Below are 57,252 nucleotides of genomic sequence, written 5' to 3' on the forward strand. Positions count from 1 at the left end.
TGCCCCGCACAAGCCCCGCCCTGCCCTCGGCCGATCCCGCACGCCCCGACCCCGCCCGCACCGGTCACGCCCCCGCCGATCCCGCCCGGTCCGACGACGCCACGCCCACCGGACCGGTCCGCCTCGGCCCCGTCCGCCTCGGCCCCGGCTCCCGTGCGGTGCTGCGTCCGGCGGCCATGGAGATCACCGGCGGCTTCTGGCACGCCCGGCGCGAGACCAACGCCCGTGTGTCCATCCCTCAGGGCCCGGCCCTGCTGGAGTCCGCCGGGAACCTGCACAACCTGCGGCTGGCGGCGGGCGCGGCCGAGGGCGAGTTCCGGGGCGCGTACCCGTTCGTGGACACGGACGTCTACAAGTGGCTGGAGGCGGCGGCGTGGCAGCTCGGGCAGGGCGCCGACCCGTCGCTCGCGGCGGAGGTGGGGCGGATCGTCTCGCTGGTCGCCGGCGCCCAGCAGGACGACGGGTATCTCAACACCTGGTTCCAGCTGGTCAAGGGCGGTGAGCGTTACCAGGACCTGCGCTGGGGGCACGAGTTGTACTGCGCGGGCCATCTCATCCAGGCCGCCGTGGCCCACCACCGCACCACCGGGAGCGAGGAACTCCTGACGGTGGCACGGAAGTTCGCCGACCACATCGACACCGTCTTCGGGTCGCCCGGCAGTGGCCGCCCGGTCGACGGCATCGACGGGCACCCCGAGGTGGAGACCGCCCTGGTGGAGCTGTACCGGGAGACCGGCGAGCGGCGCTATCTGGACCTGGCCGGGTACTTCGTCGACCGGCACGGCCACGGCCTGCTGGGCCACGAGGCGTACTGCCAGGACCGCGTGCCGCTGCGCGAGGCCACCGACGTCGAGGGGCACGCCGTACGGCAGTTGTATCTGCTGGCCGCCGCGGCCGACCTCGCCACCGAGACCGGCGAGACCGAACTGCGCTCCGCCGCCGAGCGGTTGTGGCACGCCATGACCGCCGCCAAGACCCATCTCACCGGCGGACTCGGCGCCCACCACGACTGGGAGGACTTCGGCGACCCCTACGAACTGCCCAACGAGCGCGCGTACTGCGAGACCTGCGCGGCCATCGCCTCCGTCCAGTGGAGCTGGCGCATGGCCCTGCTCACCGGCTCGGCCCGCTACTCCGACCTGGTCGAACGCACCCTCTACAACGGCTTCCTGGCCGGGGTGTCGCTCGACGGCGAGCGCTGGCTGTACGTCAACCCGCTCCAGGTCCGCGACGGCCACACCGACCCCGGCGGCGACCAGTCGGCCCGCCGCACCCGCTGGTTCCGCTGCGCGTGCTGCCCGCCCAACGTGATGCGGCTGCTCGCCTCCCTCGACCACTACCTGGCGAGCGGCGACGCGGACGGCCTCCAGATCCATCAGTACACCGAAGGCACGTACACGCACGGCCCGTTCACCGTACGCGCCGAGACCGACTACCCCTGGCAGGGCACGATCGCCCTCACTGTGGAGGCGGCGCCCGACGACCGCCCGTGGACGCTGTCGCTGCGCATCCCGCAGTGGTGCCGGGAGTTCCGGGTGCGGGTCGGCGAGCGGACGTACGACCGTGCGGACGCGCCCGTCGAGGACGGCTGGCTGCGGCTGGCGCGGGTGTGGCGCCCCGGCGACCGGCTGGTCCTCGAACTCGCCCTGGAACCACGGCTGACGGCGGCCGATCCGCGGGTGGACGCCGTGCGCGGCTGCGTGGCGATCGAGCGCGGCCCGCTCGTGTACTGCCTGGAGGGGGCCGACCATCCCGGCGGCGGCCTGGACGACATCGTCCTGGACCCCACGCGCCCGCTCGCCGTGCGGCACCGCCCGGACCTGCTCGGCGGCGTCACCACCGTGATCGCCGCCGGTGTCCGCCGGCCCCTCCCGGACCCGGGGTGGTGGCCGTACCGGGCCGCCGCCGACACGGCCCCCGCGGCACCCGGCGGCCCGGTGGCACCCGGCAGCCCCACGACACCCGGCGGCGCCGTGGAGCTCACCGCGGCACACGGCGACCCCGTGGAACTCACCGCGGTCCCCTACCCCGTCTGGGCCAACCGCGAGGACGGCGCCATGCGCGTCTGGCTGCCCGTCTCCTGACCGTCCCTCAGCTTCCGTTCTACGACAACGAGGTCACCCCGTGATACGCACCCGCCGCTCCCTGCTCGCCGCGTCCGCCGCGATCGGCACGCTCCTCTCCCTCACCGCCTGCGGAGGCGGCTCCGACTCCGCGGGGTCCTCCGGCTCCGCCGGGGGGACGTACACCTTCTGGGACCCCTACCCGCAGTTCGACGCCTCCTCGGCCTGGGGCAAGCGCGTCGCGGAGTGCGGCACCAAGGCGGGCGTGACGGTGAAGCGGACCGCCTACGACACCACCGACCTCGGCAACAAGGCGCTGCTGGCGGCCCAGCAGGGCAACGCGCCCGACGTGATGATGGTGGACAACCCGGTCGTCTCCACGCTGGTGGAGGCGGGCATCCTCAACAAGACGAGCGACCTCGGCCTGGACACGTCGTCGATCCAGAAGAACATCATCGGGGCGGGCACCCTCGACGGGTCGGCGTACGGCGTGCCGATCGGCGCCAACACCCTGGCGCTCTACTACAACAAGAAGGTCCTGTCCGACGCGGGTGTGGACGCCGCCTCGATCAAGGACTGGTCCTCGCTCACGGCGGCGCTGAAGAAGGTCAAGGCGGCCGGGAAGAAGGGCATCACCTTCTCCGCGATCAACACCGAGGAGGGCAGCTTCCAGTTCCTGCCCTGGTTCTGGGGCGCCGGCGGCGACCTCACCCAACTCGACTCCGGCCAGGGCGTCGCCGCGCTGACGCTGTGGAAGCAGTGGGTGGACGCGGGCTACGCGCCCAAGGACGTCCTCCAGAACACCCAGACCACCAGCTGGCAGGAGTTCGCCACCGGGGACTACGCGTTCGGCGAGAACGGCACCTGGCAGCTCGGCAACGCCGACAAGGCGGGCTTCGAGTACGGCGTCATCAACATCCCCGCCCAGAAAGGCGGTTCGGCGCCGGTGCCGACGGGCGGCGAGTTCGTGACGGTGCCCGTGCAGAAGGACACCGGGCGCTACGACGTCAGCAAGAAGATCGTCACCTGTCTGACCTCGGCGGCCAACCTGCTCGCCTCGGACACCACGTTGACGTATGTCGCGCCGACCAGCGCGGTGCAGACCCAGCAGGTCGCGCAGAACCCGGAGCTGAAGCCGTGGGTGTCGGCGGTGGCCGCGGCGCGCGGCCGCACCAGCGGCGGCCTGGGCACCAAGTACCCGACGATCTCGCAGCAGATGTGGACCGCCGTGCAGTCGGCGCTGTCCGGCGGCAAGAGCCCCGAATCGGCCCTGAAGACGGCCCAGTCGGCGGCGGAGAAGGGCAGCAGCTGACATGGCCGTCGCACGTGTCGACCGTCCCCGGCCGGCCGCGGCCGCGCCGGGGGCGGGCGGCGAGGACGGCGAGCGGGCGGGCGCCTCGGCGCTCGCCCGGCGCCACCGCCGCACTCGGCGGCTGACCGCGCTCGCGTTCGTCGCGCCGCTCGTGGTCTACCTGGCCGCGTTCTACGTCTATCCGCTCTACCGCAACCTCGACCTGAGCCTGCGCGACTACACGGTCCGGTCCTTCGTCGCGGGGGACGCGCCCTTCTCCGGATGGGACAACTTCCGCAAGGTGCTGGACGATCCGACGTTCGGCCCGGCGATGCGCCACACGATGATCTTCACCCTGGTGTCGATCGTCTTCCAGTACGTCATCGGGCTCGCCCTCGCGGTCTTCTTCGACCGGCACTTCCGGCTCTCCACCGTGCTGCGGGCGCTGTTCCTGATCCCGTGGCTGCTGCCGCTGATCGTGTCGGCGTCGACCTGGTCGTGGATGTTCAACAGCGAGTCGGGCGTGGTGAACTACCTGCTGCACCTGCTCGGCGTGGCGCCGGTGGGCTGGCTCACCTCGCCGAACTGGGCCCTCACCTCGGTGATCATCGCGAACATCTGGATCGGCATCCCGTTCAACCTGGTGATCCTGCACAGCGGACTGCAGAACATCCCGGCCGAGCTGTACGAGGCGGCTTCGCTCGACGGGGCGGGCACCTGGCAGCAGTTCCGGCGGATCACCTTCCCGCTGCTGCGGCCGGTGTCGGCGATCACGCTGCTGCTCGGACTGGTCTACACGCTCAAGGTGTTCGACCTGATCTGGATCATGACCAAGGGCGGCCCCGGCGACTCCTCGTCCACACTGGCCACATGGTCCTACCAGTTGGGCTTCGGCACCCTGCTGCCCAGGTTCGGGCCCGGCGCCGCCGTCGGCGACATCCTCATCCTCATCGCGCTCGTCTTCGGGCTGCTGTACATCCGCGTCCAGAGGAGGCAGGAAGCATGACGGCCAACTCCTGGACCCGCAGTCGGACTTCGCGGCCCCACGCGAGCCGGTCGCAGCCCGCGGGCCGGGCCCGCTCCCGCCGGCACACGGCGATCGGGCTCGTCCTCACCGCGCTGATGCTGTTCCCGGTGTACTGGATGATCAACGTGTCCCTCACCCCGCAGCAGGACATGCGCAAGACCCCGCCCGACCTGTTCCCGCTGCACCCCACCTTCGCGGGCTACCAGGCCGTCCTGAACGACCAGTTGCCCTACCTCGGCACCAGTCTGCTCATCGGCCTCGGCACGGTCGCGCTGACCCTGGTGCTGGCCGCGCCGGCCGGCTACGCGCTCGCCAAGCTGCGCGCGCCCGGCGGCGGGGCACTGGCCCTGGCGCTGCTGATCGCGCAGATGATCCCCGGCATCGTCATGGCGATGGGCTTCTACGGCGTCTTCCTCAACCTGGGGTTCCTCAACTCCTGGTGGGGGCTGATCGTGGCGGACTCCACGATCGCCGTGCCGTTCGGCGTCATGATCTTCACCGCGTTCATGTCGGGCATCCCCGGCGAACTGATCTCCGCGGCCCGCATCGACGGGGCGGGCACCTGGCGCACCTTCCGCTCGGTGGTACTGCCGCTGAGCCGGAACGCCCTCGTCACCGTCTCGCTGTTCAGCTTCCTGTGGGCCTGGTCCGACTTCGTCTTCGCCAACACCCTCGACGGCGGAGGCGAGCTGAGGCCGATCACCCTCGGCATCTACAAGTACATCGGCAACAACAACCAGGAGTGGAACGCGATCATGGCCACCGCCGTCGTCGCGTCGATCCCCGCGGCGGTTCTGCTCGTCCTCGCGCAACGCTACGTGGCCGCGGGTGTGACCGCGGGCGCCGTGAAGGACTGAACCGGCCGCAGTCCCCCACCCTTCACCTCCCGCAGAGGAGACCCCCATGAGCCGCACGACCACGGCCGGCCGCAGACCCGGCGGCCGACTGACCGCCGCCCTGGGCGCGGCCGCCCTCGCCGCCGCCCTCGCCTCCTTCCCGGCGCACGCCGCGCCGACGTCGTCCACCACGCTGGTGGTGCACGCCGACCAGACCCTGCGCTCGGTCACCCATGCCGCCTCCGGCAGCCTCTACGGCCTGGCCAACGACAGCACCCCCTCCGACAGCCTGGTCAGCGCCACCGCGCCCAACACGTTCGTGCAGATGGCGCCGGGCGGTTCGCAGCTGCCCAACGGCGAGAGCACGCCGGCCGGGGACGCCGTCGTGGTCGCCGCGAAGGCCGCGCGGGCCGGTGCGAAGGTCGTCGTCCGGATGCCTGACTGGTACTCCACCTTCCCCTACCAGTGGGTGAGCTGGAGCGACTGGCTGGCGGCGGTCGACAAGCAGGTGGCGTCGGTGAAGGCCTCCGGCGCGAGCAACATCAGCGCCTACGAGCTGTGGAACGAGCCCGACTGGACCTGGAACACCTCCTCGGCCGGCGGCTTCGACTCCGGCTGGGCGACGACGTACAAGGAGGTCCGCGCGAAGGACTCCACCCGGTCCATCCAGGGCCCGAGCTACTCCGCCTGGAACCAGAGCTGGATGAGCACCTTCCTCACCGACGCGAAGGCCTCCGGCACGCTGCCCGACATCGTCTCCTGGCACGAGCTCCAGGGCTCCCAGGACATCGCCGCCCATGTGGCCGCGTACCGCGCCCTGGAGTCCAGTCTCGGCATCAGCGCCCGCCCGATCTCCATCGAGGAGTACGGCACCACGAGCGAGGTCGGCGTGCCCGGACCGCTGGCGAGCTACATCGCGAAGTTCGAGCGCGCGGGCGTGCACGACGCGGAGCTGGCCTTCTGGAACCACTACGGCACCCTCGGCGACACCCTGACCGACACCGGCGGCTCTACCAACGGGGCGTACTGGCTCTACAAGTGGTACGGCGCCATGTCCGGGAACATGGTGGTCACCACTCCCCCGGCGCAGACCGGCATCGACGGCGCGGCCTCGCTGACCGGTGACGGCAAGCAGGTCAGCGTGGTCTTCGGCGGCGGCACCGGCGCGTCCGCGGTGACGGTCAGCGGTCTCGGCTCGCTGTCGGCCTTCGGCTCGACGGTGCACGTGAAGCTGGAGTACACGCCGTCCAAGGGCCGTACGACCGCGGTGTCGGCGCCGGTCACGATCTCGGACACCGACTACACCGTCTCGGGCGGCTCCATCACGGTGCCCGTGACGACGAACGCCTCCGACGGCTACCACCTGGTCGTCACCCCCAGCGGCACCTCGACGTCGCTGGCGGGGTCGTACCAGATCACCAACAAGAACAGCGGTCTCGCGCTGGACACCTCGGGTTCGGGCACCACGGCCGGTACGGCGGTCGTGCAGGCGACCTCCGGCTCGGGCACCAGCCAGACCTGGACCCTGACGGCGGCGGGCTCCGGCCTCTACAAGATCGCCAACAAGGCGAGCGGACTGCTGCTCGGCATCACGAACGCGGGTACCGCGGACGGCGGCACGGCGCTGATCTGGAGCGACAACGGCACCGCGGACCACCTCTGGCAGCTGATCCCCAGCGGCGACGGCTACTACAAGATCGCCAACTACAACAGCGGGCTGCTGCTGGGCGTCACCAACATGAGCACCGCCTCCGGCGCGCAGGTCCTCCAGTGGGACGACAACGGCACGGCGGACCATCTGTGGAAGCTCACGGCTCGCTGACGCGGGCGGCGGGCACGGCACGGCACTGACCGCGAGGTCCCGGGCAGCGATGTCCGGGGCCTCGACGGCGTCCGCCTCCTTGCCCCACGACGACTCCCGAGTCGACGGCCGACACCCTGGGGCGCACGATGGTAGAAGGTCCACGACAGGACGGCTGCGACCATGGCACGCGACATCGTCGTCCTCCTCGACGGCACCGGGTACCCGGCGGGCGCGGCCTCCCATCCCACCAATGTGGTACGGCTGTTCGGGATGCTGGAGCCCGACCGGCCCGAGGAGCAACTGCTCTGCTACGGTCCCGGTGGGTCGGCTTTCGGCGCGCGTGCCGAACTCGGCGCCGCATACACCTACTTGATCCGGCACTGGCGGCCGGACGACCAGGTGTACGTGTTCGGCTTCGGCCAAGGCGCGCGCACCGCCCGCGCGTTGACCGGACTGCTCAACCGCCCCGGCCTGCTGCGCCCGAGCGCGGAACACCTCGTGCCCTACGCCGTCTCGCGCTACGCCCGCGCCGAGCACCTCGACCAGGGCGACCCGGCCGCGGCCCGCTTCTCGAGCGACTTCTGCCGGCACACCGAGGACGAGCCGCTGTGGCCGGCGGTGAAGCCGGTCAATCCGCGCGAGGTCTCCCCCTACTCCCTCCCGGTCGCCTATCTCGGCCTCTGGGACACCGTGCGGGCGGCCGGTCCGCTGCGCCGGGGCGAGCCGCGCGGGCCGTACACGCACCAGGTGCCCAACGCCGCCCGGGTCCGGCACGCGGTCTCCCTCGACGAGGACCGCCGCCCCTTCCGGGAGTTCCTCCTCGCGCCCCGCCCCGCGCTCGTGGCGCACACCGCGCAGGAGGTGTGGTTCGCGGGGGTGCACGCCGACGTCGGGGGCACGTTCGAGCACGGCCGGGACGAGCCGGTCCTCTCCGCCATCACTCTGAAGTGGATCACCGACGGGGTCCGACCGGACCTGCTGTTCCGCCCCGGCGCCTACCTGGAGGCGTGCACGGTGACGGAGGACTACGCCCACGCGGCGGCCCACCGCAACGGCGCCCTGTGGGCCCTGACGGGCCGCCGCCCGCGCCCGCTGCCGGCCGACGCCGTCCTGCACGCGAGCGTACGGCTGCGCCTGGCGAGCGCACCCCGCCGTCCGGCGGGCCTGCCCGGCCGCGGGGACGCGACGCGGTGGGCGGACCCGGACTGGACGGAGCCGGTGGCGGCACGGGAGGCGTGACCGCACGCACGCGTACGGCGGCGCGGCCCGTACGCTGGTGCCGTACGTCACACCCACCGGGCCGTATGTCACGAATGACGGGGGTCGTCTCGTCACTCTCACAGGAGCCGGACCACAGGACGGCGGCGCTCCGGAACCGGGAGGTGCGGGTCGTGCGGGATCACGCGACGGGCTTGCGGGACGGGCTGGACCCACGGGGAGGGCTCTCGTGACGCGTACGGAGGAGTTCCAGGAGCTGCGGCCGCTGCTCTTCGCGATCGCCTACCGCATCCTCGGCAGCGTCACCGAGGCCGAGGACGCGCTCCAGGACACCTGGCTGCGCTGGCAGGCCGTCGCGACCCGGCCGGTGTCGACGAAGGCGTACCTGTCGGCGGTGGTCACCCGGGTCTCGGTCGACGTCCTGCGCTCGGCGCGGCAGCGGCGGGAGGAGTACGTCGGCCCGTGGTTCCCCGAGCCGCTGCTCGACGACCCCTACCAGGACCCGGAACGGGCGGCCGAGCTGTCCGACTCGGTCTCGATGGCGGCGCTGGTGCTGCTGGAGCGGCTCTCGCCGCTGGAGCGCGCGGTGTTCGTGCTGCGGGAGGTGTTCGGCTTCTCGTTCACGGAGATCGCCGACGCGGTGGAGCGCTCGGAGACGGCGTGCCGCCAGCTCGCCGTGCGCGCCCGCCGCCACATGGCCGCGGGCCGCCCCCGCTTCGAGGCGGACACCAAGGAGCGCGAGCGGCTCGCGGACCGCTTCTTCGACGCCTTCATGGCCGGCGACGTCGACAGCCTGCGCCAACTCCTCGCCGCCGACGTGCAGATGATCGGCGACAGCGGCGGCAAGGCCCCGCTGTTCGCGTCCGAGATCGCCGGCCGCGAGCACGCCGTCCCGGTGATCGCCCTGGTCGCGGACCGGTTCGCCCGCGCGGGCGTCCGCTTCGAGGCGCACCCGGTGAACGGCCGTCCCGGCGGGGTCTTCCGCGACCCTGAGGGCCAGGTCCTCTCGACGGTCACCGTCGACATCGAGGACGGCCGTATCCGCACGATCCGCTCGGTCGTCAACCCCGACAAGCTCGGCCACCTGGGACCGGTCGCGGACGCGTGGGCGCTGGGGCGGGAGGCCAGCGGGGTGGAGTGAGGGGGTCCCTGAGGGGCGGCCGGGGGGCCGTCCTGGTGGGCGCGCCGAGGGCGGGCTGTCCCTGGTGAGCGCGGCTCGGGACGGGCTGTCCCCGGGGCGGGCCGATCGAGTGGTCTCGTGGGGGTGCGTGCCGCGCGGCGGCGGGTGGGGCGGGGTGGGCGTGGTGCCGTTGGTTGCCCGAGACCCCCATACCCCCTGAAGAGGCGCCCTGACATGAGACGTACCTCCTCCCGACGTCTGTTCGCCGCCGCGGTGCTGGCGGCCTCCGTGCTGGCACCGGTGACCCTGGCTCCCGCCGCCGCGGGTGCCGTCCGCGGGACGGCCGCCGACCGGCACCACCGGCACGACCGGGGCGACTGCCCGCACAGCAGCCTGGACCGCGCGACGACCGCGCGGCTCGACCGGGCGATCGCGGACGTGCAGCAGCAGGCCGGCATCCCCGGGCTCGTCGTCGGGCTGTGGATGCCGGGCAAGGGGAACTACCTCAGCACCACCGGCGTCCAGAACACCGCCACCGGCAAGCCGATGAGCCCCGACCTGTTCATGCGCATCGGCAGCGAGACGAAGACGTTCACCGTCACCGCGCTGCTCCAGCTCGTCGACGAGCACCGGGTCCGGCTCGACGACCCGATCTCCCGCTACGTCAGCGGGGTACCGGACGGGCGCCACATCACCCTGCGCCAGCTCGCGGAGATGCGCAGCGGGCTGTTCCCGTACACCTCCGACCCGGACTTCGTCCACGACCTGCTGAGCGACCCGCAGCGCCAGTTCACCCCGCGCGAGGTGCTCGCGTACGGCTTCAAGCACGCGAACACCTTCGCGCCGGGCGCCCAGTTCGAGTACTCCAACACCAACCTGGTGCTGCTCGGGCTGGTCGTCGAGAAGGCCGGCGGCGCGCGCGTCGCCGACTTCGTCCAGCGGCACGTGCTGCGCCCGGCCGGCCTCGGCCACACGCTGTTCCCGCGCGCCGCCGAGTTCCCCGAGCCGCACGCGCACGGGTACACCAACCAGACGCTGAGCGGCGCGGTCGAGGACTCCACCGACTGGAACCCCAGCTGGGCCTGGTCCGCCGGGGCGATGATCTCGAACCTCGACGACCTGCACCGCTGGGCGAGGGTCGTCGCGACCGGCACGCTGATCAGTCCCGAGGCCCAGCGACAGCGGCTGAAGTTCCTGCCGACCGGCCACCCCGGCACGAGCTACGGTCTCGGCATCTTCGACAGCGGCGGCTGGATCGGGCACAACGGCTCCATCCCCGGCTACGAGAGCGTGACCGTCTATCTGCCGTCGAAGAAGGCGACCCTGGTGGTGCTGCTCAACACGGACGTGACGGTGGGCGGCCAGGAGCCGTCCTCGCTCGTCGCGCGGGCGGTGACCCAGATCGTCACGCCCGACCACGTGTACGACGCGGCGGCGCCGACGCGCTGAGCGCGCCCTGCGCCGACCGGTCCGGGCCCGCGCCGCGGGACCCACCGGGAACCCGCCGACCTCGCCGTCGGCGGGTTTCGGCGTGCTGGGGCCAGGGCCGGGCTCAAGCTTCAGGCCTCAGACCTCTGACCTCTGACCTCAGACCCTCTGGAACAGGTACACGCCGACGATCTCTCCCTGGGCCGTCACCCGCTGCCCGGTCGAGAACGTCTTGTCGCGTACATCCTCGCGGAGCTGGACGTAGAGGTACTGGGCCGTGTGCAGCCGCCAGCCCACGTCCTCGATCCGGGACAGCAGGTCACCCCGCGCGGCCTGCGGCACGGCGGGGTGATCCTGCTTGGTCTCCGTGAGCGGGATGTCGATCAGCCAGCCCGCCGTGCGCCGGGGGACCTCGACCTCGAACCAGCCGTCGCCCCGTGCGAAGGCCTGGCGGGCCGCTCCGACGAACCATTCCTGCCGGCCGTCCACGCGGTCGTTGTGCCGGCGGACCCGCTCGGCCTCGCGGGTCTCGGTGTCCGAGACCCTCTGCTGCTGTCTGCGCTGCCAGCGCTCCTCGACACCCATGTGCTCAGTACAGCACCTGCGGGTCAGTGCCCCGGCGGGCGGAAGCCGACCTGGCGGCGGGCGGCCTCGTCGATCTCCTCGACGCTCAGCAGCGGGGTGGCCCGGGTGCGGAGCGCGCCGCTGGCCTTGACGGCCAGGCTGGCGGCGGCCATCGAGACGGCGTCGGGGAAGTCGAGGACGCAGATGAAGTCGTCCTCCCCAAAGGCGAAGTACATGGTCTCGACGGTGCCGCCGAGGCCCGCGACGACCTGCTCCACGGCGGCGCGGCGGCCGCTCGCGCCCTCCTTGAGGAGGCCCTGGGTGCCGTCGGGGGTGTAGCTGGCCTGGATGAGGTATTTCGGCATCGGTGGTGCTCCCTTGCTGGCCGCCTCCGGCGGTTTCGGGTGGTGCGGGTGGCCTTCCCGGCGGCGGGGGGTCGGCCCGTGTCCCCTGCCGGGATTCACCCGTGCGCCACCGGCCGCCCGGCCCCGGCCCGCGCGGTTCCCCGCGCTCGCCCCGGGGGGAGCCTCCACCTCCTCGACCGTCGAGCGCGGGTCCGCCGGGGCCGATCGCGCAGTTCCCCGCGCCCCTCCGTGGGTGATCCAGTGCGGGCCGGTGGGGGCTGGTCGCGCAGTTCCCCGCGCCCCTGAGGTGGCCCGCGGCGCAGCCCCTCCCAGGGGCGCGGGGTACTTGCGCGACCGGCCGCCGTCGGCCCGCAGACAAAAACGCAGGCACCCCCCCCCAAGGGGCGCGGGGAAGTGCGCGACCAGCCCCCACCGGCCCGCACACGAAAACACAGGTCCGCCCCCCCAAAGGGGCGCGGGGAACTGCGCGACCAGGCCCCACCGACCCGCGGACAAAAACGCAGGCACACCCCGCAAGGGGCGCGGGGAACTGCGCGATCAGCCCCCGCCGACCCGCAGCCGGACACTGCCGACCCCCGCGGAGCGGACGCCGTGTTTGGATGGGGGCCGTGGACGACACCCCCCGCACCGCAAGCCGAACAGCCGTGCTGGTCTGTCAGGGACGCGCCGTCGCGGACGGACGCGCCGCCCCGGGCCGGTTCTCGGACCGGCTCGCCGCACGGCTGCTCAGCACCGACGAACGCACTCCCGTGGACGAGGTACGAGCCGGCACCCCGCCGGACGGCTTCCGCGCCCGCACCACCTACGAGAGCGTCCGCGCCTGCGCCGAGATCATGGTGCCCCGGACGGTCGCGATCGACGACGCCCTGCGCGCCCACCCGGCCCCGCAGCTCGTCGTCCTCGGCGCCGGTCTCGACACACGCGCCTGGCGGCTGCCGGAACTGGCGCACACGGACGTGTGGGAGGTCGACCATCCGGCGTCCCAGCGGGACAAGCGCGCCCGCCTCGCCGAGGACGGCGAACCCCCGGTCGTCGCCCGCTCCGTGCGGTTCGCTCCGGTCGACCTCGCCGTCGACGACCTCGGTACGGCGCTGGACGGCGCCGGGCACGAGGCGTCCCTGCCGACAGCCTGGCTGTGGGAAGGCGTCGTGCCCTACCTCGCGCGCGAGGAGGTGCGCGCGACGCTGGCCGCGCTGGCCGCCCGCAGCGCGCCCGGCAGCATCCTCGTCCTCAACTACCAGGCGCCCTCGGCGAAGGCGACCGCGGGTCGGCTGCTGACCCGTCTGCTCGGCAGCTCCGTCACCGCCGGCGAACCGTGGCGTTCACTGTGGAAGCCGCAGCACATGGCCGCCCTGCTGACGGAACACGGCCTGCGGGTGGTGTCGGACGACGACCTCCAGAGCCTCGCCGACGCGCTCGGCTCCGTCGACGGCTCGGCACGGGGGTCGGCGTCCCTGCGGTCGGGGCGGGTTGCTGTCGCGGAGTTCTCAGCACTCCTGGACTGAGACCCGGCGGCTCCCTTCTCCGGGCGGTCCCGAGCCCCTGATTCACCTGCGGCCCGGTGGGGGGCATTCGCGCAGTTCCCCGCGCCCCTGGGGTGCTTGCGGCGCAACTCCTTCAAGGGGCGCGGGGAACTGCGCGAACAACCCCCACCGGGCCGCAGACAAAAACGCAGGCGAGGCCCCGCGTCACCGCCGATCCGGCGCGCAGGCCGCCGGGGAGGCGGCGGGGCCGGGCGGCGCCCCAGGGCCGCGGGCCACGGGGGCGGCCTCCCGGTCCGCCAGGACGTGCGCACCGCCCGGGTCCGCGGGACCCGAAGCGCCCCGGCGCACCCGGTCCCGCATCCCCAGCGCCCGCCACAACCCCAGCACGACCGCCGTCGCCACCGCGATCAGGTGCTCGCGGCCCGCCAGGTTCGGGACCGCGATCGACTCCCACACCATCGACCCGCTGGTCAGCACGAAGACGATCGGGGCCCGTCGGACGACGGCGAGATAGGTGAACAGGCCGACCACCGCCGCCGACGGCCCGGTGTCCAGCACCCGACCCGCCACGGCCGGCAGGCCGAGGCCGCCCCACCCCGGCCCGAGCGCGAGCATCACACGCACGGACAGCGTGCCCGCCAGCGTGGCGGTGTAGGCGACGGCGAGGGTGCGGGCCCGGCCCAGGGTCAGCTCCGCCAGCGCGAACGCCAGGAACAGCTGGGTCAGCCCCGCCCACACCGGCAGGTCGAGCGCGGGGACGTAGAGCGAGACCGGCGTGCGCAGCAGGGCCAGCCACAGCGGCAGGTCGCCCCGGACCCCGCCGAGCAGCCGTACGGCCACCGCGCCCGCCGGGTGCTGCGCGAGGGCGTGGAAGAAGATCACGCCGAGGCAGGCCACGAAGGCCAGCAACAGGCCCGACAGGCCACGGCGGGCGAGCTGCCGCACCGGCTCCACGACGATGTTCCGCCATTCGCCGCGCAGCGCCCGCCCGAGTGCGGTCACGGATCGCAGCACCACCGCGCCCAGTGGGCCCACCCCCTTTGTCCCGTTCCCACCGTCCGGGAGGGTAGACGCGGGCGCTCGCGGCAGGGTTCATTCACCGGACGGGCCGCCGGACGGGGCCGCCGTACACTTTGATCCCGAATGACCGCGAGACGAGGGAGTGCCCGTGCCCGGCCAGCGTTCCATCACGGAGGCGGAGAAGCTCGCGGAGGCCAAGCTCGGCGGGATCCCGGTGCGCCGGGCGCAGATGGCGGCGGTCGCCAACATGTACCGGGCAGCCTCGGCGGTGCGGCAGCACCTGGAGAACTCGGTGCTGCGCGAGTCCGATCTGACCTGGACCGCGTTCGTGGTGCTGTGGGTGGTCTGGGTGTGGGGCGAGACGGAGACCCGGCACGTGGCCGAGGAGGCGGGCATCTCCAAGGGCACGCTGACCGGGGTGGCGCGCACGCTGGAGTCGCGGGGGCTGCTGCGGCGCACGGGCCACCCCACCGACGGCAGGCTGGTGTTGCTGGCGCTCACCGCCGAGGGCGAGGCGTTCATGAACCGCGTCTTCCCCGCGTTCAACGAGGAAGAGGCCTTCGTGACCGGGCAGTTGACCGATGACGAGTGCCGCGATCTGGCGGGTCTGCTGCGCCGTGTGGTGCTCCAGGTCGAGCAGGGCGGCGAGGACCGGCGCCGTGAGCTGCTGAACGGCGCGGAGCCCGCCCCGCGGCGCAGCGGACGGCGCGCGAAGGGCTGACCGGGCGGGCCCGCACGGGTGCGGGCCGGCGGGCGCCCACCCGGTCAGGCACGACCGTCCGCGTACGACGGCCTTTCGCGTACGACGACCGCCCGCGAACGGAGGCTTCGAATCAGCGCGGTGCGCCCGCCGCCTGCACCAGCGCCTCGAACAGCCGCTGCTGGGAGGGGTCTTCGGCGGCGGTGTCCTCGGGGTGCCACTGCACGGCCGCGAACCAGCCCGCGCCGCCGGGGAGTTCGAGGCCCTCCACGGTTCCGTCGGCGGCGCGCGCGGTGACGGTCAGTCCTTCGCCGAGCCGGTCCACGTGCTGGTGGTGGTAGCAGGACGCCTCGACCTTGTCGGTGCCCGTGGCGCGGGCCAGCACCGAGCCCGCGGCCAGGGCGACCGGGTGCCGTACATGCCGGTGCTCGCGGCCGGGGCCGCCCATGTCCTGGTGCAGGGTGCCGCCGAGGGCGGTGTTGACCACCTGGAGGCCGCGGCAGATCGCGAGCAGCGGCAGCCCGGCGACGAGGGCGTACTCGGCGGCCGCCAGGTCGAAGGAGTCCTGGAGGTCGTCGACGTCGTAGACGCTGTCGTGGGCGTCGGTGACGCCGTAGCGGTGCGGTGCCAGGTCGCCGCCGCCGGGCAGCAGCAGGCCGTCGAAGCGGGCGAGCCGGCCGGCCGTGCCGTTCTCGGCGGGGTGGATGGTGGCGGGTTCGCCCCCGGCCCGCCACACCGCCTCGACGAGGGCGCGGGCGTTGACCTCGGCCGCGTAGCGCAGGGCAGAGGTGGTGGCGGCGAACCGGGCGGGGATCGCGATGAGGGGTCGGCTCACAACTGGATCCAGGTGGTCTTGAGTTCGGTGTACTTCTCCAGGGCGTGCGCGGACTTGTCGCGGCCGTTGCCGGACTGCTTCATGCCGCCGAAGGGCACGGTCAGGTCGCCCTCCTCGTAGCAGTTGACCCAGACGGTGCCGGCCTTCAGGGCGCGGGAGACGCGGTGGGCGGTGGACAGGTCGGAGGTCCACAGGCCCGCGGCGAGGCCGTACTCGGTGTCGTTGGCGAGGGCGACGGCCTCGTCGAGGTCGTCGAAGGGCAGCACCGACAGGACGGGGCCGAAGACCTCCTCGCGGGCGAGGCGGCTGCGGGGGGCGACCTGGTCGAACACGGTGGGTTCGAGGTAGCTGCCGCCGGTCTCGGTGAGGGTGCGGGTTCCGCCGGTGCGCAGCCGGGCGCCGTCGTCGGCGGCCTGCCGGACGTGGTCGAGGACGCGGCCGAGGTGGGCCTCGCCGACCAGGGCGCCCATCTCGGTGGCCGGGTCGAGGGGGTCGCCGACGCGCAGCGCGCGGGCGCGGGCGACGATCGCCTCGGTGACGCGTTCGGCGACGGAGGAGTGGACGAGGAGGCGCGAGGGTGCGGTGCACATCTCGCCCTGGTTGAAGAAGATGCCCCAGGCTGCGGTGGCGGCCGCCTTGTCGAGGTCGGGGGCGTCGGGCAGGACGATGTTGGGCGACTTGCCGCCGAGTTCGAGCCAGACGCGCTTGAGGTTGGAGTCGGCCGCGTAGTGCAGGAAGTGGCGGCCGACGGCGGTGGAGCCGGTGAACGCGAGGACGTCGACGCCGGGGTGGAGGCCGAGGGCGCGTCCGGTGACCGGTCCGTCGCCGCAGACGACGTTGAGGACGCCGGGCGGCAGTCCGGCCTCGGTGGCGGCGCGGGCCAGCAGCAGCGCGGAGAGCGGGGAGTTCTCGGACGGCTTGAGGACGACCGTGCAGCCCGCGGCGAGGGCGGGGGCGATCTTCCAGCCGGCGAGGGTGAGCGGGAAGTTCCAGGGGACGACGGCGCCGACCACGCCGGCCGGTTCCCGGGTGACGAGGGCGAGCGCGTCGGCCGCGGTGTGCGGGGACTCGTCGGTGAGCTTGTCGGCGAGCTGGCCGTACCAGCGGAAGGTGTTGATCACCGCGCGCAGTTCGATGTCGTGGGCGTCGGTGATGGGCTTGCCCATCTCCAGGCTCACGGTGAGCGCGAGGTCGGCCCGCCGGTCCTCCAGGACGTCGGCGATGCGGGTGAGGACCCGGCCGCGGTCGGCGGGTGCCAGGCGCGGCCAGGGCCCGCTGTCGAACGCACGGCGAGCGGCGGCCACCGCGGCGTCGACCTCGGCGCTGCCGCCGTCGGCGACCTCGGTGAGGATCTGGCCGTCGCGGGGCGAGACCACGGGGAAGACAGCGCCCGACCCGGCCTCCTCGGCACCGTCGATGTGGTGTGCGCGAGGCAGGTCGAGCGCCTTGGCCCGGTGGAGCCATTCGTCGTGCGTGACAGCGGGCATGGGACGTTCTCCAGACCTTTGCTGAGGTGGGGGGTGGATGCGGGAATGCGGTGGGGCTACGTCCGCACGGCGGCCCGCGACCTTCTGACCCGCTCGTTGACCACGCCGGCGATCATCACCACGGGGACGGTGACCACGAGGGCGACGGCCGTGCCGGTGGAACCGCCGATGAGGGTGGTGAAGTTGGCGAGGATCAGCCAGATGGCTCCCGCGAGGCCGAGGGCGCCGAGCACGGGCGCGATCAGCGTGTTCCACGGGCGGGTGTCGAGGCGGGTACGGCGGAAGTAGACGATCACCGAGACGGACGTGAGCAGGTAGAGCAGCATCATCGCGAGGACGGCGACGCCGCTGAACCAGGAGAAGAGGGTCAGGACGGGGTCCTTGCCGGTGATCGCGAAGGGCACCACGAGCAGCAGGGCGATGGCCGTCTGCACGATGCCGGCGGTGCCCGGCGAGTGCCGCTTGTTGAGCTTGCTGAGACCGGCGGGCAGCTGCCCGTCGCGGCTGAGTGAGAAGAGGTAGCGGTTGGCGGAGTTGTGGAAGGTGAGGATGCCCGCGAAGAGGGAGGTCGCCAGCAGGACCGGCAGGACGTCGCCCGCCCAGCCGCCGAACAGCTCGGAGATCGGGGCGAAGACGAATCCGGAGGAGTCGCCGGAGGCGAGCGCCTTGCCGGCCGCGCCGGTGACGTGCGAGGGGCCGTACGCGGAGATCAGGGCCCAGGACGTGAGGGCGAAGAAGCCGGTGACCACGAGCACGGAGAGGTAGGTGGCGCGCGGGACCGTCTTCTTGGGCTCGCGGGCCTCCTCGCCGTAGATCGCGGTGGCCTCGAAGCCGAACATGGACGCGACGGCGAACATGATCGCCACGCCCGGGGCGCCCTGGAGGGCGGCCGACGGGGAGAAGCTGTCGGTGAGGGCGAGGCCCTCGGGGCCGCCGCCCTTGAACAGCGTGACCAGGCCGAACACCAGCAGGATGCTGAACTCGGCGGACACGAAGATCGCGAGGACCTTGGCGCCCATCTCGATGCCGAGGGCGCCGAGCGCCTGCACGATCGCCATGGTGATCAGCGACCACACCCACCAGGGGGCGTCCAGTCCGGTGTGCTGGGAGACCAGGCCGGAGACGATGGCGCCGTAGAGGCCGTACATCGCCGCCTGGATGCCGCAGTAGGCGAAGAGCGCGACGCCCGCGCTGCCGGCGCCGGAGGTACGGCCGAGGCCGGTGCCGATGTAGGTGTAGAAGGCGCCGGCGTCGACGACGTGGCGGCCCATGGCGACGAACCCGACCGAGAAGAGCAGGATCATCGCGCCCGCCAGGACGTAGGCGGCGGGGGTGCCGGCGCCGTTGCCGATGGCGATCGAGATGGGGGCCGCCCCGGCGATCCCGGTGAGCGGGGCCTGAGCGGACAGGACGAAGAAGAGGATGCCCAGGACGCCTAGGGCGTTGGGCTTGAGTGCGGCTGCGGTGGATGCGTCCCGCGCGGTCCGTTCGGTGGGGACCGTCTGACTGTCCACTCGGATCACCTGCCAGAAGGAGGAGTGTCGTTTCAGGCCAAACGAGTTGCCTCATCGTGGTGTGCGGCTATCCATTTGGCAAGGGGTTCTGGGCGGGGAATCCCCTTCGGGCGGGATTCCTTACGCGGCCGTTACCTGGGCCTTGGCGGCGGGCGGCGGGGGTGCGCGTTTGCCTCACCTGCGGGCCGGAGTGAGCCGTTCGCGCAGTTCCCCGCGCCCCTGGAGGGGGTGGGTTCGGTGGGGCCCTTTCGCGCAGTTCCCCGCGCCCCCGGAAGGGGCGCCCCCGCCCCGTGGTTCTCTGCGGGAGGGTGGGGGCTTGTCGCGCAGTTCCCCGCGCCCCTGGGTGGGCCAAGGCCGGGCGCCCTGAGGGGCGCGGGGAACTGCGCGATCAGCCCCCACCGGCCCGCAGGTGTCACAGGACCGGACCCACCCCCTCCAGGGGCGCGGGGAACTGCGCGACAAGCCCCCACCGGGCCGCGGGTGCAACCGGAGCGGACCCGGATGATTCAGGGGCGTGGGGACTGCGTGAGAAGGCCCGAGGCGGGGTGGGGCTCAGCTCTCGTCCGGGTGCTGGGCCAAGCGGTCCAGCAGGACGCGGAGTTCCGCGAGAGCCTCCTCCGTCACGGCCCGCTCGCCGAAGACGAGCTGGTGCAGCACCAGCCCCTCCAGCGCCGCGAAGACGAGCCGCGACAGCCCCCGGTCCACCGGCCGCTCCAGCATCTGGGACAGCTCGCGCCGGGTCGCCTCGAAGTACTCCTCGTACAGCCCCCGCATCTGCGGCAGCAGCTCCGGCCGCCGGCGCGCCTCCAGGAGCAGCTCGTACTGGAACGCCTGGAGGTCGGGCCCCGACTCCACCATGTCGGCGAGGCCCGCGGAGAAGTCCTGGACGCTGCCCGTGCCGGGCTCCAGCGCGCTGCTGCTGAGCGAGGAGCGCACCGCGTGCGCGAGCGCCTCCTCGATCAGCGCGTCCCGGGACCCGAAGTGGTGCACGACCAGGCCGTGGGTGACCCCGGCCTCCTCCGCGACGGCCCGGTAGGTGAGCCTGCGCAGCCCGCCCCGCGCGACGACGCGTACGGCCGCGTCGAGCAGGGCGGCCCGGCCCGCGCCGTAGTTCTTCACGCGCTTGCGCGGGCGGGGCTCACCGGCGGGCTCGGGCGGGGCGGGCTCGGTCATGGCGCCGACCCTACCCGCCGCGCCGAGTTCAGCGCTTGGGCGGGCGGATGCCACGGAACTCCCAGTCACCGCCGAGCGCCGTCGACAGGACCTCCTCCGACTCGGTGGGCTGGGCGCCGACGTCCGTGCGGATCGCGGTGGGGCCGGTCACGATGTGGTTGGTGAGCCGGCCGAGACCCTCGACCTCCACCTCGACGACGTCGCCGGGCTTGACCGGGCGCGAGTTCGCCGGCGTGCCCGACAGGAGCACGTCACCGGGGTAGAGCGTGATGGTGCGGGCGATGTCGGCGACGAGGTAGTGCATGTCCCACTGCATCTCGTCGGTGGTGCCGTCCTGGACGACCTCGCCGTTGACGTACGTCCGCAGGCTCTTGCCGTGGAAGTCCCAGTCGGTGACCAGGCCGGGGCCGAGGGGGCAGAGGGTGTCGGAGCCCTTGACGCGGAGCATGGAGCCGGCGTCGGTGTCGCGGAAGTCGTGCAGGCCGTAGTCGTTGGCGACCGTGTAGCCGGCGATGTGGTCGCCCGCCTCCTCGGGTGAGATGTTGCGGGCGGTGCGCCCGATGACGATGGCGACCTCGCCCTCGTAGTTGAGCCACTTGCAGCCCTCGGGGCGCACGATCGCGCCCTTGTGGGAGTTGAGGGCGGAGGTCGGCTTGTGGAAGTAGGTCGGGGTGTCCGGCAGGGTGATCCCGAACTCGTCCACGCGGCTGCGGTGGTTGAGGTGGACGGCGATGACCTTGGAGGGGACGACCGGGGGCAGGTGCTGGGCGTCCTCGGTCTTGACGCGGCGGCCGTCCGCGGCGACGAGCTCGTCCCCGTCGACGGTGACCTGGACGGCGGCGCCGTCGAGGAGGATGCGGCGGTACTCGGGCATGGTCGAAGGCTCCTAGCGGCTGTGGGGGGTGCGCGGGGCGCGCGAGGTCTGCGGGGCGCTCTGGGCGGGCGTGGCGGGCAGGCCGCTGCCGGTCCAGCCGTCGGCCGGGCGGTCGAACCAGAGGTGGACCTGGCCGGTGCCGATCGAGTTCTCGTATTCGCCGTACTGGCGGGCGCGGGCGACGCAGTTCCGCTCGCCGAGGGCGCCGGCCATCATCAGGTAGTGGAAGAACTTCGCCTCGGGGCGGAACTTCGAGAACGCGTCCATGGTGTCGAGGACCTTGTCGTGGTGGCCTTCCTTGAACCATTCGATGCGTTCGAGGTCGGCCTCGCGAGCCTCGGGGGTGCGGAGGTGCGCGGGGTCGCTGGACTCGTGGTCGCGCAGTTCGCGCAGCGGCCAGAAGGTGTGCGACAGGGCGCCGGAGGCGATCAGCAGCACGCGGCGGCCGGGGGTGGCGGCGATGCCGTCGGCGAGCGCGCGGCCGAGACGCAGATGGTCCTCGGCGTCGCCGGTCTGGCACACGCCGATGGTCACCCACCGCTTGTCGGGCAGTCCCTCGCCGAGGAACTTCCACAGGTTGATGGTGGCGTAGTAGATCGGCAGGTACTCGTCGTCGATCGCGGTGATCCAGGTGCCGTGCTTGTCGGCGAACGAGGCGATGTTGTGGGCGAGTTCGGGGTCGCCGGGGAAGTCGTACGGCATTCTGCACATGCCGCGCGGGAGTTCCTCGGAGGTGAACAGGCCCGCCCGGCGGGCTTGCGCCGTGGCGACGAACTCGACGGTGGTCGCCCAGTGCGAGTCGAGGACGACGACGGTGTCGTAGTCGTCGCGGTCGAAGACGTCCGCGCGCAGCTGCTCCAGGCCGGTGACGAGGGTGATCTCCTTGCCCTCGTTCAGCTCCAGGCGGGTCTCGCGCGGCAGCACGATGGTGGGGACATGGGCCAGCAGGCCCGCCCCGACGATCTCACCCATGGTCCTTCCAGCCCTTCGGTGCGGTGACGGTGTTCTTCAGGTCGCAGTAGAAGTCGAAGCTCCAGGTGCCGCCCTCGCGGCCGACGCCGGAGTGGCGGGAGCCGCCGAACGGCGCCTTGAGGTCGCGTACGAAGAAGCAGTTGACCCAGACGGTCCCGGCGACGAGCCGCTCGGTGACGCGGTCGGCGCGCGCCCGGTCGCCGGTGGCGAGGGTGGCGGCGAGGCCGAAGCGGGTGTCGTTGGCGAGGCGGACGGCCTCGTCCTCGTCGGTGAAGGTCTGGAGGGTGAGGACGGGTCCGAAGACCTCCTCCTGCACGATCTCGGAGTCCTGGGCGACGTCGGTGAGCAGGGTCGGCGCGTAGTACTGGCCGTCCAGGCGGAAGCCGCCGGTGACGGCGCGGGCGCCCGCGGCGACGGCGCGCTGCACGAAGCCGTCGATCTTCTCCAGCTGGCGTTCGTGGATGTTCGGGCCGATGTCGGTGGCCTCGTCGCGCGGGTCGCCCTGGGTGAGCCGGGCCGCCTTGTCGACGAAGCGCCGGGTGAACTCCTCGGCGACCGTCTCCTCGACGAGCAGCCTGGTCGCGGCGAGGCAGACCTGGCCGGCGTTGTCGTACTGCTCCACCGCGAGGTCGACCGCGAGGTCGAGGTCGGCGTCGGCGAAGACCAACAGGGGTGACTTGCCGCCGAGTTCGAGGCTGACGGGGGTGAGGTTGTCGGCGGCCGAGGCGGTGATCCGCCTGGCGGTCGGCACCGAGCCGGTGAAGCTGATGCGGCGCACGTCGGGGTGCGAGGTGAGGGCGTCGCCGATCTCGGCGCCGAGGCCCTGGACGACGTTGAGGACGCCGGCGGGCAGTCCGGCCTCGGCGGCGATGTCGGCGAGGAGGGAGGCGGTGAGCGGGGACCACTCGGCGGGCTTGAGCACCACGGTGTCGCCCGCGGCGAGCGCGGGGGCGACCTTCCAGGTGGCGAGCATCAGCGGCGCGTTCCACGGGGTGATGAGCACGCAGGGGCCGGCCGGGTCCCAGGTGACGTGGTTGGTGTGGCCGCGGGTCTCGAAGTCCTCGTGCTCCAGGGTGAGCAGCCAGTCCGCGAAGAAGCGGAAGTTGTGGGCGACGCGGGGCATCACACCGCGGCGGTGGGAGCGCAGCAGGGCGCCGTTGTCGGTGGTCTCGACGATCGCCAGGTCCTCGAGACGCTTCTCGACGCCGTCGGCGATCGCGTGCAGGACGCGGGCGCGCTCGGCGCGGGGGGTGGCGGCCCAGCCGGGGAACGCGGCCTTGGCGGCGGCGACGGCGGCGGCGGCCTCGGCCGGTCCGCCGCGGGCGATCTCGGCGAGTTCGGTGCCGTCGACGGGCGAGACGTCGGTGAACGTGTCGGCGGAGGCGACGCGTTCACCGCCGATCCAGTGCCGGGTGTCGACGGCGACTCCGGCGACGAGGGTCTTGTGGGTCATGGAATCTCCAGAAGGAAGCGGAGGCTGTGCAACCCCCTCGGGGAGGCGCCCGTCAGGGGCGCGGGGAACTGCGCGACCGGCCACGACGAGACGCGCGGCCGAGAGCCGGCATCGAGCGGGGCGGGCCGGTGTCACTCGGCGAGCGCCCCCGACGTTCCGGACTCCAGCAGCCGGCCGCCGTCCCAGACGACCCCGACCTGCCGGTAGTACGCCGCGATCGGCTCGCGGATCTCCAGCCGGGCCAGCTCCTCGGTGGGCGCCTCGAACAGCTCCAGCTCCGCGTCGCCGACCCACGCGGGCCCGGCCTCGAAGGACGCGGCGCCGGTCTCGACGAGCTCGTCGAGGGCGAGCCCCTTGCCCTTCTCGACGGAGGGCAGCCAGCGGTGGTGGGCCATGGGGTGGGAGTTGACGAACCCGTTGGTGTCGGACGGTTCCCGCAGGGTGACGACGGCCTGGGCGAGTCGCCGGTCGGCGGCGGCGAGGGTCGCGCCGAAGCGCGCCCCGGCCTCGATCCGCGGGGCGGGCCCGTAGGGGTGCGGGCGGGTCTGGTGGATCGAGCCGAGCTTCTTCGGGTAGCCCTGGTGCAGGCCGCGGGCGATGGCGAAGTCCTTGTCGACCCAGATGTACACGCAGCGGGAGTACGTCTGCCCGCGGTAGGAGCAGCGGACGACCGCGAAGGCCTCCTTGTACTGGGAGCGCACCGGGTCGAGCAGTTCGTCGCCGGCGGCGGCGCAGGACTGCCAGTCGGCCCAGATCAGCGCGACCGCGCCGGGGTCCTCGTCGGCCAGTTCCAGCGGCTCGGGGAGGAGTTCGCGCACGCGGGCGGGGTCGGTGCGGTACTCGACGGTGAGCAGGTCGCCGGAGTAGTGCCACGGCGGGCTGGGGATCAGCGACGAGGCGCCGCTCGCCGTCTTGGGGTGGAAGTATCCGCGGAGGGTGCTCACTCGGGGGCTCCTTGGCCGGTCAGGACGGGCAGTGCGGGCACGGCGGCCACGTCGGGCGCGGCCGACAGGGCGGGCGCGGCCGACAGGGCGGGCGCGGCCGACAGGGCGGGCTGCTTGAGCAGCTGGGCGCGGTAGCGGGCGGCGCCCATGACGGCGGACTGGCCGCCCAGCGCGATGACGCCGACCAGCAGGCCGTCGGTGTGGTAGCCGACGAGCAGGTCGCCGTCCTCGTCGCCGTGCAGGACGCGCACGTCGTCGAGGCCGAGCGCGGGGGCGCCGAAGGACTGGAGGCGGAAGTCGTGCTGGTCGCTCCAGAAGGTGGGCAGCGGGGCGAAGGGCTCGCGCCCGGTGCCGCCGGTGCCGTTCAGGTGGGCGGTCAGGGTGACGGCGGCGTGCTTGGCGGTGTCCGTGGGGATGGACCAGTGCTCGACCCGGCGGGGCACGCCGTCGTAGCGGGCGTTGGGGAAGCGGGCGACGTCGCCGACCGCGACCACATCGGGGCGGCCGCCGGCGCGCAGGTGCTCGTCGGTGAGGACGCCGTCGGTGAGGTCGAGGCCGTTGCCGTCCAGCCACTCGGTGTTGGCGAGGGAGCCGACCGATTCCACGACGACGTCGGCGGGCAGCACCCGGCCGTCGGAGAGGACCACGCCGGTGACCCGGTCGCCGCCCTCGAAGGCGGTCACGCCGGTGCCGAGGGCGAAGCGCACGCCGCGCTCCTCGTGCCGGCGCAGCAGGGCGCGGGCGAGCAGCTCGCCGAGCGGGCCGACCATGGGCAGCGGCATGGGGTCGACGACGGTGACCTCGGCGGCGCCGAGGCCGAGGGCGGTGGCGGCGACCTCGCAGCCGATGAAGCCCCCGCCGACCACGACGACGCGGGCGCCGGGCCGGCTGAGGTCGGCGTGCAGGCCCTGGGCGTCGGCGAGGGTGCGCACGGTGTGCCGGCCGGTGAGCGGGCCGGGGCAGCGCAGCCGGCGCGGGCGCATCCCGGTGGCGACGACGAGGCCGGCGTAGGGCAGGCGCTCGCCGTCGGCGAGTTCGACGTGGCGGGCGTCGAGGTCGGCGGCGACGATCCTGGTGCCGAGGCGCCACTCGACGTCGCGGACGCTGGCGCGGGGCCGGAAGGCGAGGGACTCGAAGGGCGCCTTGCCCGCGAGGACCTCCTTCGACAGCGGGGGCCGGTTGTACGGCATGTGGGGCTCGTCCCCGATCACGGTGACCGGCCCGTCCCAGCCGGCGGCGCGCAGCTGCTCGGCGGCGCGCAGGCCGGCCATCGAGGCACCGGCCACGACGACAGTGGCGCTCATGGCGTCAGCCCTCGATCCGGATGGCCTGGAGCGGGCAGACGTCCGCGGCTTCCTCGACCTCGTCGCGCAGGGCGTCGTCGGGCTCGGCGACGTAGGCCAGCCGGCCGGCGTCGTCGAAGCTGAAGACGTCGGGGGAGGCGAAGACGCACTGGCCGTGGTCCTGGCACTTGTTCATGTCGACGACGACCTTCATGGCCGGTCCTCCTCTTGCTGAGGGCGTGGGGGCGGGGAAAGGCGGAAAATGGGGAAAAGGAGGGGCCCGAACCGGCTACGGCCGGGCCCCGCCCGCCAAAGGGGTCCGATGCGAACCCCCTACTCGTTTGGCGTCAAACAACATATGAAGCGACCGGACCCTGGTCAATAGCTATCCGGATGGATAAATTTTTGCGGCCGGACTCTTGCGGGGAGGTGGCGCGCTGCCTACCGTTTGGGCTCAAACCTCAAGGCGGTTCCCGCCCCGCGCAAGCTCCTCGCAGACTCCCCGCGACCTCTCCGTGAGTCCTCCGCGAGCCCTCTGCGAGCTCCTTGCGGCGGTACGACACCGCCCCGATCGCCTGCTCCCCCGGCGCCCGAATCCAGGGCCCGCGGGAGGCGTCCCGACATCCCCCGAGGAGATCCCGGTGAGCGCATCCGACTCCCCGCCCGACCGCCGTCACCTGGACCGGCTCAGCGCCGAGGGCATCGACGTCGTACGGGTGACCTACCCCGACCTCATCGGCACCGAGCGGGCCCGCGACGTCCTGGTGGACCACCTGCCCGCGGCCTGCGACCACGGCCTGGCCTTCTGCCGCGCCGTCTACCACACCACCCCGCAGGGCGACGTGGTCCCGGTCTCCGGCGGCCTGGACGCGGGACTGCCCGACGTCAGCGTGCGCCCCGACCTGTCCACCCTCGCCCCGCTCCCCTGGGAGCCCGGCGTGGCCACCTGCCTAGCCGACGCCACCGACCCGGCGACCGGGCAGCCCACCCCCGAGTCGCCGCGCGCCCTGCTGCGCACCGTGCTCGACCGGTGCGCCGAGCACGGCCTGAGCCCGGTCGTCGGTCCGGAGCTGGAGTACTTCCTGTGCGAGCCGGACGCCGAGACCCCGCGCGGCTGGCGCCGCTACAGCGGGACGCCGGGCGCCGTGTACACGGCCGGCCTGCGCGCCGACCCGGACAACCATCTGCTGCGCACCCTGAGGCAGTTGCGGGGCCTCGGCATCGGTGTCACCAACGGCAACCACGAGTTCGACGGCGGCCAGTTCGAGATCAACCTGACCCACTCCGACGCGCTCGACGCGGCGGACCGCGCCTTCCGCTTCAAGTCGGCGGTCAAGGAACTGGCCCGCAAGGAGGGCCGCCTGGCCACCTTCATGGCCAAGCCGTTCAACGACGCGGGCGGCTCCGGCTTCCATCTCCACCTGTCCTGCGCGGACCTGGACGGGCGCAACGTCTTCGCCGACCCGGCGGCGCCCTACGGCCTGTCCGCCACCGCCCGGCACGCGGTGGCCGGCGTCCTCGCGCACGCCCCGGCCCTGGCCGCGCTGGCCAACCCGACCGTCAACTCCTACAAGCGGTTCGGGCCCGACACCCTCGCGCCCTGGCTGATCGACTGGGGCCTGGACAACCGCAGCGCGATGGTCCGCATCCCGCCGGAGCGCGGCGCGGGCGCCCGCCTGGAGCTGCGCCTGGGCGACGCCAGCGCCAACCCCTACCTGCTGATCGCCGGAACCGTCGCCGCCGCCCTGCTGGGCGTCCAGGCCGGCGAGGAGCCGCCCGCCCCGCTGGAGGGCTACGGCTACGACCCGAGCAGGTCGGCCCTGCTGCCGACCTCCCTGCCCGCCGCCCTCGACGCGTTCGAGGCGGACACCGCCCTGACCGACCTCCTCGGCAAGGACTTCGCCACCGCCTTCCTCAGCTACAAGCGGGACGAAGTAGAACGCTTCCAACGGCACGTCACCGACTGGGAGTTCACCGAGTACGGCTACCACCTGTGACGACCGGGAGATCCATCATGACCACGCACGCCCAGCTGCCCTCCGTCCGCGAGGCGGTCCAGGAACCGCTTCCGCTGGGGGACGTGAACCTCGCCGACCTCGACAACTTCACGGACGGCGTCACGCCGTACCGCATGTTCCACACCCTGCGCCACGAGGACCCCGTCCACTGGCAGCCCGAGGAGGAGCCCAACTCCGGCTTCTGGTCGGTGACCCGGCACGCCGACATCGCCCGGGTCGACCGCGACGCGGAGACCTTCACCTCCACCCGGTTCGTCAACCTGGAAGAGGTCGACGACGACCAGATCAAGAAGCGCGCCTCCATCCTGGAGCTCGACGGCGTCCGCCACCGCGCCCTGCGCAGCCTGATCCAGCGCCAGTTCGGCGCGACCGTGATCAACGGCTACACCGACTTCCTGCGCGGCCTGACCGCGCAGACCCTCGACGCGGCGCTCGCCAAGGGCTCGTTCGACTTCGTGAAGGAGGTCTCCGCCGACTTCCCGATCAACGTGCTGGCCCGCCTGCTCGACGTGCCGCCGGAGGACAACCAGCAGCTCATCGACTGGGGCAACCGGATCATCGGCAACACCGACCCGGACTACGCCGACGTGCTGCTGCACAGCGCCGAGAGCGAGAAGTACCGCGACCTGCCGTTCCGCTCCCCCGCCTCCCTCGAAGTCTTCGACTACGGACGGGAACTGGCCCGCCAGCGGCGCGGTGGCGACGGCACCGACCTGGTCTCCCGCCTGGTCAACCAGACCCCGCGCGACGGAGTCCCGCTGTCCGGGCAGGACTTCGACAACTTCTTCCTGCTGCTGGTGGTCGCGGGCAACGAGACCACCCGGCACACCATCTCCCACTCGATGCTGGCCCTGCTCCAGCACCCCGAGCAGCTCGCCCGCCTCAAGGACGACCCCTCGCTCATCCCCACGGCCGTCGAGGAGTTCCTGCGCTGGGCCTCCCCCGTCTACCACTTCCGCCGCACCGCCACCCGTGACGTCGAGCTCGGCGGCAAGCGGATCAAGGAAGGCGACAAGGTCGTCATGTGGTACGCCTCCGGCAACCGCGACGAGGAGGTCTTCGGCGACCCCTACGAGTTCGACGTGGCCCGGCAGAACAACGACCACGTCACCTTCGGCAAGGGCAGCCCGCACCTGTGCCTGGGCAACCTGCTCGCCCGCACCGAGATCCGCATCATGTTCGAGGAGCTCATCCCGCGCATCGCGGACATCCGGCTGGCCGGCGACATCCCGCGGGTCCGCTCGAACTTCGTCAACGGCATCAAGAAGCTGCCGGTCGAGGTGACGACGGTCTGATCGGCCGACTCTTCAGGGCCGCGGCCGACTCTTCAGGGCCGCGGCTCCGCCCGGGGGGCGATCCTCAAGGACGCGGGTCCGCCCGGGAGGGCGATCCTCAAGGACGCGGGTCCGCCTGGGAGTTGAGCCGGTCCAGCAGGACGAGCAGGGCGGCGCGGTCGTCGCCGGTCAGCGGGGCGAAGCACTCCGCCAGCACCTCCCCGGCGACCGCGTGCCCCGCGGCCAGGACCCGCTCCCCCGCAGGGGTGAGGTGATGTTCGATGCGCCGGCCGTGCCCCGGCCGGCGCTCGACCAGGTCCTGCGCGGCCAGCCGCCCGACGAGCGTGCCGAACGCCTGCTCGCTCTGGAAGGTCGCGGCCGCCAGCTCCCGCGCGGACGCGCCCGGTGTACGGCTGATCGCGCGCAGCGCGTCCCACTGGGCGAGCGTGGTGCCCGCCGACGCGAGGGCGCTGTCCAGCGCCCGGTGCTGGCGGTACTGGGTCTGCTTGACCGCCCGGCCGAGACGTTGCAGGTCATCGTGCATGAGGGGAGTCTACCCGACGACTAAGCTAGCTTAAATAAGCATCTTTAGTTAGGCTGTCGGCATGACGACGACACCTGAACCCACCGCGCCCGAGCACACCACGCGGCCGCACCCCGACCTGCCGCTCACCGTCCGCGAGGCAGGCGCCGGCCGCCCGGTGCTCGTCCTGCACGGCGGCGGAGGCCCCGCCACCGTCGCGGGACTCGCCGAGCACCTCTCCCGGGCCGCGCACACCCTCACCCCCGTGCACCCCGGCTGGGACGGCACGCCCCGCCCGGACTGGCTGACCGGGGTCGACGACCTCGCCCTCGCCTACCTGCGCCTCCTCGCCGACCGGGGTCTGGACGACGTACTGGTCGTCGGCTCCTCCCTCGGCGGCTGGATCGCGGCCGAGATGGCCGTACGGGACACCGCGGGCATCCTCAGCGGGCTGGTCCTGATCGACGCCGTCGGCATCGACGTGCGCGAGGCGCCGATCCCGGACTTCTTCGCGCTCGACGCCCGCGGGGTCGCCGAGCACTCCTGGCACGACCCCGAGCGCTTCCACGTCGACCCCGCGACCCTGCCGCCCGCCGAACTCGCCCGCCGCGGCGCCAACATGGCCACGATGCGGATCCTCGCCGAGGACCCGTACATGCACGACCCGAAGCTGCGGCGCCGCCTCGGCCGGGTCCGCACCCCCGCCCTGCTCGTGTGGGGCGAGAGCGACCGCATCGTCACTCCGGCCTACGGCGCCGCGTACGCCGCCTCGTTCGGCGACGGCCGCCTGGAGGTCGTACGGGAGGCGGGCCATCTGCCGCACGTGGAACGGCCGGAGGCGGTCCTCGCGCTGGTCGACCGGCACGCGAAGGAGACGGCGGGCGGCCGCCCGGGGACCTCCGCGGACTGAGCGGGCGGCCGCTCGGCGGCTACCTACCGCTTGAGCTGCTGGTACAGGTCCGCGAGGTCCCCCGCGAGCGCGGACTTGACCTGGCGCGAGACGTCGTCGGCGAGGACCTCGTACGCGCCGGACTCGACGCCGTCGAGGGCGGCCGCGGCGATGTCGCGCGGGTCGCTCTTGGGCGCGTCGACGGCGGCGGCCATGTCGGTGTCCACGTACCCGACATGCAGACCGGTGACCTCGATGCCGCGCGGACGCAGGTGCAGGCGCAGGGAGTTGGACTGCGACCACAGCGCCGCCTTGGAGGCGCTGTAGGGGGTGCCGTCGGCGAACCAGGACAGCGCCGAGTGGACGTTGAGGATGTGACCGCCGCCGTTGCGCTCGATCACCGGCACGAAGGCCCGGGTGAGCAGCAGGGGGCCGAAGAAGTTGACCTCCAGGTCGCGGCGGACGTCCTCGATCGGGGAGGCTAGGTAGTCCGCGCCGGTCGCGACGCCCGCGTTGTTGATCAGCACGGTGACGTCCCGCGCGGCCTCGGCGACGGCCGCCACGGAGGCGGGGTCGGTGACCTCCAGCGCGAGCGGGACCGCGTCGGGGTGCACGACGGAACGCGGGTCGCGGGCGGTGGCGTAGACCTTGCCGGCGCCTCGCGCGAAGGCCTCCTCCACCAGGGCCTTTCCTATGCCCCGGCTGCCGCCGGTGACGAGGACGACGGAGTTCTTGAGCGTGGTCATGGCTTCCTCCGGAAGAGCTGTGAAACCGATCGGTTTCCTGCCGTCGCGACCCAACGTAAACCGATCGGTTTCCGCGCGCAAGCCGCGGAGGAGCAACGGAGGAGCCGCGAAGGAGTCGCGATCACGGGGAAGCGGGGACCCACCTGGGGATTCAGCTTTGAAAATCAAACCAGCGGGGTCGGAAAACGGCCGCCGGGGCGGGGTATCGGGCCGCGGTCAGGCGCGGGCGGCCGACGCGGGGCCGAGGGCCTCGGCGCGGGTCTCCAGAATGCGCAGCACGCGCGTGCCCCACTCGACGTTGGCCCGCTCCAGGGCCAGACCGCCCTGGAGGGTGAGATAGGGGCCGACCCGGTCGGCGGCCGCGAGGAACTCCTCCTCCGTCCGCCCGGCCAGCAGCCGCTCCCGCGCCCGCTCGAACCGGGCGAGCTTGGCCGCGGCCCGCTCCACGCGCTCCGTCACCCCGGCCCGCACCGCGTCCAGGTCGCCGACGTCGACGCACTGGACCTTGACCATCAGCTCGTCGCGGATGGCCATCGGCTTGCTGGCGGGCTCGGCGGTGTAGGCGCGCACGGCCTCGCGTCCGGCGTCGGTGAGGGCGAACAGCCTTTTGTTCGGGCGCCGTTCCTGCTCGACGACGCGCGCGGCGACCAGGCCCTCGGCCGCCATGCGCTCCAGCTCGCGGTAGATCTGCTGGGGTGTGGCCATCCAGAAGTTGGCGACGGACGCGGCGAACCCCTTCGCCAGGTCGTACCCGGATGCCTCACCCTCCAGCAGTGCGGCCATCACCGCGTTGCGCAGCGCCATGCGGTCAACCTAACACCGGGTTGATCAGTGGATACGCGGCCCGGACGACGGAGCTGTCACGGGGTGCGCGGCGGTCGCCTGGTCCAAGGTGGTGTCCCGCACGCCGTCACCGAAGGAAGGCCACCGCCCCCATGACCCTGTCCCCCGCCGCCCCGCCCACCGAGCAGCAGGCCCGCGAGGAGAGGCTGACCGAGCAGGTCGTACGGTCCTTCGGCGGCTGCCCGGACCCCCGGCTGGCGGAGCTGATGACGGGCCTGGTCCGCCATCTGCACGCCTATGTCCGCGAGGTGCGGCTGACCGAGGAGGAGTGGGCCGCGGCGATCGGTTTCCTGACCGCGTGCGGGCACATCACCGACGACCGGCGGCGGGAGTTCGTCATGCTCTCGGACGTCCTCGGCGCCTCGATGCAGACGATCGCGGTCAACGACACGGGGTGCGGGGCAGCCACCGAGGCGACCGTCGTCGGGCCGTTCTTCCTGGCGGACTCCCCCGAGGTGCCCTTCGGCGGGGACGTCTCGGGGGGCGCGCCGGGCGAACCCTGCTGGGTGGAGGGCACCGTCACTGACACCGCGGGCGTCCCGCTCGCCGGAGCCCTGGTCGAGGTCTGGGAGGCCGACGCGGACGGCCGTTACGACGTGCAGTACGCCGACGGGCGCGTCGCGGCCCGCGGCCGGCTGCGCACCGACGCGCGGGGCCGGTACGCGTTCTGGGGGCTCACCCCGGTGCCGTACCCGATCCCGCACGACGGGCCGGTGGGGCGGCTGCTGGCCGCGACGGGGCGCTCCCCGATGCGCGCGTCGCATCTGCACTTCAGGGTGGGCCACCCGGAGTGCCGCACCCTGGTCACCCACATCTTCGTCGACGGCGACGAACTGCTGGGCTCCGACGCGGTGTTCGGCGTACAGGACTCCCTGGTGAAGGAGTTCGTCCGGCAGCCGGCCGGCACACCGGGGCCGGACGGCCGCCGCCTGGACGGCAGTTGGTCGAAGGTCCGCTTCGACGTCGTGCTCGCCCCGGCGGTCGGCGACCCGCGCTGACGCGTGGCGGGGCTGCGTGCGGCGGCCGTTCCGGCTGAGTACCGGGCCCGCGCGGGCTGAGTGCGGGTACTCAGGCCCGGAAGGTCCCGGCAACGGATCCTGGAGATCCAAGTTCGCCGGGACCGGGAGACCGAACATGCTCAGCCGCCTCGCCGACCTGCTGGTCCCTGCCGTGGGCCGGCTGTCGGTGACCACCGATCCGCGGGCCGTCCTCGCGCCGGGCAGCGTCATCGCCGCGAACCACACCTCGCTGGCGGACCCCGCCGTCGTGGTCGCCGCCCTGCGCCGGCTCGGCGTGGAGCCGGTCGTCATGGCGGCGGCCGGGCTGTGGCGGATCCCGCTGCTCGGGCGCGCGCTGGTGCGTGAAGGGCACATCCCCGTCCGGCGGGGCGACCGACGCGCGGCGGAGGCGCTCGACGACGCGGTCCGGGCGCTGGAGCGCGGGCGTCTCGTCCTGATCTACGCGGAGGGTGGTCTCCCGCGCCGCAGGGACGCCGCCGAGGCGGCACCCGGTGCCTTCCGCAGCGGCCTGTCGCGGCTGGTCCAGCGCACGGGGGCGGCGGTGGTGCCGGTGGGGCAGGCCGGGGCCCGGCGGGTCGCCTCGGGAAGCCTGGCCAAACAGCTCACGGGGGTGCTGACGGCACCGGTGCGGCGGCCGGCGCTGCACGTGCACGTGGGCGCTCCGCTGCGGGTGGCGTCGGAGGGTGTGGCCTGGACGGAGGTCGCCCACGGCGCGGTGACGGACGCGTGGCGCACGGCGGCGGCGCGGCTCTGCGAACCGGCGGCGTAGGGCTCCGCCTGAAGCGCCGTCCGACACCTGCGGGTGCGTAGAGGCTCCGCCTGAAGCGCCGTCCGACACCTGCGGGTGCGTAGGGGCTGATCGCGCAGTTCCCCGCGCCCCTGGAAAGCTGCGCCCAGCCCCCGCCAGGGGCGCGGGGAACTGCGCGACCGGCCACAACGCACCCGCACCCGTGAACACCGGTCCGACCGGGCCGAGGCCGACCGGATACAGTGCGCGGAACGGCAGCCTGGTGAGCGAGGGAACGCGTGACCGAGACCAGCAACACCCGAACCGCCGACGGCGACGCACCCGCACCGCGGCCGAGCCGCCTGCACCGCCTGATGCGCTACATCCCGCTGATCGCCCCCGTCCTGCTGTGGGCCGTGCCGTGCGGAGTGCTCCTGTACGCCGGCCAGCACTGGCCGCTGCCCGTCACTGCGGCCGGCACCGCGCTGTTCGTCCTCGGCCTCGTCGCCATGCCGCTCGCGATGATGCGCGGTCACGGCCGTCGCCAGCAGGACCGCGCGGCGATCGTCGGCGACAGCCTGCTGGGCGGCAGCTGGATCCTGTTCACCTGGTCCGTGCTGCTCGGCGTCCTGCTGCGGCTCGCCCTGACCGTGGCCGGTGTCGGCGACGGCCAGGACCGGGCCCGGATCGTCACCTGGGCCGTCCTCGGCGTGACCGCCGTACTGCTCGCCTGGGGCTACGCCGAGGCCCGCCGCGTACCCCGCGTGCGCACCCTCGACGTGCCGCTCCCGCGCCTGGGTGCCGGGCTGGACGGCACCCGCGTGGTCCTCATCACCGACACCCACTACGGCCCGCTCGACCGCGCCCGCTGGTCGGCCCGGGTGTGCGAGACGGTGAACGCCCTGGAGGCCGACCTGGTCTGCCACACCGGCGACATCGCGGACGGCACGGCCGAACGCCGCCGCGCCCAGGCCGAGCCGCTCGGCACCGTGCGCGCGACCCATGCCCGGGTGTACGTCACCGGCAACCACGAGTACTACAGCGCGGCCCAGGGCTGGGTCGACCTGATGGACGAGCTGGGCTGGGAGCCGCTGCGCAACCGCCATCTGCTGCTCGAACGCGGCGGCGACACCCTCGTGGTCGCCGGCGTGGACGACGTCACCGCCGAGTCCTCCGGCCTGGCGGGGCACGGCGCCCATCTCGACGGAGCCCTGACCGGAGCCGACCCCGACCTGCCGGTCCTGCTCCTGGCCCACCAGCCCAAGTTCATCGACCGGGCTGCGGCCGCCGGAGTCGACCTCCAGCTCTCCGGCCACACGCACGGCGGCCAGATCTGGCCCTTCCACCACCTGGTCCGTATCGACCAGCCCGCCCTGGCCGGCCTCAGCCGCCACGGCACCCGCACCCTGCTCTACACGAGCCGCGGCACCGGCTTCTGGGGCCCGCCGTTCCGGGTCTTCGCCCCGAGTGAGATCACCCTGCTGGTGCTTCGCAGCGGCACCGCCTGACCGCCGCGTTTCGGTCAGGGCGCTTCGAACTGGAGGGGGAAGCGGAGGGCGAGCCAGGGCTTGCGGCCCCAGGCGAGCACGGCCCCGCGTCCCATGGCCTGCCACGGGCCGAGGCGTCCCAGCGCGATGAGCAGGAAGGCGACCGGCTCGGTCAGGATGGTGCAGTCCGAACGCTCCGGCGGGCCGGGCAGCACCTCGACCGCGCCGTCGGTGAAGGTGACGCCGAAGGCCGCGCCGCCCCGGATGCGCAGGGTGTACCGGGCCGTCAGCGTGGAGGCGACCGCGATGCGCGGCATCGCGGTCTTCAGGAACGGCAGGCACAGCCCGACCCGCCGCTCGTCGATCATGTGCGGCCGGCGCAGCCCGCGGGCGAGGTCGTAACCGTGGCCCAGCATGTGGGTCAGCAGGTACGCGGCGAGTACGTCCTGGTCCATGGGGCCGAGCGGGGTCACGAGCGTCCGCCTCGCGGCCCCGTCAGTCGCCGGACCGTCCACGGCCGGCCCGTCCGCCGCGGCCGCGTCCGCCGCGGCCCGGTCCACGGCGGCCAGGAACGTGTCGGTCTGCTCCACGAGCATCGCGGCCAGCGGCCCCGCCCCGCGCTCGGTGAACTCGGCGAGGCTGCGCGCGTTGGCCGCCGCGATGCCCTGCGGCGTGCCGTCGCCGTAGGGGCGTTCCCGGCCGGCCGCGAGATCGGCCATCAGGCCGTTGGCCAGTGCCAGGTGGGCCGCCGTCTCGCCGACGGTCCACTCCAGCCCCGGTACGGGGGCGGTCGTGTCCGTCGCGCCGTCCAGGAGCGCGGCGATGGCGTCGGCGGTCTCGCGTATCGCCCCGCCGAGCCCTTCCGGCAGGGAGTCCCCGCCGCTCGTCCCTGTTCCCCGCTCCACGCCGCCGGTCTCCTCGCGTCTTCGTGATCACGCACCTGTAGCGGGGTACAGAACCAGACCCGCGGGTCCGGGGCAAGGGTTGGGGCAAGCGGAGGTCGGGCGGCCTGGCCTCGCATCGCATCCCATCGCATCGCATCGCCTTCCGCAGGGTGGTGCCGCCGGGCGCGAGTGCGTCCGGCGGCACCGTGGGGGGCGGGTCAGGTGTTCCAGACCTGGAACTCGGAGAGCTGGCCGGCCGGCCAGCCGTTGTTCGCGGTGATGTTCAGCCGGAAGTACCGCTGGGTGGTCGCGGTGAACGTCAGGGTCACCGTGTTGTTGGTGGTGGGGTCGAAGGTGTACGTGGCCGACGACTTGACGGTGCTGAAGCTGGAGCCGTCGGTGCTGCCCGACAGGGACAGCGTCTGGTTGCGGGCGCCCCAGCTCGCGGGGAGCTGGAGGACGACGCGGCTCGCGCTCTGTGCGGATCCGAGGTCGACCTGGACCCACTGCGGGAAGGCGTTGTTGGCGCTCTCCCAGTAGGTGCCCTGGTTGCCGTCCGTGACGTTGGTCGACGGGTAGACGTCGGTGTGGCTGGACTCGGTGGTGGCCGCGCCGGCCGCCAGGTTCTTGCTCGCCGTGCCCGCTCCGGTGCCGGTCAGCGCGACCGTGGTCGTGCCGTTCGACGCGTTGCTGGCGACGCTGAGCGTGCCGGTGCGGGTGCCGGACGCGGTGGGGGTGAACGTGACGGCCACCGTGCAGGAGGCGTTCGCCGCGATCGACGTCCCGCAGGTGTTGGTCTGCGCGAAGTCGCCCGTGACGGTGACGCCGGAGACGGTCGCGGCGGCGGTCCCGGTGTTGGTGACCGTGACCGTCTTCGCGCCGCTGGCGGTGTTGAGCGCCTGGGTGGCGTAGGCCAGCGACGCCGGGTCGGCCGACAGGGTCGCCTGCGAGGAGCCGCCGGTGCTGGGGAACACCTCGAAGTCCGACAACTGGGCCGCGTTCCAGCCCGTGTTGGCGGTGATGTTCACCCGGACGTAGCGCGCCGTGGCGGCGCTGAAGGTGATGGTCGCCGTGTTGCCGTTGGCGTTCGGGTCGAACGTGTACCCGGCCGATGCCTTGATCGTGGAGAAGGTGGAACCGTCCGTGGACCCCTGGACCGACAGGGTCTGGGTGCGGGCCGACCAGGACGTGGCGGGCGGGAGCTTGAGCACGACCTTGCCGACGCTGTAGTTCTGGCCGAGGTCGACCTGGGCCCACTGCGGGAACGAGCCGTTCGTGCTCTCCCAGTAGGTCGAGGCGTCCGTGTCGGTGAGGTTCGAGGCGACGTAGGGGCTGTTGCTCGAACTCGCCGTCGCCGGCCGTCCGGCGGCGATGTTCGTCGTGCTGTCGATGCCGCTGCCCGCCAGGGTGACGACGGTGGGGCTGTTGTTGGCGTTGCTGGTGACGGTCAGGTTGCCGGTGCGCGAGCCGCCGGTGGTGGGCTTGAACCCGACGGTCACCGTGCAGGAGGCGCCGACGGCGAGGGTGGAGCAGGTGTTGGTCTGGCTGAAGTCACCGGTGGCCGTGACGCCCGAGACGGTCGCCGACGAGGTGCCCGAGTTGGTCACCTTCACCGTCTGCGTGTCGGCCGAGGAGCCGACCACCGTGGCGGCGAAGGACAGGCTCGCCGGGTCGGTGTTCAGCACCGGGCCGGGCGCGGTGCCGGTTCCGGAGAGGGTGACGGTGTTGGTGACCCCGCCCGCGTTGACGGTCAGCGTCCCGGTACGGCTGCCGGTCGCCGTCGGCGCGAACTTCACGCTCACGGTGCAGGAGCCGTTCGCCGCTATCGACGAGCCGCAGGTGTTGGTCTGGGAGTAGTCGCCGCTCGCCGAGATCGAGGAGACGGACGCGGCGGAGCTGGTCGGGTTGGAGACCGTCACGGTCTGCGCGTCGCTGGTCGAACCGGTCGGGACCGAACCGAAGCTGAGGGCGCCCGGGGTGGCCGTCACGCCTTCGGACGGGTACGGCGGGTAGACCGGGGACGGCCACCCTCCGCAGTACGGCGTGCCGCTGATCCCGGAGTTGCCGCCGCCGTCGGTCACCGTGAAGCTCCCGGACGAGCAGCTGTAGACCGGGGAGGAGTAACCGACGCCGGTGGCCGTGACGTTGGTGAACTTCGCAGCGCCGCCGGTCTGTTCCTGGAGGGCGAAGGTCCCGGTGCCGGCGATGGTCACGGTGTCGAGGTTGACGCCGCTGATGGTGCCCTCGACCCACTGGATCGCCTCGTACGGACTCTGCTGGATCAGCGCGTTGGTCACGTTGATCGGCCCGGTGATCGCGCCCTGGCTGCCGTCGAACCACAACGCGCCCACCCCGAACTGCCAGTTGGGGTCGAGGCTGCCGTCCCGGACCATGGTGTTGCCGGAGATGGTGGTGGTGCCGACCGGCGTCGAGGAGAACCGCTGCCCCACGTGGATGCCGCCGCCCTGGGCGATGCCGGAGTCGACCACCCGGTTGCCGCTGACGGTGTTGTCGTGACCGCCGTAGATCGCGATGCCGTTGGCGAGGATCTGCAGGGACACGGTGTTGTTGGAGATGGTGTCGTTGGCGTCGGCGCCGATGCCGGAGTCCGCCCAGGTGGCGATGCCGTCGTCGCCGGTGTTGCGGATGTCGCTGTTGGTCACCTTCGAATTGGTCACCGCGCCGTGGAAGTTGATGCCGTCGGCGGTGGTGTCGCGGATGCGCATGCCGCTGAACGTCAGCCCGTCCATCGGGCCGTCCATCCAGGCGCCGACCTTCATGTGGTCGATCCACAGGCTGGAGACGGTGGAGTTGCTCATCGCGCCGCCGATGCCGTTGACCTGGGCGCTGTCGTTGCGCTCCTGCACGTCACCGAAGATCGCGAAGTTCTGCAGATGCACCCCGGTGCTGGCCGAGGGCGCGGAGTTGCCGTAGAAGCCGGGGGCCGTGCCGGTGACGGTCGAGTACCACATGCCGGCGCCGGCGATGGTGACGTTGTTGACGCTGATGTGGCCGGGGATGTTGTAGGTGCCCGGCGGGATCCACACGGTGCCACCGGGCCCTGCCGCGCTGATCGCCGCGTTGAACGCGCTGGTCGCGTCGGCCGCGCCGGTCGAGTCGGCGCCCTTGCTGGTGACCGACACGGACCCGGAGGGTGCGGTCAGGGCGGCGCCGACCTGTTCGAAGTCGGCGAAGTCGATCGTGTACGAGGAGGCGTTGTCGCCCGAGTCGACCTGGAGCTTGAAGGTCGTGCCCGCCGGATAGGTGGTGGTGAACAGGCGGTGGGCCTCGTCGTAGAAGTGGTGCGGGTTGCTGCCCGGCGAGTTGGTGAACGGGTAGCTGCCGTAGTACCAGCTGTAGGCGTTGGTCAGGGTGAAGTCGGGCTGCTTGACGCCGTTGATGTACAGCGACAGCGCGGCCGTGTAGACCGAGCCGCCCGAGGTGTCGGGGATGCTGTAGCGGAAGTTGATCGAGTTGGTCGCCACCGGCGTGGTGAAGGTGACGTACTGGCCGGTGCCCTGGAGGGTCGTCGCCTTGCGGTACGACGCCTCGTCGGCGAGCTGACCCTGGGTGTAACTCGGGCCGATGGTGGTGCCGTTGGTGGCGGAGTTCTCCGCCTGGACCTCGACGTACGGCAGGCTCGCACCGCTGCCGCCGGTGGCGGCGGCCGCCGCCCAGGCGGGCTGGACGGCCAGCGCGACGATGCCGACGGCGGCCACCATCGCGGTGGTGACCGCCCAGACGAGGGCCCGTCTCAGATCTCGTGGGGAGGGGAGCACTTTCCACACCTTTCATCAGGACTTGCCGCGGATGTTCCGCTGACACCGCCGGAGAGCGAGGGGCGTGGCACAGGGGGCGACGGGAGGCAGGGGGAACCCAGGGGGTGTTGATGACGCGAGGGGGACCGTAATATCGGCAACAAGAACGCGCAAGAACTAGACAGAGCATTGCAACAATAAAAATTGAACACGCAAGATCTAATGTGTGGCGCGGGGGCGCCGGCCTTGCAGGGCGCCCCGGACATGACAGTGCCGCCGGACGGGGAGTCCGGCGGCAGGGAGGGGGGAGGCGACAACTCAGGCGGATCTACGGCAACGGCGGCAGCCACAGCAGCAACAGCGGCGGCGACAGCAAGACGCCGACCGCCCGAAGGCGGTCGGCATGGAGAGCAGGTGGGGCCGGATCAGCCGGATCGACCCTGTCCGGGTCAGCCGCCGCTCTTGCGCCGGAAGTTGCGCTGGCTCGCGGCCGGGCCCTTCGTCCTGCGGACCTTCGGCGCGTCACCGCCCGCGGCGACGTCGCCGGAGTCCGCCTGCGCACCACGCTTGCGCTCCAGCGCCTCGCGGAACTTGCGCTTCAAGTCGTAGTTGCCGTCGCTGTCGGGGGCCAGCGGCGACGTCTCGGGCTCGGCCGACTCCGAACCCTCTCGGGGTGCAGACTCTGCGGTCACGGTGACCTCCTGGGTTCGGACGATGGGAAGCACAGCTTGTCACACCGTGCGCCGCTCGTGCGCCGACCCTGCGCGGACCAACATCATCGGGGCCGGCGACAGATCACCGCTGGACATCTCGTACTTCACGCGGGCCGAGAACTCCACGTCCGTGGTCTTCACGACGACGGACAAGGTCACAGACGGCAGTTGCTCGATCGACATGGCCAACACCGCCAACGGAAGGACCCTGAGCGGAACGCTGACGATCGGCAACGGCTGCACGGGGGGCAGCCGGCTGACGGAGGAGCCGTGCCGCAGGCGCCGTACCGCACGCGCGGCCCTCCACTCGACGGCCCCGGGACTCGCCCAGGAGTCCCGGGGCCGTCGTGCCCGGTGTCGGCCGCCGATTCGGGCTCGGGCTCGGCCGCCGCTTCAGTCGCGGTCGCGGTCTCGGTCTCGCTGTCGGCAGGCACTCCTACGGCCGCCGGTAGGCCACATGGCCGCCGAGCGCGCCGGTCACGGCGACGGCCGCCAGGCCGCCTAGCGACCACAGTCGGCCTTTCGCCGTGCGACCGCGGAGCCGAGCCGTCAAGGACGCCGCGTGGAACGCCACCGCGGCCACGTTCGTGACCGCGTGGGCCAGACCGACCCGGGCCTGCTCGGGCGGCAGGTCCGCCCAGTCGACCCAGCCCGTGACCGCCGCCGGGGCCACCCCCACCAGGCCGACCGCCGTCAGGGTGGTCGACGCGTGAGCCGTTCCCGGCACGACGTCCAGCACGGCCGCCGAGAGCCAGCAGCCGATCGGCACCTGCACGAGGACGGGATGCACGGGATGGCCGAGCGGCCGGCCACGCAGCAGGTCGCGTGCCTCGCCCAGCGGGAGCGAGCGGATGCCCCGCTGGAGAGCCCGGATCGCCGGATCCGCGAGCGTGGTGCGTTCGAGCCGGTCCAGGGTGGTCAGCCACCAGGTCGACGCCGTGTCCAGAGTCGTCCGGGCCAGGGCCTGCCCGGACTGCGGGGCGGGGGTGAAGGCGTGTGTATTCATACCGGACGGCTACCCGGCTGCCCGCCGCCGTCCCACCCCCGGCACCCGAACCGCCCGCCGGGCCGTCCGCCGCCCGGGTGTCGGGGTGGCGGGCCGTCCGGTTCACGTCGGTCACCCGTGCCGGGACGGCCGGTGGCCCACCGCGTCCGCGGCGGCCCACCGACTGCCTGCGAGCGCCGGGGCTCAGGACGGCAGCGGGCCGCCGTCGGTGTCCCCGTGCGGGCCGTCGCCGCCCGCGGCCCGGCGGCCGCGCCGCGGCGCCGTCCAGCCGCGGGCGCAGAACACCAGCACGGCGGTCACGACGGCCAGCGCCGCGCCCGCCTCGATCCGCGCGGTGAACACGAGGCCCGTCTGTTGGGACAGCTGAAAGGCCGCGAGGGGGTAGAGCGGCAGCAGGGCCACGAGTCCCGCCAGCGCCGCCGGGCGGCTGCGCGGGGCCGCGAGGCCAGCAGCGAGCAGCAGGGCCAGGTCGGTCACGGCCCAGACGTTCGAGCCGGGGACCTTGTTCAGCACGACCAGCGCGAGCAGCGCGGCGGCCACGACGGACCAGGCCGTACGGTCGCCGGGCCCGGAGGCCAGCCGCAGCGGGGCCGCCCACAGCAGCGCGCAGGCCAGCAGCGGCCCGGCCGTTCCGGCGAGCAGCCACAGCACGGAGCCCTGGTGCGCGAGCGCGTGGGACACGGCCACGGCCCCCGACCAGGCGGTGGCCGCCCCGGCCGCCGTCCCCAGGGCCCTGGCCGGCGCGACCCGTCCGGTCAGCAGTGCGACGAGCGCGAGCGCCGCGAGGACGACCCCCGCCAGGCCCTGGTAGATGCCGAAGGTCTGCTCCATCTGGTCCCAGGTCAGCTCGCGCCGGAACATGTCGGCCTGCAGGATCCGGAAGGCCAGGTCGCCGGCGACGCTGAGGCCCAGCGCGAGGGGGACGAGGGCGGCGAGCGCCCGGCCCCTGGGGTGCTCGGCGCCCAGCCCCGCCCGCAGCCTCAACCCGTGCGCGGCGAGCGAGGCCGCCTCCGCGAGGTGCGCGCCCCGCCCGCGGCCGGCGGTCGCGGCGAGCACGGCGTCCACCAGTTCGTCGCCCATCTCCGCGCGGTAGGGGGCGGGGTGGAGCCGTACGGCCACGCGCAGCAGGGCGCTCATCCCGTCACCCCCTGCGCGCCGCCCGAGAGGCGTCCCAGCCGGCGGCGCGCCTCGCGGGCCACCGCCTCCATCCGCCCCACCTCGGCGTCCAGCGCCGCCGTGCCGGGTTCCGTGAGCGCGTACACGCGCCGGGCCCGGCCGTCGACGACCTCCTCGCGTTCCACCCGTACCAGCCCTTCCGCCAGCAGTCGGTCCAGTGCTCCGTACAACGTGCCTGCCCGCAGGCGTACCCGGCCCTGCGACATCTGCTCGACCTCGGCGATCAGTGCGTACCCGTGCCGGGGCGCGTCGGCCAGCGCGGCCATCAGCAGCAGCGTCGGCTCCCGCATCGGCTGCCGGCCATCCCTGTTAGTCATGAGCGCTATATATATCGCATGACTGACTATGATGGCGAGCATGTCACGGGGTGAGGCTGCCGCTCTTGATGCCGCTGTTCTGGAGGAGTTCGAGGGACATGCCCCACATCAGGACCTCGATCACACCGACCAGGAGTACGACGCTCCAGCAGAGGATCCGCGCCCAGCGCGGGAGGCGGAACCGCTCCCGGTCGGGGGCGGGCGCCGTACGGGAGAGCCACAGCCACCGGAGGGCGCCGATGCGGACGCCTACAGCGACCACGTTCAGGGCCCAGCGGACGACGTCGTCGTCGATCGGCAGGACCACTGCCAGCAGCGCGGCGAGCCAGTTAGGCACGAGCAGCCACGCCGCCGCGATCCACTTCCGGTCGCGGCTCCACCAGGGCGACAGGCACATGGCCAGGATGCCGCCGACGGTCAGGACGAGCACGGGAAGGTTGAGGACGTTGTTCAGTTCTTCGGAGGAGTAGGAGGAGGAGGCGGCGGCGAACTGCTTGAGGATGCCCAGCAGGCTGCCCACCGCCAGAAGCCACGTGATGCGGGTCGGGGCGGCCCACGTGGACGACTCCTGCGCGGCGGGATGTCCGTCGACGGGAGCGGAGTGGTGATGCGTTTCGTGGCCGGAGGGGTTCACGGAATTTTCCTCTCGGAGCAGGTCGGAACGGGTCGGAGCAGGGTCGAGTGAGGTGGTGGGGGCAGTCCGAATCACCGCGTGTCGCGCGGCGGGGCGCTGCCGGGCGGCAGGTTCTCGCGGACGTGCGGACGTGCGGGATGCGGAGTGCGAGGCGCAGGGCCGAGAAAGGCGTGCGGAGAGACGTCGTCGAACCGGAGCGTGGGCGGCGGAAAGGCAGCCGCGGGCCGGGCGCAGGTCTCGGGAGGTGTGCCGGCGGACCCGGCCGGTGAAATGCCGTACCGGGTCCGCCCGTTCGGGCACGGGGCGGCGCGCTGCGGGCGCCGCGCGGGGGGCTACGCGACGCGGCGGCGCAGAGCGCGCAGGGCCGCGTGGACGAGCAGGGCGGCGAGCGCCAGGACGAGGATGCTGTAGGCGATCTGGTAACCCCAGTAGTCGCCCGGGGTCAGGGAGTTGGTCAGGTACGCGTCCTGCGGCAGGGCGTCCCAGAACATGAGGCCGAGCACGCCGCCCATGTGGAAGCCGTGGACTTCGGAGAAGATCCAGGGGTCGGCGAGGATCACCGCGCGGGAGCGGACCAGCAGGCAGGCGGCCAGCCAGGTGAGGGCGGGTGCGGCGATCAGGGTGGCCCAGGTGCGGCGCAGCAGCGTGCCGGTCAGGGCTCCGGCCGCGACGCCGAGCACGACGTAGGCGACCGTGACCGGGCCGATGGTGAAGTACGCGTTCTGCCGCTCGGCGCCGAAGGTGAGCAGGTTCAGGTCGAAGGCGTGCGCGGCGCTGACGCGGAACGCCGCCACTGCGGGCGTGACCAGCACGACGAGGGCCGCGGCCAGCGTCGCCCAGCGGACGGTGAACCAGCGCCGGGGGCTGATCGACTGGGTCAGGGCGAGGACAACGCGGCGGGACTCCCATTCGCGGGCGGTGAGCACACCGCTCAGCAGGGCGGCGTACAGCGCGGGCCGGAAGGCGATCTCGGAGCCGTCGCTCATCAGCTTCGCGGTCTTGTTGTAGGCGCCGTCGATGTAGGTGCCCCAGTGATAGGCCTTGGCTCCGACGTGGGCGCGCAGCGTTTCGGCGTCCGCCCAGCCGCCGTAGTGGTAGATCACGGTGGCGGCGGGACGTGCGAGCAGCAGCGCCGCGACCAGCAGCGGGATCCAGTACTGCCGTACGGCGATCCGCACGAGGGGCGGGATCCGGCCCGCGCGCCCCGGGCGGGGGGACTCGGTCCCGGCGGCCGGGGTGGTGAGGGTGCTCATACGGCGGGTTCCTTGAGGTATGCGTCCGGGGTCGGCGGGACGGGGGATCGGGGGGTTGCGGGTGCGCCGAGGTGGGCGAGGACCAGCTCTTCGAGGGACGGCGTGCGGACCTCCCAGTCGGCGGGCAGCGGCGCGCCGGAGGGGCGGATCAGTGCGCTGGTGCCCCGGCCGGCCGGGCGGGACTCGATCACCGTGTGGCCGGCCAGCCGCTCGGGCCCGCCCGCCAGGGTGACCACGGCGTGCGAGGCGGTGAGTTCGTCGATGTCGCCGCAGAGGCGGGCGGCACCCTGGTCGAGCAGGAGCAAGTGGTCGCAGGCGTCGGCCAGTTCGGAGATGATGTGCGACGACATCACGACGGTGGCGCCGGTGTCGGCGACATGCGCCATGAGCAGGCCCATCACCTCCTGGCGGGCGAGGACGTCGAGGTCCGCCATCGGCTCGTCGAGCAGCAGCAGGTCCGCGCGCTTGCCGAGGGTCAGGGCCAGCGCGACGCGGGTGCGCTCGCCGCCGGACAGGTCTCCGATCCGGTCCTTCTCGTGGAAGTTCCCGGCGTCGGCGACGCGCTCGGCGAGGTCCGCGTCCCAGTCGGCGCCGTTCAGGCGGGCGCCCAGACGCAGGGTCTCGGCGACCGTGAACCGGGGGAAGAGCGGCCGGTGCTGGGCGAGGTACGCGACGCGGGGGTGCCCGGCGCGCGGCGCGCCGCCGGCCACCGTGACCTCCCCGGAGGTCGGTCGCCGCATTCCGGCCACCAGCTCCAACAGGGTTGATTTTCCGGCGCCGTTGGGGCCGACGAGGGCGCAGACGACCCCGGCGGGTATGCGAAAGGTGCAGTCGTCGAGTACGTCCGGACCCCTGCGCCGGTACCGCTTGCTGACGCCGTCGGCGGCGAGCGCCACGTCAGGGCTGGGGGGATACGACATCGGGTTCCTTCGATGAATAGAGGTCTTCGAGCACGTCGGCGAAGAGCGCGGCGAGGTCGTCGCGCTCCAGACCGGACGCGCGGGCCCGTGCGGCCACGTCGGCGAGTTCGGCATGCCAGGGTGAGTCGGCGGAGGATGCGCCGAGCGTGCCGGTCACGAACGTCCCGTGCCTGCGCCGGGTCTCGACCAGGCCTTGGGATTCCAGCTCGCGATATGCCTTGAGCACGGTGTTGGGGTTGAGCGCGGTCGCCTCGACCACCGCACGGGCCGTCGGCAGCCGGTCGCCCGGCTCCAGCAGCCCCAGCCGCAACGCCTGCTGGACCTGCTGGATGATCTGTACGTAGGCGGGGATGCCGCCACGCCGATCGATCCGGAAGTCGAACGCCACGACTGCCAACCCCCAAAGCACCAATGAACTACATGAATGATGCATTGGAAGATCGACGCACGTCAAGCTCGGCCACCAGGAGGTCACCGACGGCACTGCGGCCGGACAGGACGGCCGGATCCAGCCCTTCGCGGCTCAGGTCAGCAGATTCCCCGTGTGGGACGAACGGCGCGCCGCGGCCTGCAGGGCCTGGATCCGGGGGCCGACGTGATCGATGTGGCCCACGGGGCTCCCGAAGGGCAGCCGGACGTCGCGGTGGGTGCGTGCGTACTCGAGGCGCAGCGTCAGGCCGTAGCGGTCGACGGCGACCGGGAGGACGCGCCGCACACCGCCGCCCGGGAACGGACGGACCAGGCGCAGCAGCAGCGGGACGAGCGCGGAGTGCTCGTCGACGAGGTGGGTCAGCAGGCCCGCCTCGGCGGCCGCGAGGGGATCGAGCTCGACCGCCTCCAGCTCCGCGAGGGTCACGTAGGAGCGTCCGCTCGCGTCCTCCAGGACGCACTGCCCGAACTCCACGCAGGTGCTGTCGGCGGACTCCGGATCGTACGGCGCGGCAAGCAGCCCGGCCAGGGTGACGCGGGCGCGCAGCCGGTCGCGTACGGGGGTGGGGGCGATGTCGGTGAGTTCCAGCCTGACCGGGACGCGCCCGGCGGGCGGGACACCCGGCCCCTCGAACGGCGCGTGCAGGTGGACGTGGCCCAGGGCCCCCGCTCCGTCGAGACGCCGTACTTCGATACGCCGTCCGTCGGCCACCACGGTCATGGAGTGGGCGACGGCCAGGATCGAACGCGCCCGTTCCGCGACGGTCGGCGCGTCGGCGTGCCGTGGGGACTGACGCATCTGGATCCTCCCGGAGCCCGATAACTTAGGTATGCCTAACCTAACCTACCGATGGTTGCCGCCCAAGCGCCCCGACGTCGGCGATCCCGGCTCCGTGCCCGGCGAGCCGTGCACCGCCGCCTGCTCGCGAAGAGCGTGGATGAACGTGGTCACGTGCGGCCGGTTGCCGTGGTCGATGGCGGCGACGCCGATGTACCGGATCGGCGTCGGCGCCTTGATCGGGACGGCGCGAAGGCCGGGGATGTCCGGGGTGAGCCCGATGGAGGGGGTCTCCGGGGTGAGCCCGATGGCGGGGCTCTCCGGGGTGAGCCCGATGGCGGGGGTCTCCAGGGTGAGCCCGATGGCGGGGATCAGGGAGATCCCCGCGCCCGCGGCGACCAGCGAGCGGGCGAAGAAGTAGTCGGTCGTGGTCCCGTGCACCTTCGGCTCGAAGCCGGCACGCTCGGCATGGCGACGCAGGTAGGCCTCGGTCTTCAGGCAACCCAACACCCAGGGTTCGGCGGCCAGTTCGGCGAGGTCGAGCGCGTCTCGGTCCGCGAGCCGGTGTTCCTGCGGCAGGACGACGTACAGAGGGTCTTCCAGGAGCGGCGTCCACCGGAGGCCGGCGCCGTGGCCCGGCCCGGAGGGGAGCGGGCCGTCGAAGTGGTAGGCGAGGGCGAGGTCCACGGCGCCCTGGCGGACGAGGGGCAGGGTGTCCTCGGGTTCCCCCTCCCGTACGTGGAGTTCGGTGTGGGGGTGGACCGCCAGGAGCCGGGTGAACGCGCCGGGCAGCAGGAGCCTCCCGCCGCTGGTGAAGGCGGCCACGGTGAGCCGGGCGCGGCCGGTGGCGAGCTGGGCGACCCGCTGCCGCGCCTGGCTGAGCTCGGCGGCGACGGATTCGGCGGCGGCGACCATGATGTGGCCGGCCGGGGTGAGGGTGACGCCGCGGGTGGAGCGGGCGACGACCTGGGCGCCGAGACCACGCTCCAGGGCAGCCACCTGCTGGGAGACGGCCGAGGGCGTGATGCGGAGGAACGCGGCCGCCCGGTTGAAGCTGCCGTGGTCCGCCACCGCCCGCAGGACCCTGAGCCGCTGCACGTCGATCAACAGTTCTCCTTAATACCCGCCCAGCAAGTGGGGCCTTCTGCTGATGACGATAAGGCTCCACGATCGGGACATGCCAAAGATCTGCGTCGTCGGCGGAAGCCGGTACTTCGGAAAGCTCCTGGTGAAGCGCCTGCGGGCGGCGGGCCACGAGGTCACCGTGATCAACCGCGGCTCCGCCGCGCCGCCCGCAGGCGTCGAGCACCTGGTCGTGGACCGGAACGACGAGGCCGCCCTGGCGGCCGCGCTCGCCGGCCGGGCCTTCGACGTCGTGGTGGACCAGGTCTGCTACACCCCGGTGCAGGCGGCCGTCGCCGCCCGCGCCTTCGCCGGCCGCACGCGGCGCTACGTCATGACGTCCACGATCGAGGTCTACGACCCCGCGACCGCGGACCTGGCCGCCCTGCCGCCGGGTACGGCGGTGCCGGAGGAGACCGTGGACCCGGCCGGCCGAACGGTGTCCCTGGACCTTCCGTGGAACGACGAGGCGTTCTCGGAGGCGCACTACGCCGAGGGCAAACGCCAGGCGGAGACGGTCCTCGCCGACGCCGCCGCCCACTCCGGCAGCACCAGCGACACCAGCGACACCAGCAGCTTCGAGTTCGCGTCCGTGCGCAGCGCCCACGTGCTCGGCGGCGGCCCGCGGGAGTTCACCGGGCGGCTGGCGTACTACACGGAACGCGTCTCCCGCGGCGAGGAGATCACCGTGCACGCGAAGACGCTGCCCACGGTCTTCATCCACTACGAGGAGCTGGCGGAGCTGCTGGCGTGGGCGGCCACGGCCTACTTCCGCGGTCCGGTCAACGCCTGCTCCGACGGCCCGCTCGACGTGCGCGACCTCGCCGCCGTCATCGGGAGGCAGGCCGGTCGCGAACCGGTCCTTCGCACCGTCCGTCCGGGCGAGACGGCGTCGCCGTTCTCCCTCGACCGCCACTACGCCATGAGCAACGCTCGCGCGAAGAAGCTGGGTTTCCCCTTCTCCCACATCGCGGACTGGCTGCCGGGCGCCGTCGACGAAGCCCTCGGCGCCGCATCACCCCGCACCGTACCGGCGGCCAGCGGAGTGACAACGTGTCGCGCCCCGCAGGGCGGACACGAAGCCCGATCATAACGTGATCACATGAACACACAGCGTAACGTCGGTGTCGTCGCCGAAAGACGATCCGGCCGCACACGCATGCCCCGCCCCGGCAGACTCACCCTCCTGGGCATGCTGACCCTCGCACTCGTCACTCTGGCGGCGGCCGCCACGCCGGCCGCCGCCGCACTGCGCTCGGGCACCCTGCTGACCATGCGGTTCACCAACAACAGCGACCGAGATCTGACCCTGGGCCAGATCAACTACAGCGGCTGCCCCATCAACCCGCCGAACCGCATCGACGCGGGCACCACCGTCAGCTGGACCTTCAACGCGTGCACCGACTCCCGCGGCAACGTGGGCACCGCGGCGTTCAACATCTACCGGGAGACCGGGCAGGTCAACCTCAGATGGGACGCTCCCCTGGTCGGGGCGGCGAGCTACACCGCGACGGCGCCGTCCGGTTACGTGATCAGCCACAGCGGCGGTCAGGGAGTCGACCCGACCGTCAACTTCACCTTCGACTGCAACTCCAAGACCTGTGACGGGATCCCCGACAGCTGGAAGCAGAACGGGATCTACATCAACCCGACCGACGGCAGCGCCCACACCCAGGCCGCTCCCGGCCTGAAGTTCATCAACCTGCCCGCGATGGGCGCCAGCGTCGACAAGCCGGACATCTTCGTCCAGGTCGACTGGATGGCGGACGCCACGCACAGCCACGCCCTCGCGCCGGAAGCGATCAAACGGGTCGTCGACGCCTTCGCGAACTCGCCGTACCACCGCCACTCCCCCAGCACCGGCATCAACCTGCACGTGGACGCCGGGCCTGACAGCATCCTCGACTTCGCGACCGACAAGACGTGGGGAGACCTCAGCACCGCACGGAAACTGACGGAGACGAAGAACCTGGGGACCTCGGTCAACGGTCTCTACCAGTGGGACGCGTTCAACAAGATCAAGACGGAGACCGGCGGCTTCAAGAGCACCGGCCGCGCGCCGATCTTCCACTACGCCATCTCGGCCCACAACCTGGAGCCGGACAGCGTCTCCAGCGGCATCGCCCCCACCCCGGGCAGCGACCTCATCGTCAGCCTGGGCAGCTTCGACAAGCAGGTGGGCACCGTCTCCGAGCAGGCCGGCACGTTCATGCACGAACTGGGCCACAACCTCAACCTGGAGCACGGCGGCAACGACAACGTCAACCACAAGCCGCAGTACTACAGCGTCATGAACTACGCCTACCAGATGGGCCTCACCTCCGGGACGACGACGGGGAACATGGACTTCTCCCGGCAGAGCAGCGCGCTCAACGAGAACAGCCTCAACGAGCGGTCCTACCCGAGCAGCACCGGCAACTACGACCTCAAGCACTACTGCGCCAACTCGGGGAACGGCGCCTTCGTCACCGTCCCCGCCGCGGACCAGCAGGTCGACTGGAACTGTGACGGCCAGATCAGCCAGACCACGGTCTCCTACGACGTCAACAACGACGGCCAGCACACCCAGCTCACCGGCTGGGACGACTGGGGCAACCTCCTGCTGCGCGTCGGCTCCATCGGTACCAGCGCCTCGGGCACCATGCCGGCGCCCACGACGGAGAACGAGATGACCCCGGCCGACGAGGCGATGAACGAGGGCCTCGACACGACGCCACCGGTCACCGAGGCGATGACGACCCCGCGCCCCGACCGGCACGGCGTCCACCACTCGCCCCTCACCGTCACCCTGACCGCCACGGACGACCTGTCCGGCGTGGCCAGGACCGAGTACAACCTCGACGGCAGGGGCTGGAAGGAGTACACGTCAGCGTTCACCGTGTGCGGCGACGGAAAGCACCGACTGCTGTTCCGCTCGGTCGACCACGCCCAGAACCACGAGGAGACGAAGTCCCTCGGCATCGTGATCGAGACGCACGGGCACGGGAACGGTCACGGGCAGCACGGGAACGGTCACGGGCAGCACGGGCAGCACGGGAATGGGCAAGGGCACGGGCAGCACGGGAACGGGCACGGGCACGGGCAGCACGGGAACGGGCACGGGCACTCCTGACCCCGAGATCCGAACCCTGACCCACCACACCGAACGGCCCGCGGCCCACACCTGCGGGCCGTTCGGCTTTCGCTCTCCGTCTACCGTTCTCCGTCTTCCACTCTGCGTCTTCCGCTCTCCGCTGTGGTTGCGTCCAGCGAAGTGGCGTACGGGTTCGATCTGATCCGGGGGTTCAGTTGGTCATGCCGTCGGAGGTCGGCGAGGGACGAGGGCGGAGCTGCCGAGTGAGGGCTTCACCAAGGGCGGGGTCGAGCGGGCCGGTGTGGGCGATGCCGAGACGGACAGCCAGGTCCGTGGCATGGAGGCGTGCGGCAGCCTCCAGGAGCTGGGCGTAGGTGTCGACAGCGCCGCGGATGCGAGACCTGGCGGTCAGGGCCATTGCCAAGGCGAGCGGGGCGGCGGGCCACCACCAGGCGGCCAGCGAGGCGTACAGGATGCTCCAGCCGGACAGGGTCGTGGCGCGGGTGAGGGCTTGTTCGGCGGCAGTGATCTCGGTGCGGGTGGTCTCGGCCAGGGTGAGCCACAGGTGCGGCCACAGGAGCGGCAGGTCCACGTGATGGTCGCGTTCGAGGCGGACGACGACGGCGTGGACGCGGTCGCCGCTCCAGGTGGGCCGGTCGGGTTCCTCGGGAGCGATGCGTTGCAGCACGTGGTGGGCGACCCGCCGCGGGGCGGGGTCGGCCCGGTACCCGTCACGGGCCAGGGTGAGGGCGTCGGCGTCGAGTTGTTGCCGGTAGCGCTGCTGGGCCGCGGTCCAGCGGGTGCGGCGGCGGACGACGCGGGCGTGCGCCCAGTGTCTCAGCGGGACCGGCCAGGTGTGCCAGCCCGCGGCGAGCACGACGCGCTGGACCAGCGTTCCCACGCCCTGGGCGGCCAGTCCGGCCGCCGCGGCGGCGGCGAGGACAGCGGCGAGCAGCACGGCCTGGCCGCCGACGGTGGTTGCCGCGGGAGTCCGGGCCCAGTGGGTGATGTGGTGGGTCAGGCGCGGGAAGTCCAGGGCGCGGGTCTGGCCGAGGGTGTGGGCAGCGGTGGCGGTGGCCAGGAAGAAGGCACCGGGGAGGACCAACAGGGTCAGCCATCGCTCGGCGAGTCTCTGGCCCAATCCGCTGAGGAATCCGCTCACCCGCTACAACTGCTCTCTGCGCAGAGGCAGATTGCTGACCTGGCAGTGGGAAGGTCCGCTGCCGTCGGGCCATGCGTGGCGAGAACACCGGCCGGTGGGACACAACAGAACCCATTCGTCCGGCGTGGTGGGAGCGATCCCGATCGGATGCAGCCCGCGGGCCTGGCCGCGGATGCCGGCGGCATCACCCGCGACCAGCAGGGCGTCATGAAGCTCGCTCAGCGGTGCGGTGAGGTCTCCACCGTCATCGAGTACGGCCAGCAGATGCTCCAGGGGAGCCGCGCCGTCTGCCCCGTGTGCTTGCAGAACCGATCGTATGTGGTCCAGTTGGCCGCAGACGTAGCCGATGTCCTCACGCGACTCGGTGGCAGAGGATCCGGCCTGGTGGTCGACCACCGCATGACCCCGTTTCGTTGGTGGCCTCGGCGTACTCCTACCGCCTGCGTGCGGCGGCCGCGGAACACGCTGTCGGCAGTTGCTGAAACAGGTTCATGATGTCCGAACTCGTTCACCTCCATCAACCGATCTGAAATCGTGGGCAGTTGCGAAGCAGCAACGGCGGCTACCGAGAGGTCGGTCCATGGGGGAACGCGAGGAACTGCTGGCGGCGCTGCGTGCACGATTGGAGCGGGCGGCCACGACGGGGGACCCGGCGGCGATTCTCGCGGCGCCCGCGCGCGCTGAGGCACATCGTCTGGCCCGGTACCTGGAACGCGATCCCGACGCTGCGGGTGTCCTGGAATCCGCGATCACTCTGGGCCGGCTGCACCACCAGCGTGCCCTGGCGCTGCCCCCGGCGGTGGCGGACCAGGACCGGCGGGCCGCCGTTCGCTTCCTCGCCGCAGGGTTCATCGTGGAGATGGACGGTCTTCCGTCAGAGCTGCTCCCCTCCCTGGCGGAGGCGGCGATCCCCTTCGCCGAGGAACAACTCGCCCGCCTGAAGTCCAGCGAGCAGCCGGCCGACTACACACGTGTCGTGGGCCTGTTCCGACACATCCTGAAGAGCCTGCCCGAGGACCATCGGTTCCGGGCCCTCTGCCTGTCCTACCTCAGTCTTGCCCTGTCCGGGCAGTACCTGAGCACGTCGGCGGTGGAGGATCTGCGAGAAGCGGTGGAGTTGGCGCGGGCTGCCGTTCGAAGCGCCCCCAGCGGCTCGGTGCAGATGGTGACCTACCTCAACAATCTCGGCGTCGTCCTCCGCGGCTGGTTCGATCGCAGCCGAGTTCTGGCGGATCTCGACGAGGCGGTGGATGCCCTCCGTACCGCTCTCCGCATGTCCCCCGGCCACGCTCCGCACCGTACCGAAATGCTGTATCAACTGGGCCTCGACCTGGGGTCGCGATACGAGGTCACAGGGGCACTGGCAGACGTCGACGAGGAGATCGACCTGATCCGGGGTGCGGTCCGCGCCACCGCCGACGGCAACCCGGATCGGGCCCGGTATCTGTCCGCCCTCGGCGGCGCCCTCCTGCTGCGTCACGAGCGCACGAGAGTCCCCGAGGATGTGGACGAGGCAGTGGAGGCAACTCGTGCCGCGAACCGGGCCGTCTCCCACCCGGCCCCGCACGCCCGGTCCCTGCGCCTGGGGGGTCTGGGCCTCGCCCTGATGGCGCGCTACCAGCACACCCGGGCCCTGCCGGACATCGACGAGGCGGTCGAGACGCTCCGCGCCGCGGTTCGGGCCATCCCCGACAACAGCTTCTTCCCCGGGCTCTCCGACGAGGAAGTGCACCAACTCAACTTCGTCCTTTCGTTGCTCAACGGCAACGGACAGCTGGACGAGGCGATCGACGTACTCGGCGCCGCCAACCGGAACGGCGACCCCGAACGAGCCATGGGCTTGTTCAACCTCGGCAGCGCACTGCTCACGCGGTTCGACCACACGGAGGCCCCGACGGATCTGGACGAGGCGGCGGAGATGATGCACGCCGCTGCTCGCCGGTTCCCCGACGACCACATCCTGAAGGCCACGGCTCTGGTTCACCTCGGTCGTGCCCTGCACAAACGATTCACACGCGACGGGGTGGCGGAGGACCGGGAGAAGGCACTCCGCATCTTCCTCACACTGGCTGAGACGGAGACGACACCACCACGGATACGCGTCGCTTCAGCCCGCGCGGGCGCAGGTCTGGTTGCCTCCTCGGATTCCGCCCGGGCGGCCCAACTCCTGGAGGGAGCCGTACGGTTGCTCCCGGAAGTGGCGCCACGCAGGTTGCGGCGAGGTGATCAGCAGGACGCCATAGGGCGACTTTCGACGGGGCTCGCGGCGGATGCCGCCGCCCTGGCTCTGGCCGACACCAGTGTCGGCCCAACGGCCCGCGCCGCCAGGGCCTTGCAGCTCGCCGAGGCGGGACGAGCTGTACTCCTCTCTCAAACGCTGGACATCCGCAGTGACGTGACGGATCTGCACGACCGGCACATCGACCTGGCCGAGCGATTCCTCGAACTCCGCAGCGTCCTCGATCAGGATTCTGCCCCGCCGCTGTCCGCCGCCGACGGCGCTGAGGGCCCAGGCCCCGAGCGGCACCATCTGGCACGCGAGATGGAAGCGTTGCTGCGGCGCATCCGCTCCTGCGAGGGGTTCACCGATTTCGGCCTGCCACCGACCGTGGGGGGCCTCATGGCCGAAGCCGAGCACGGTCCCGTGGTGACCTTCAACATCAGCCGCTACCGCAGCGATGCACTCCTGCTCACGGGTCGCGGCATCAGCTCCTGTGCGCTGCCCGGCCTGACTCCGGACACTCTGATCAGGCAGGTCCTTCTCTTCTACGGCGCGTTGGACGATGCGGCATCGCCCGATGGCAAGCGCCGGATGGCCGCTCAGCGAGCCCTACGGAAAGTCCTGGAATGGCTCTGGGAAGCCGCACTTGAACCAGTACTGTCCGCCCTGGAAGCCCTGGGCGAGGCGATCCCTCCGGCCCACGATCAGTCGCCGCCGCGTGTGTGGTGGGCGCCTGGAGGGCTGCTGGGCCTCCTGCCCCTGCACGCCGCGGGCTTTCACACCGACCCCGAGGGGCCGAGACGGCGTACCGTCCTGGACCGCGTGATCTCGTCCTACACCCCCACCATCCGCGCCCTGCGCCACGCCCGTGGGCAACGGCCCCGCCCGGACGGCCAGTCCCTGATCGTCTCCATGCCGACCACCCCGGGCCACAGCCCACTGCGGTATGCCCAGGAGGAGGCCCGCCGAGTCGAGCGGCTTCTCCCCTGTCCGGTCCAACTGACCGAACCGGCCCCCGCTCCTGACGGCGCCTCCCCCTCTGCGAGCGCCGACACCCCGACCACCACCGCCGTCCTCACCCGCCTCCCGCACTGCGCCATCGCGCACTTCGCGTGCCACGGCGCCAGCAACCACACCGACCCGTCCCAGAGCCGGCTCCTCCTTCACGACCATGCCGCCACACCGCTGACCGTCTCCGTACTCGCCCAGACCCCTCTCGCGCACGCGCAGTTGGCGTACCTGTCCGCGTGCAGCACCGCGGACCCGGGAAGCCCCGAACTGCTGGACGAGGCCATCCACCTCACGAGCGCCTTCCAACTGGCCGGATTTCCCCACGTCGTCGGAACCCTGTGGCCGATCGACGATCGCCTGGCCGCCGAGATCGCCGAGTCCTTCTACACCCACCTGGCCCGAGATCCATCGGGAGAGCTCGATCCTGCAGGCGCCGCGACCGCCCTGCACCACACCATCCGAGGGATGCGCGACCGCTACCCGGCCACTCCCTCCCTGTGGGCAGCCCATCTCCACGCCGGCGCGTAGGGGCATGGGCATTCCGACCGTGGCACTGCCGTACCTGAAATCGGCGCAGGCCGCCCATATGTTCCACGTCACGCTCACGACGTCCGACCGGGCAGGCGACGGCCGCACCCGAGATCCAGCACCCGCCCGGCAGCTCCACCCACGGCTGAGGACTCGGCATCGTCGCGACGCTCGCCGCCAACGTGACAGTGCACGGCGACGACACCGGCCAGACCATCACCGCGGAGCTCCACGCCACGGCAAGCCTGCCGGGCCCCACCCCGCACAGCCGGGGAGCCAGCAGTGCCGATGAAGGGAACTCCATTGCGATGAGGCAGAACTGGCAGCCTGTACACGCGACTTCAGACCACATCGGACCAACTGAAGCGGCGCCAAGCTGAGCCCCAGGTTGGCGCCACTGCACACGTCAGGGCGCCGGCCACTGGAGAAAGTCCTGAATGACGGGGTCCGGCTCCCCCGTCTCCGGGTTCAGACCCGCGAGCCACCGCCGCTGCTTCTCGCGCCAGTGGACGAAGGGGGCGGTCCGGCCCCAGAGGGACGCGTCGCCAAGTGGGCAGTCGTCGAACTCCGCGCGCATCATGCGGACGAGGAAGTCGACCATGCCGCACTCGAAGAGCTTCCAGTGCGAGTCGCCCCAGCTGATCTGCCGGCGCCAGACGACCACCGGCCAGTCGTCGGGGTCGTCACCGCGCATCAGCCAGCCCAGCTCGTTGGCGTTGCAGCCCGAGCCCCACGGCATGACCGAAGTGCCGCCGGCGTCGACTCCAGGAACACCACCCTCGTCGGCCCACCGTTCCCGGAACTCAGGCAAGCCGTCCAGAATGCTGCCGGGATCCCACTGCAAGAACTCCACGGGCAGCGGCCCCAGGATGCCGAGGTCTCCGAGGCCACCCGCGCCGTAGACGGACATGAAGGCCCTGTAGTCCCCCGGAAGACGGCTTCCCAGAGCATCCTCGACCGCACGCCAGTCCAGGCGTTCATCCACCCCATGCTCCGCAGACACGAGCCCGAGCAGCGACACCAACCGGTCCCCAGCAGACACGGCGCTTCTCCAATCGTCCAGGGAACTGCACCGTAGCGGCACGCACTGTCACCCAAGAGACCGCGTTACAACCTTCGCTGCCGGTTCAAGCCCCGGCTGCGCACGCGGCCACCGGTCAAGGGCGATGTCTCCGGCGGGGGATCGGCCGGCACCGGGTGGGAGGGAGCGCCATTCCCGGCCGCGGGGCCATCCTGGCGAGCGTTTAGGAGCTCCCATCCGGCCGGTCGGATACCGGGTGTACCTG

51 protein-coding genes are annotated in these 57,252 nt (G+C 72.3%); 19 read left to right on the forward strand and 32 right to left on the reverse strand.

The genetic code is table 11. From position 1 onward, the window contains the following. The first annotated feature begins 176 nt into the window (after window positions 1-176). The 8 genes from WN71_RS18075 to WN71_RS18110 all read left to right on the forward strand — a co-directional run bounded on the left by WN71_RS18075 (window position 177) and on the right by WN71_RS18110 (window position 10,808). Window positions 177-2,084, forward strand: a complete 1,908-nt coding sequence (locus WN71_RS18075) for a glycoside hydrolase family 127 protein (RefSeq protein WP_046583506.1) — start codon at window positions 177-179, stop codon at window positions 2,082-2,084. Window positions 2,085-2,124: 40 nt separating this feature from the next. Beyond that, window positions 2,125-3,375: a sugar ABC transporter substrate-binding protein gene (locus WN71_RS18080; RefSeq protein ID WP_046583468.1), complete on the forward strand. Its 1,251-nt coding sequence runs from the start codon at window positions 2,125-2,127 to the stop codon at window positions 3,373-3,375. Between the two features lies 1 nt (window position 3,376). Beyond that, window positions 3,377-4,360 carry a carbohydrate ABC transporter permease gene (locus tag WN71_RS18085; RefSeq protein ID WP_046583469.1) on the forward strand — a complete coding sequence of 328 codons (984 nt, stop codon included), beginning with the start codon at window positions 3,377-3,379 and terminating at the stop codon, window positions 4,358-4,360. A gap of 116 nt (window positions 4,361-4,476) precedes the next feature. After that, window positions 4,477-5,238: a carbohydrate ABC transporter permease gene (locus WN71_RS18090; protein WP_046583508.1), complete on the forward strand. Its 762-nt coding sequence runs from the start codon at window positions 4,477-4,479 to the stop codon at window positions 5,236-5,238. A gap of 46 nt (window positions 5,239-5,284) precedes the next feature. Further along, window positions 5,285-7,039 carry an RICIN domain-containing protein gene (locus WN71_RS18095; RefSeq protein WP_046583470.1) on the forward strand — a complete coding sequence of 585 codons (1,755 nt, stop codon included), beginning with the start codon at window positions 5,285-5,287 and terminating at the stop codon, window positions 7,037-7,039. Between the two features lie 162 nt (window positions 7,040-7,201). Further along, complete coding sequence (locus WN71_RS18100) at window positions 7,202-8,260, forward strand: phospholipase effector Tle1 domain-containing protein (RefSeq protein ID WP_046583471.1); 1,059 nt, start codon at window positions 7,202-7,204, stop codon at window positions 8,258-8,260. A 208-nt stretch (window positions 8,261-8,468) separates the two neighbouring features. Beyond that, entirely contained in the window at window positions 8,469-9,380 is a 912-nt protein-coding gene (locus WN71_RS18105; protein ID WP_046583472.1) for an RNA polymerase sigma-70 factor, read from the forward strand. A gap of 213 nt (window positions 9,381-9,593) precedes the next feature. Continuing rightward, complete coding sequence (locus WN71_RS18110; RefSeq protein WP_046583473.1) at window positions 9,594-10,808, forward strand: serine hydrolase domain-containing protein; 1,215 nt, start codon at window positions 9,594-9,596, stop codon at window positions 10,806-10,808. Window positions 10,809-10,946: 138 nt separating this feature from the next. Here the strand turns inward: WN71_RS18110 and WN71_RS40945 are convergent, their stop codons facing one another. Further along, window positions 10,947-11,372 (reverse strand): hypothetical protein, encoded by a 426-nt coding sequence (locus WN71_RS40945; protein ID WP_046583474.1) that lies wholly within the window; start codon window positions 11,370-11,372, stop codon window positions 10,947-10,949. A 23-nt stretch (window positions 11,373-11,395) separates the two neighbouring features. Continuing rightward, window positions 11,396-11,716 carry a GYD domain-containing protein gene (locus WN71_RS18120; RefSeq protein WP_046583475.1) on the reverse strand — a complete coding sequence of 107 codons (321 nt, stop codon included), beginning with the start codon at window positions 11,714-11,716 and terminating at the stop codon, window positions 11,396-11,398. A gap of 608 nt (window positions 11,717-12,324) precedes the next feature. Here WN71_RS18120 and WN71_RS18125 point away from each other — a divergent pair. Beyond that, complete coding sequence (locus WN71_RS18125) at window positions 12,325-13,221, forward strand: class I SAM-dependent methyltransferase (protein ID WP_079177942.1); 897 nt, start codon at window positions 12,325-12,327, stop codon at window positions 13,219-13,221. A gap of 183 nt (window positions 13,222-13,404) precedes the next feature. Here the strand turns inward: WN71_RS18125 and WN71_RS18130 are convergent, their stop codons facing one another. Further along, entirely contained in the window at window positions 13,405-14,202 is a 798-nt protein-coding gene (locus tag WN71_RS18130; protein WP_079177943.1) for a hypothetical protein, read from the reverse strand. A 166-nt stretch (window positions 14,203-14,368) separates the two neighbouring features. On the opposite strand from WN71_RS18130, the gene WN71_RS18135 reads away from it, so the two are divergent. Then, window positions 14,369-14,941 (forward strand): MarR family winged helix-turn-helix transcriptional regulator, encoded by a 573-nt coding sequence (locus WN71_RS18135; RefSeq protein ID WP_046582867.1) that lies wholly within the window; start codon window positions 14,369-14,371, stop codon window positions 14,939-14,941. Window positions 14,942-15,053: 112 nt separating this feature from the next. Here the strand turns inward: WN71_RS18135 and WN71_RS18140 are convergent, their stop codons facing one another. From WN71_RS18140 to WN71_RS18185, 10 genes are all read right to left on the reverse strand, one after another. After that, window positions 15,054-15,755, reverse strand: a complete 702-nt coding sequence (locus tag WN71_RS18140; protein ID WP_071369859.1) for a gamma-glutamyl-gamma-aminobutyrate hydrolase family protein — start codon at window positions 15,753-15,755, stop codon at window positions 15,054-15,056. Then, the gene (locus tag WN71_RS18145; RefSeq protein ID WP_046582863.1) at window positions 15,752-17,242 is read right to left on the reverse strand and encodes an aldehyde dehydrogenase; all 1,491 of its coding nucleotides are present in this window, start codon (window positions 17,240-17,242) and stop codon (window positions 15,752-15,754) included. Before WN71_RS18145 ends, WN71_RS18140 begins: the two co-directional genes overlap by 4 nt. Before the next feature lie 56 nt (window positions 17,243-17,298). Continuing rightward, window positions 17,299-18,756, reverse strand: coding sequence for an APC family permease (locus WN71_RS18150; RefSeq protein ID WP_046582860.1), 1,458 nt, complete (start codon window positions 18,754-18,756; stop codon window positions 17,299-17,301). 552 nt (window positions 18,757-19,308) lie between these two features. Then, on the reverse strand, window positions 19,309-19,929 hold the full coding sequence (locus tag WN71_RS18155; protein WP_046582858.1) for a TetR/AcrR family transcriptional regulator: 621 nt from the start codon (window positions 19,927-19,929) through the stop codon (window positions 19,309-19,311). Between the two features lie 28 nt (window positions 19,930-19,957). Beyond that, entirely contained in the window at window positions 19,958-20,803 is an 846-nt protein-coding gene (locus WN71_RS18160) for a fumarylacetoacetate hydrolase family protein (protein ID WP_046582856.1), read from the reverse strand. A 12-nt stretch (window positions 20,804-20,815) separates the two neighbouring features. After that, window positions 20,816-21,775, reverse strand: a complete 960-nt coding sequence (locus WN71_RS18165; RefSeq protein ID WP_046582855.1) for a 3,4-dihydroxyphenylacetate 2,3-dioxygenase — start codon at window positions 21,773-21,775, stop codon at window positions 20,816-20,818. Next, the gene (locus WN71_RS18170) at window positions 21,768-23,228 is read right to left on the reverse strand and encodes an aldehyde dehydrogenase (RefSeq protein WP_046582854.1); all 1,461 of its coding nucleotides are present in this window, start codon (window positions 23,226-23,228) and stop codon (window positions 21,768-21,770) included. The genes WN71_RS18165 and WN71_RS18170 overlap by 8 nt, the downstream gene beginning before the upstream one ends. Before the next feature lie 131 nt (window positions 23,229-23,359). Next, a complete protein-coding gene (locus WN71_RS18175) occupies window positions 23,360-24,172 on the reverse strand; it encodes an acetoacetate decarboxylase family protein (RefSeq protein WP_046582853.1) in 813 nt (270 codons plus the stop codon). Then, window positions 24,169-25,476, reverse strand: a complete 1,308-nt coding sequence (locus WN71_RS18180; protein ID WP_079177935.1) for an NAD(P)/FAD-dependent oxidoreductase — start codon at window positions 25,474-25,476, stop codon at window positions 24,169-24,171. Before WN71_RS18180 ends, WN71_RS18175 begins: the two co-directional genes overlap by 4 nt. A 4-nt stretch (window positions 25,477-25,480) precedes the next feature. Beyond that, a complete protein-coding gene (locus WN71_RS18185) occupies window positions 25,481-25,669 on the reverse strand; it encodes a ferredoxin (RefSeq protein ID WP_046582850.1) in 189 nt (62 codons plus the stop codon). A gap of 427 nt (window positions 25,670-26,096) precedes the next feature. Between WN71_RS18185 and WN71_RS18190 the strand changes: the two genes are divergently transcribed. Both WN71_RS18190 and WN71_RS18195 read left to right on the forward strand, forming a co-directional pair. Continuing rightward, entirely contained in the window at window positions 26,097-27,452 is a 1,356-nt protein-coding gene (locus WN71_RS18190; protein ID WP_046582848.1) for a glutamine synthetase family protein, read from the forward strand. Window positions 27,453-27,469: 17 nt separating this feature from the next. Continuing rightward, on the forward strand, window positions 27,470-28,768 hold the full coding sequence (locus WN71_RS18195; RefSeq protein WP_046582847.1) for a cytochrome P450: 1,299 nt from the start codon (window positions 27,470-27,472) through the stop codon (window positions 28,766-28,768). 97 nt (window positions 28,769-28,865) lie between these two features. Here the strand turns inward: WN71_RS18195 and WN71_RS18200 are convergent, their stop codons facing one another. After that, window positions 28,866-29,291 (reverse strand): MarR family winged helix-turn-helix transcriptional regulator, encoded by a 426-nt coding sequence (locus WN71_RS18200; RefSeq protein ID WP_046582845.1) that lies wholly within the window; start codon window positions 29,289-29,291, stop codon window positions 28,866-28,868. Window positions 29,292-29,352: 61 nt separating this feature from the next. Here WN71_RS18200 and WN71_RS18205 point away from each other — a divergent pair, with 61 nt between their 5' ends. Next, on the forward strand, window positions 29,353-30,180 hold the full coding sequence (locus WN71_RS18205; RefSeq protein ID WP_079177936.1) for an alpha/beta fold hydrolase: 828 nt from the start codon (window positions 29,353-29,355) through the stop codon (window positions 30,178-30,180). A gap of 23 nt (window positions 30,181-30,203) precedes the next feature. Here WN71_RS18205 and WN71_RS18210 read toward each other — a convergent pair whose 3' ends face one another. Further along, the gene (locus tag WN71_RS18210) at window positions 30,204-30,905 is read right to left on the reverse strand and encodes an SDR family oxidoreductase (protein ID WP_046582843.1); all 702 of its coding nucleotides are present in this window, start codon (window positions 30,903-30,905) and stop codon (window positions 30,204-30,206) included. A gap of 216 nt (window positions 30,906-31,121) precedes the next feature. Then, on the reverse strand, window positions 31,122-31,709 hold the full coding sequence (locus tag WN71_RS18215) for a PadR family transcriptional regulator (RefSeq protein ID WP_046582841.1): 588 nt from the start codon (window positions 31,707-31,709) through the stop codon (window positions 31,122-31,124). A 131-nt stretch (window positions 31,710-31,840) separates the two neighbouring features. On the opposite strand from WN71_RS18215, the gene WN71_RS18220 reads away from it, so the two are divergent. From WN71_RS18220 to WN71_RS18230, 3 genes are all read left to right on the forward strand, one after another. Further along, window positions 31,841-32,746, forward strand: coding sequence for a dioxygenase family protein (locus WN71_RS18220; RefSeq protein WP_046582839.1), 906 nt, complete (start codon window positions 31,841-31,843; stop codon window positions 32,744-32,746). Between the two features lie 136 nt (window positions 32,747-32,882). Beyond that, window positions 32,883-33,536 carry a lysophospholipid acyltransferase family protein gene (locus WN71_RS18225; RefSeq protein WP_046582837.1) on the forward strand — a complete coding sequence of 218 codons (654 nt, stop codon included), beginning with the start codon at window positions 32,883-32,885 and terminating at the stop codon, window positions 33,534-33,536. Window positions 33,537-33,793: 257 nt separating this feature from the next. After that, window positions 33,794-35,002 (forward strand): metallophosphoesterase, encoded by a 1,209-nt coding sequence (locus tag WN71_RS18230; protein WP_046582836.1) that lies wholly within the window; start codon window positions 33,794-33,796, stop codon window positions 35,000-35,002. A gap of 14 nt (window positions 35,003-35,016) precedes the next feature. On the opposite strand, the gene WN71_RS18235 is transcribed toward WN71_RS18230, so the two are convergent. The 13 genes from WN71_RS18235 to WN71_RS18295 all read right to left on the reverse strand — a co-directional run bounded on the left by WN71_RS18235 (window position 35,017) and on the right by WN71_RS18295 (window position 47,956). After that, window positions 35,017-35,886, reverse strand: a complete 870-nt coding sequence (locus WN71_RS18235; protein ID WP_046582834.1) for an SCP2 sterol-binding domain-containing protein — start codon at window positions 35,884-35,886, stop codon at window positions 35,017-35,019. 197 nt (window positions 35,887-36,083) lie between these two features. Beyond that, entirely contained in the window at window positions 36,084-39,644 is a 3,561-nt protein-coding gene (locus tag WN71_RS18240; RefSeq protein ID WP_107469680.1) for a choice-of-anchor D domain-containing protein, read from the reverse strand. Window positions 39,645-40,072: 428 nt separating this feature from the next. Continuing rightward, on the reverse strand, window positions 40,073-40,315 hold the full coding sequence (locus WN71_RS18245; RefSeq protein WP_046582896.1) for a DUF5302 domain-containing protein: 243 nt from the start codon (window positions 40,313-40,315) through the stop codon (window positions 40,073-40,075). Window positions 40,316-40,354: 39 nt separating this feature from the next. Then, window positions 40,355-40,519 carry a hypothetical protein gene (locus tag WN71_RS41950; RefSeq protein WP_167382933.1) on the reverse strand — a complete coding sequence of 55 codons (165 nt, stop codon included), beginning with the start codon at window positions 40,517-40,519 and terminating at the stop codon, window positions 40,355-40,357. 253 nt (window positions 40,520-40,772) lie between these two features. Further along, the gene (locus WN71_RS18255; RefSeq protein ID WP_052742914.1) at window positions 40,773-41,342 is read right to left on the reverse strand and encodes a DUF2231 domain-containing protein; all 570 of its coding nucleotides are present in this window, start codon (window positions 41,340-41,342) and stop codon (window positions 40,773-40,775) included. Between the two features lie 183 nt (window positions 41,343-41,525). Then, a complete protein-coding gene (locus tag WN71_RS18260; RefSeq protein WP_046582829.1) occupies window positions 41,526-42,479 on the reverse strand; it encodes a hypothetical protein in 954 nt (317 codons plus the stop codon). Further along, window positions 42,476-42,835: a PadR family transcriptional regulator gene (locus WN71_RS18265; protein ID WP_046582892.1), complete on the reverse strand. Its 360-nt coding sequence runs from the start codon at window positions 42,833-42,835 to the stop codon at window positions 42,476-42,478. The genes WN71_RS18260 and WN71_RS18265 overlap by 4 nt, the downstream gene beginning before the upstream one ends. 43 nt (window positions 42,836-42,878) lie before the next feature. Beyond that, complete coding sequence (locus WN71_RS18270) at window positions 42,879-43,469, reverse strand: hypothetical protein (RefSeq protein WP_046582827.1); 591 nt, start codon at window positions 43,467-43,469, stop codon at window positions 42,879-42,881. A gap of 332 nt (window positions 43,470-43,801) precedes the next feature. Beyond that, complete coding sequence (locus WN71_RS18275) at window positions 43,802-44,722, reverse strand: hypothetical protein (RefSeq protein WP_046582825.1); 921 nt, start codon at window positions 44,720-44,722, stop codon at window positions 43,802-43,804. After that, the gene (locus WN71_RS18280) at window positions 44,719-45,642 is read right to left on the reverse strand and encodes an ABC transporter ATP-binding protein (protein ID WP_046582823.1); all 924 of its coding nucleotides are present in this window, start codon (window positions 45,640-45,642) and stop codon (window positions 44,719-44,721) included. Before WN71_RS18280 ends, WN71_RS18275 begins: the two co-directional genes overlap by 4 nt. After that, window positions 45,620-46,030, reverse strand: a complete 411-nt coding sequence (locus WN71_RS18285) for a GntR family transcriptional regulator (RefSeq protein ID WP_420856508.1) — start codon at window positions 46,028-46,030, stop codon at window positions 45,620-45,622. Before WN71_RS18285 ends, WN71_RS18280 begins: the two co-directional genes overlap by 23 nt. 135 nt (window positions 46,031-46,165) lie before the next feature. Next, on the reverse strand, window positions 46,166-46,870 hold the full coding sequence (locus WN71_RS18290; RefSeq protein ID WP_046582821.1) for a DUF2470 domain-containing protein: 705 nt from the start codon (window positions 46,868-46,870) through the stop codon (window positions 46,166-46,168). A gap of 45 nt (window positions 46,871-46,915) precedes the next feature. After that, window positions 46,916-47,956: a LysR family transcriptional regulator gene (locus WN71_RS18295; protein ID WP_046582820.1), complete on the reverse strand. Its 1,041-nt coding sequence runs from the start codon at window positions 47,954-47,956 to the stop codon at window positions 46,916-46,918. A 70-nt stretch (window positions 47,957-48,026) separates the two neighbouring features. Here WN71_RS18295 and WN71_RS18300 point away from each other — a divergent pair, with 70 nt between their 5' ends. After that, complete coding sequence (locus WN71_RS18300) at window positions 48,027-49,064, forward strand: NAD-dependent epimerase/dehydratase family protein (RefSeq protein WP_046582819.1); 1,038 nt, start codon at window positions 48,027-48,029, stop codon at window positions 49,062-49,064. A 99-nt stretch (window positions 49,065-49,163) separates the two neighbouring features. Then, on the forward strand, window positions 49,164-51,083 hold the full coding sequence (locus WN71_RS18305) for an OmpL47-type beta-barrel domain-containing protein (RefSeq protein WP_143074844.1): 1,920 nt from the start codon (window positions 49,164-49,166) through the stop codon (window positions 51,081-51,083). 172 nt (window positions 51,084-51,255) lie between these two features. On the opposite strand, the gene WN71_RS18310 is transcribed toward WN71_RS18305, so the two are convergent. Both WN71_RS18310 and WN71_RS41495 read right to left on the reverse strand, forming a co-directional pair. Then, entirely contained in the window at window positions 51,256-52,206 is a 951-nt protein-coding gene (locus WN71_RS18310) for a hypothetical protein (RefSeq protein ID WP_046582818.1), read from the reverse strand. 3 nt (window positions 52,207-52,209) lie between these two features. Further along, a complete protein-coding gene (locus WN71_RS41495) occupies window positions 52,210-52,602 on the reverse strand; it encodes a hypothetical protein (RefSeq protein ID WP_143074845.1) in 393 nt (130 codons plus the stop codon). A gap of 184 nt (window positions 52,603-52,786) precedes the next feature. Here WN71_RS41495 and WN71_RS18320 point away from each other — a divergent pair, with 184 nt between their 5' ends. Continuing rightward, the gene (locus WN71_RS18320; protein WP_046582813.1) at window positions 52,787-55,966 is read left to right on the forward strand and encodes a CHAT domain-containing tetratricopeptide repeat protein; all 3,180 of its coding nucleotides are present in this window, start codon (window positions 52,787-52,789) and stop codon (window positions 55,964-55,966) included. A gap of 406 nt (window positions 55,967-56,372) precedes the next feature. On the opposite strand, the gene WN71_RS18325 is transcribed toward WN71_RS18320, so the two are convergent. Continuing rightward, complete coding sequence (locus WN71_RS18325; RefSeq protein WP_240529691.1) at window positions 56,373-56,876, reverse strand: hypothetical protein; 504 nt, start codon at window positions 56,874-56,876, stop codon at window positions 56,373-56,375. Window positions 56,877-57,252 lie beyond the last annotated feature (376 nt).

Origin of the sequence: Streptomyces mangrovisoli (assembly GCF_000974985.2) — a bacterium.
In the GTDB taxonomy this organism is placed as follows: Bacteria; Actinomycetota; Actinomycetes; order Streptomycetales; family Streptomycetaceae; genus Streptomyces; species Streptomyces mangrovisoli.

What these genes read in the sequence shown, in the direction of transcription:
- WN71_RS18075 (WP_046583506.1), top strand. Translation starts at nt 177, where the DNA reads ATGGAGATCACCGGCGGCTTCTGGCACGCCCGGCGCGAGACCAACGCC.
- WN71_RS18085 (WP_046583469.1), top strand. Translation starts at nt 3,377, where the DNA reads ATGGCCGTCGCACGTGTCGACCGTCCCCGGCCGGCCGCGGCCGCGCCG.
- WN71_RS18090 (WP_046583508.1), top strand. Translation starts at nt 4,477, where the DNA reads ATGCTGTTCCCGGTGTACTGGATGATCAACGTGTCCCTCACCCCGCAG.
- WN71_RS18095 (WP_046583470.1), top strand. Translation starts at nt 5,285, where the DNA reads ATGAGCCGCACGACCACGGCCGGCCGCAGACCCGGCGGCCGACTGACC.
- WN71_RS18100 (WP_046583471.1), top strand. Translation starts at nt 7,202, where the DNA reads ATGGCACGCGACATCGTCGTCCTCCTCGACGGCACCGGGTACCCGGCG.
- WN71_RS18110 (WP_046583473.1), top strand. Translation starts at nt 9,594, where the DNA reads ATGAGACGTACCTCCTCCCGACGTCTGTTCGCCGCCGCGGTGCTGGCG.
- WN71_RS40945 (WP_046583474.1), bottom strand. Translation starts at nt 11,372, where the DNA reads ATGGGTGTCGAGGAGCGCTGGCAGCGCAGACAGCAGCAGAGGGTCTCG.
- WN71_RS18120 (WP_046583475.1), bottom strand. Translation starts at nt 11,716, where the DNA reads ATGCCGAAATACCTCATCCAGGCCAGCTACACCCCCGACGGCACCCAG.
- WN71_RS18145 (WP_046582863.1), bottom strand. Translation starts at nt 17,242, where the DNA reads ATGCCCGCTGTCACGCACGACGAATGGCTCCACCGGGCCAAGGCGCTC.
- WN71_RS18155 (WP_046582858.1), bottom strand. Translation starts at nt 19,929, where the DNA reads ATGACCGAGCCCGCCCCGCCCGAGCCCGCCGGTGAGCCCCGCCCGCGC.
- WN71_RS18160 (WP_046582856.1), bottom strand. Translation starts at nt 20,803, where the DNA reads ATGCCCGAGTACCGCCGCATCCTCCTCGACGGCGCCGCCGTCCAGGTC.
- WN71_RS18165 (WP_046582855.1), bottom strand. Translation starts at nt 21,775, where the DNA reads ATGGGTGAGATCGTCGGGGCGGGCCTGCTGGCCCATGTCCCCACCATC.
- WN71_RS18170 (WP_046582854.1), bottom strand. Translation starts at nt 23,228, where the DNA reads ATGACCCACAAGACCCTCGTCGCCGGAGTCGCCGTCGACACCCGGCAC.
- WN71_RS18180 (WP_079177935.1), bottom strand. Translation starts at nt 25,476, where the DNA reads ATGAGCGCCACTGTCGTCGTGGCCGGTGCCTCGATGGCCGGCCTGCGC.
- WN71_RS18185 (WP_046582850.1), bottom strand. Translation starts at nt 25,669, where the DNA reads ATGAAGGTCGTCGTCGACATGAACAAGTGCCAGGACCACGGCCAGTGC.
- WN71_RS18195 (WP_046582847.1), top strand. Translation starts at nt 27,470, where the DNA reads ATGACCACGCACGCCCAGCTGCCCTCCGTCCGCGAGGCGGTCCAGGAA.
- WN71_RS18200 (WP_046582845.1), bottom strand. Translation starts at nt 29,291, where the DNA reads ATGCACGATGACCTGCAACGTCTCGGCCGGGCGGTCAAGCAGACCCAG.
- WN71_RS18205 (WP_079177936.1), top strand. Translation starts at nt 29,353, where the DNA reads ATGACGACGACACCTGAACCCACCGCGCCCGAGCACACCACGCGGCCG.
- WN71_RS18210 (WP_046582843.1), bottom strand. Translation starts at nt 30,905, where the DNA reads ATGACCACGCTCAAGAACTCCGTCGTCCTCGTCACCGGCGGCAGCCGG.
- WN71_RS18215 (WP_046582841.1), bottom strand. Translation starts at nt 31,709, where the DNA reads ATGGCGCTGCGCAACGCGGTGATGGCCGCACTGCTGGAGGGTGAGGCA.
- WN71_RS18220 (WP_046582839.1), top strand. Translation starts at nt 31,841, where the DNA reads ATGACCCTGTCCCCCGCCGCCCCGCCCACCGAGCAGCAGGCCCGCGAG.
- WN71_RS18225 (WP_046582837.1), top strand. Translation starts at nt 32,883, where the DNA reads ATGCTCAGCCGCCTCGCCGACCTGCTGGTCCCTGCCGTGGGCCGGCTG.
- WN71_RS41950 (WP_167382933.1), bottom strand. Translation starts at nt 40,519, where the DNA reads ATGTCGATCGAGCAACTGCCGTCTGTGACCTTGTCCGTCGTCGTGAAG.
- WN71_RS18255 (WP_052742914.1), bottom strand. Translation starts at nt 41,342, where the DNA reads ATGAATACACACGCCTTCACCCCCGCCCCGCAGTCCGGGCAGGCCCTG.
- WN71_RS18260 (WP_046582829.1), bottom strand. Translation starts at nt 42,479, where the DNA reads ATGAGCGCCCTGCTGCGCGTGGCCGTACGGCTCCACCCCGCCCCCTAC.
- WN71_RS18265 (WP_046582892.1), bottom strand. Translation starts at nt 42,835, where the DNA reads ATGACTAACAGGGATGGCCGGCAGCCGATGCGGGAGCCGACGCTGCTG.
- WN71_RS18275 (WP_046582825.1), bottom strand. Translation starts at nt 44,722, where the DNA reads ATGAGCACCCTCACCACCCCGGCCGCCGGGACCGAGTCCCCCCGCCCG.
- WN71_RS18280 (WP_046582823.1), bottom strand. Translation starts at nt 45,642, where the DNA reads ATGTCGTATCCCCCCAGCCCTGACGTGGCGCTCGCCGCCGACGGCGTC.
- WN71_RS18290 (WP_046582821.1), bottom strand. Translation starts at nt 46,870, where the DNA reads ATGCGTCAGTCCCCACGGCACGCCGACGCGCCGACCGTCGCGGAACGG.
- WN71_RS18300 (WP_046582819.1), top strand. Translation starts at nt 48,027, where the DNA reads ATGCCAAAGATCTGCGTCGTCGGCGGAAGCCGGTACTTCGGAAAGCTC.
- WN71_RS18305 (WP_143074844.1), top strand. Translation starts at nt 49,164, where the DNA reads ATGCTGACCCTCGCACTCGTCACTCTGGCGGCGGCCGCCACGCCGGCC.
- WN71_RS18320 (WP_046582813.1), top strand. Translation starts at nt 52,787, where the DNA reads ATGGGGGAACGCGAGGAACTGCTGGCGGCGCTGCGTGCACGATTGGAG.
- WN71_RS18325 (WP_240529691.1), bottom strand. Translation starts at nt 56,876, where the DNA reads ATGTCCGTCTACGGCGCGGGTGGCCTCGGAGACCTCGGCATCCTGGGG.